The sequence below is a fragment of the Paenibacillus sp. FSL K6-1330 genome, from assembly GCF_037976825.1.
In the GTDB taxonomy this organism is placed as follows: Bacteria; Bacillota; Bacilli; order Paenibacillales; family Paenibacillaceae; genus Paenibacillus_AQ.
In genome coordinates, this window is the sequence record NZ_CP150269.1 from 6,322,860 (window position 1) to 6,377,500 (window position 54,641).

Genomic DNA, 54,641 nt, shown 5'->3' on the forward strand with positions numbered 1-54,641 from the left:
ACGTTCTGCAGCTGAGTCGCTGATTGTAATCATAGGTCACCCTCCTTTTCGTTCACTCTTTAAGTATACTCCTCTTCGCGAATTCGCTCAAGGTTGTTATGATGGCTTTTGATATGTAATGACAAACCTATTTTCAATTCCTCTATTTGTGTTGCTACCCCGAGGGGTCAGGTTTATAATAGGGAAGGAACATGGGCGGCAACTGTTGGATAATTGTCACATCCCTCAGCTAAAAAGCGGCAAAGGTTATGGCTGGTCCACAGTTGTATATTTTTTCACAAACTTATTTATTTATTCAGCCCATTATTGATGTTGTTGTTATACCACTATAAACGGACCGTTCCCTTAGGGGAGTGATTCACTTTATGATCGCTTTTCTGCAGAATCTTCTAAGCAGATCAAGTGTGAACAGGAGGATTGAACATGTCCACAATTGTGACACCATTTACCGATCAGAGAATGGCCGAGATCGTTGCGAAAGTCCAAAGCGGCGAACGCCTGAATCTTGAAGACGGTGTGTATTTGTACCAAACTGATGACCTGCTGACCCTCGGGCAGCTGGCTAATGAAGCAAATTTGCGCAAGAACGGGAAGAAAGTTTACTTCATAGAGAACATGAGTCTCTATTTCACGAATGTATGCGAATCCTACTGCGCTTTTTGTAATTTCCGGAAAGATCAAGGCGAGGAAGGCTCCTATACCCTCTCCGGCGCTGAGATGATTGAATATGTCGAGCAGCATATTCATCCCGGCATTCGTGAATTTCACATCGTTGGCGGACATAATAACCATGTGCCGTTCCAGTACTATGTAGATTCCCTGAAGGCATTGAACGAGCGTTTCCCGGAAGTAACGCTAAAAGCCTATACGGCGGCGGAGATTGAATTCTTCACTCGCATTAGCGGACTTAGCACAAAGGAAGTACTCCAGGAACTGCAGAAAGCAGGTCTTCAATCCTTAACAGGCGGCGGCGCCGAGATTCTGTCTGACCAATATCGTCAGAAGATGAAAGTGGACAAAGCGAACGTGGATCAATACCTCGACGTTCACCGTACCGCGCATAAGCTTGGCATGAAGACACACACCACCATGCTGTACGGATCGATCGAGAGCCACGAGGACCGGATCCGCCATATGCTGCAAATTCGGGATCTTCAAGATGAAACAAACGGATTCATGGTGTTCATTCCCCTATCCATGCAGCCGAAGAATAAGAATGCAGGCATCATGCGCCGCAATTCGGCCTACGAAGATTTGAAAACCATTGCCATCAGTCGTTTGATGCTCGATAATATCGATCACATCAAAGCGTACTTCATTAATATCGGGGCGCAATTAACTCAAGTTGCTCTCAGCTTCGGGGCTTCCGACGTCCATGGTACGATCCTCAAGGAACGTATTAGCCATGCTGCAGGAGCCTTAACACCGGAAGGGCTGACACGCAAAGAGCTGGTCTGGCTCATCCAAGGCGCTGGCCGGATTCCGGTTGAACGCGATACCTTCTACAACGAGATCAAGGTTTACGAATAAATCTTACCAGCAGGGATTTAAGCAAACGAGAGACGTTCCAAAAAAACGGAAAACAGGTTAAAGAGATAATATAGCGTGGGTAACCTAAGCCGCTTCCAGCGGCGTTTTTCTTGCGAATCGGCGCTCACCTTCTTATCTCTTGAGAAAGGAAGAAATTTATGAAAAAGCTCGTCATTCTCGGCGGAGGCTATGGTGGTCTTGCCCTAATTCAAGAATTATTCAGCGGCTATCTTCCTCCGGACGTGGAGGTCGTGCTCATCGACCGCATGCCATACCAAGGACTCAAAACCGAATATTACGCGCTGGCAGCAGGCACCGTGGCCGATACCGCCGTTCGTGTTAAATTCCCGGTGTATGACCGCCTCCAAATTGTATATGGTGAAGTCACATCCATTGATCTAGAGAAGAGGCTTGTTAACCTGACGAACAACGATCCCGTGGAATACGATCAACTCGCCATTGCTCTGGGATGTACGGACCGTTATCATGGAGTACCAGGTGCTGAAGAATTCACGTTCAGCCTGCAATCTTTCTCTGCATCCCGGGAAACCTATTTGCACCTGAACAACCTCAGACCTTATGGTCATGTTCATATCATTGGCGGAGGCTTAAGCGGCATCGAGCTCGCTGCCGATCTTCGTGAAAGCCGGCCTGACCTTAATATCGCCATCTTGGACCGAGGACAACGGGTACTTTCTTCTTTTCCTAACCGTTTGTCTGCTTATATTCATCGCTGGTTTGAGGAACACCATGTGGATATCCACAGCGGCGTTTCCGTATCCCGAGTTGAGAAGGACGCCGTGTACAATCTGGATGTGCCAATCGCAACCGACCTGGCTGTATGGACGGCGGGTATTCAGCCCGTAAAGGTCGTACAGGATCTGGATCTGCCAAAAGACCGCAGCGGACGCATTATGCTGAACGAGTGGTATCAGGTTCCTTCCCATCCGGAAGTGTACGTGATCGGCGACTGCGCCAGCCTCCCGTTCGTCCCAAGCGCCCAAGCCGCTGGGGCTCAAGCCGAGCAAGTGGGACATGTCATGAAAGCTTTATGGCGGGATGATACGCCAAAGGTATCTCCGCTGAAGCTCAAGGGAACCCTCGGTTCCCTCGGCAAACATGCAGGCTTTGGACTCATGGGCAGCACCTCGGTTCTGGGCCGGGTACCAAGGATACTGAAGAGCGGCGTTCTCTGGAAATCCAAGCGTCACTACTAGCACTGAGCAGGCTGCAGGCGCTTTGTAGATGAATATGCCAGGAATCAGGCTCAGCTTTCCTCTTCGCTGTCCTGAAAGCTTTCCAGTTTGGCTATGACAACGTCAAGCAGTTCTTCAGCCGTGGGAGCCTCGACCCATTCGCCATCCACATAAGCGAAGGGCATCAGGTAGCACTGGCCGCAGTTGGTCAGGCAGCCGTATTCGATGACCTGACAATCATACTTGGCTTCAAGCGTCTGTAGAACTTTATCCGTGCCAAAATAGGAATTGCTTGTGCAAAACTCAATGATTATGGACATTGTGATTAGACCTGCCTTAAGATTGGCATTTTATTTTGCCGGTTTATGTACTATAATATAGGGAGGAAAGGAGTTGAACAAGATGAGTGAAAACACGCAAACCACTGTATATGATGAAGTGGCTGAAGTGCTTGATAAACTTCGTCCGTTCCTGCAGCGCGACGGCGGTGACGTGGAACTGGTTGACGTTGAAGACGGCATCGTTAAGCTGAAATTGATGGGTGCATGCGGTAGCTGCCCTAGCTCCACCATTACTCTGAAGGCAGGGATTGAACGCGCCCTGGTTGAAGAAGTAGAAGGCATTCAAGAAGTAGTTCAAGTATTCTAAATCTTCTTTAACTATAAAGAGTCTTGGTTTCCCTCGTGGAACCAAGACTCTTTTTTTGAGATAAAAGAATGAATAAGTTTTCAGCGAAGCGTAAGCCATTCTTTAATCGCATGTATATGTTTTGGGGTCAGCAAAGTATTGGAAATAAGCATCGAAGCATAGACTCCACTTTGTTGTGGGGTTATTGTATGTTATTCCGGCTTAATCAACGGGCGGATCGGGTCCAGCCCACCGGATATATCCATGATATTGCCAGTAATGAAATCCGAATTATCCAGGCATAAATATTCGATCACCCTGGCGATGTCCTCCCCGCTTCCCGATCGTCCGCGCGGGGTCAGCCCATCTTGAATGCCCGAAACTTCATCGATGGTCTTCTCTTTATTTGCTCCGCGGATGTCCCCAGGACAGATCATATTCACGGTGATTCCATACGGTGCTTCTTCCACCGCAAGCGTCTTCGTAAAGGAGACCAGGCCCACTTTAGCAGCCGCGTAGGCTGAACGCTGAGGCCACGCGCGGGCTTCTCCGGCATGTCCGAATCCGAAGTGGATGATGCGTCCCCACTTCTTCTCCCGCATGGCAGGCAGAACGCGGTGGTCCAGCAGCATGACGCCGGTTAAATTGCCATTCACCATATGGACGATTTCGTCCCGGCTGTACTCTGAGAACAGACGACGCTCCCGAATGAAAGGGCCTGCGTTGTTCACCAGGATATCGACGCTTCCCAGTTGCTCCTCCGTCTGATCCACCAATGAATACAGCTCACGCTCGCTGGCGATATCGGCTTTAATCGCAATAGACTTCACGCCAAACCCCTCGATTTCACGGGAGAGCGCCTCCGCTTCATCCTTGCTGTTTACATAATTTATAGCCAAATGACATCCCTGCCGAGCTAACGACAGCGCCGTCATTTTCCCCAAACCTGTCGCACTGCCTGTAATCAGCGCCACTTTTCCCTTCAAGGCTTTCCCTCCTCAGATGGATATCCTTCCTTCAGTATAAAAGATTTGATAAAGCCTAACAACTTGCAACCCGGCCAGGAATGGCCGCCACACAAAAAAAAAGAAAGGACTTATCCATAAAGACCCATGGTCTTTTGGATAATGCCCTCTCTTCACGGATACGATGAACTAATCTACAGCATCATCGAGCCTTTGGTGCTCGAATTAGAATGCCGGAATGACAGCACCTTTGTACTCTTCTTCGATAAAGGTCTTCACGTCCTCGGAAGTCAGCGCTTTGGCCAATTTTTGAATGGCGTCGGAGTCCTTGTTGTCCGGGCGAGCTACCAGCAGGTTGGCATAAGGGTTCTCTTTGTCTTCGATAAAGAGTGCATCCTTTGTTGGGTCCAGTCCCGCTTCAAGCGCGTAGTTCGTGTTGATGACAGCCAGATCCAGCTCATCCAGCATACGCGGCAGCATGGCGGCTTCAACTTCCTTGAACTCCAGGTTCTTCGGATTTTCCACGATATCCTTAGCGGTAGCTTCCAGCTTGGTTTCATCTTGCAGCTTAATTACGCCATTCTTGGACAGCAGAGTCAACGCACGGCCTGCATTCGAAGGATCATTCGGGATCGCCACAACCGCTCCATCCTTCAGCTCATCCGCAGATTTAATGGTTTTGGAGTAAGCACCCAGCGGCTCCACATGCACCGCGATCACGGATTCAAGATTCAATTTACGCTCTTTGATTTCGTTATCCAGGTAAGGCTTGTGCTGGAAGAAATTCGCGTCGATTTCTTTGGAGTCCACTTGCGTATTTGGCAGAACATAATCCGTGAATTCCACGATTTCCAGGTTCACGCCCTCTTTTTCAAGCGCTGGTTTAACATGCTCCAAAATTTTGGCGTGAGGTGAAGGCGAAGCGCCTACTTTCAAGGTTACGGTCTCTTGAGCGCCGCCTCCTGTTGTTCCCCCTGGCTCAGCTGCTTTATCCGCAGGCTTGCCGCCGCACGCAGCCAGCACCGTAACCAATGTCAAGCTGATCAATGCCAATGTCCATTTTTTCATTCTAAAAACGCTCCCTCCGAAAATATATTATTTTTTATATTGTCTTCCTTGATGCCTCATCCATCCCGTTATTTTCTTGTAAAATGTCGGACCAGACGATCTCCTGCCATTTGCAGCAGCTGTACCAGCACTATCATTAATACGACGGCCAGAATCATGATCTCGGTCTCATAACGGTAATAGCCATACTTGATGGCCAAATCTCCTAAACCGCCGCCACCGACTTGACCGGACATCGCGGTATAAGATACCAGGGTTACAATCGTGATGGTCATCCCCGCCAGCAGGCCCGGACGTGCCTCCGGGAGGAGAACCCTCCATACGATTTGGCTTGTCGAGGAGCCCATGGCATGAGCCGCCTCAATCACGCCTTTATCCACTTCATTTAAAGCCGTTTCTACGAGCCTAGCGAAGAATGGCGCAGCGCCGATCACGAGCGGCGGAATGGTTCCCAGCACGCCGTACGAAACACCTACGAGCGACTTCGTAATCGGGATCATTGCAACGATCAGAATAATGAACGGAACCGAACGCAGGATGTTCACAATGAACGACAGGATCGTGTAACCGAAGCGCACCAAACCGGATGTAGATCTTGCAGCCATGTAGAGCAGCACGCCAACCGGCAGTCCGATGATGAAACTGAACAATGCCGAAGCCCCCAGCATCCGAAGGGTATCCAATGTTGCCGTCCATATCTCTTTCCAGTCGATCTGGGTAAAATCAAGCCCGAACATTAATGAATCACCTCCACGTCTAATCCTTGTTCCAGCAGCTTCCGGATCGTATCTTCTATGGCACGCTCTTCCCCTTCGAAACGGACGATGAGCTGGCCATACGGCGTTTCTTTGATCGTGGAGATCGTGCCCTGCAGAATTGCAAAATTCACGCCCGTCTCATGAACGGTATGGGACAGAATCGATTCGTACGTTTTCGATCCAAGGAACGTAATCTGCACCGCCCTCGAAGGTCCGTTCGCCTGGCCCTGAATGGCCAGCCGCAGCGCTTCGCCGCTGTCCATCTCCTGGCGGATAAATTCCTGGGTCACTTCATGCTTCGGCTTCAGGAACACTTCCGTTACCGGCCCTTGCTCCACAATGCCGCCCTGATGAATGACGGCGACCCGGTCGCATATGCTCTGAATCACATGCATCTCATGGGTAATCAGCACGATCGTCAGATGAAACTTTTTATTAATGTCCAGCAGCAGGCGCAGGATCGAATCGGTCGTCTGCGGGTCAAGCGCCGAAGTGGCCTCGTCGCACAGCAGCACTTCGGGATCGCTTGCGAGCGCTCTGGCTATGCCGACCCGCTGCTTCTGCCCGCCTGATAGCTGGGACGGGTATTTGTCCCGATGTGCCTCCAAGCCGACCAAAGCCAACAGTTCGGATACCTTGCGTTCCATTTCAGCCTTTGGTGTCTTGATCAGACGCAGCGGAAACGCAATGTTATCGTACACCGTCGCGGAAGATAACAAGTTAAAGTGCTGAAAAATCATGCCGATTTTGCGGCGTTCCGTCTGAAGCTGCTTCTTGCCAAGCGACGTTAAGTTCTTACCGTTCACCCACACCTCGCCCGAGGTGGGACGCTCCAACAAATTGATACAACGGATCAATGTACTTTTACCTGCACCGGAGTGTCCGATGACTCCGAAGATTTCTCCTTTTTCAATCGACAAATCCAATTCGGACAACGCAGTGGTTAAGGTTCCGGCTTTTCCGTACTGCTTCGTCAATTGCTTGAGCTCAATCAATCCGATAATCCTCCTTTTTCCGTAGCTTCATATCTATTTACCCAAAAGAAAAGAGCCTCTTTTTGTAGAATCAAAAAGGGCCCTCTTTACGTAAAAGTCAACGCCTTTTCTCATCTGTCAAAGCCAAGGGATATCCTGTAGCTTTGAAGGAATTAGCACCATGTCACTCCAAGCGTCACTGCGTTAAGCAATTACACGCTGGAGTCGGTTGCCGGGCTTCATCGGGCCTGTCCCTCCGCCTCTCTCGATAAGAAAACATCGATATGAAATTTTTCCGATTAATTTGATCTGATTTAATAACATTTAATGAATGCAATAGTTAGTATAGATTCTTTTCAGGTTTTTGTCAAAAGGAATTTCATGGCGATTTTGTGCCTAAGCCCTGACTCCATTTTTCCCCCAAAGCTCGTTCGTATATTTATAAGAGGCCGCCAGACTCCGGCATACCATATCGACACCTTGTTTGAGATCGTCCAGGTGCTGATCGATATCCTCCAGCTCGATCTTGTCCGACAGCCCTTGATGACGCTGCCATAAATCATCCTGCATCTCGGAATTCATGTAATGGATTTCGGCGTTGCGCCGTTTCCGAAGTGTGTTCAGCGGCGTTTTGTAACGCTCCTTGATCGCTTCCAGCTCTTTGGCCAGCTCTCCGTGGGCCTTCAGGAATTTAAACTGCCGCAGGACCGTAAAATATGAGAAATGCGCCTTCACCTTAGAGGTATGAAGATCGTACAAATCGTTCAGCACCGTCCCCAGCTTATCAAGGATCGAGAATACGCGTATGAAGCCGTTTTTGTAAAAATACACATATCGTTGATATTCCCCTTGCTCCTGAATCGACATGTCATCGATGTAACCCGATTTGACCGATTGACTGAAATGCCTTGCCGCATTCCAGCTCTGTTCCAGCTCATCCAGGGAAACGATCAACCCCCGGGTCCAAATCTCAAGCTTGCGAAAGTCATGCGTCGGATCCTGATTTTTCTCCATTTCCTTCTGCAGCAGCCGGGTTGTTTGGACCATCGATTCGATGGCTTCCTCAAGCAGTCCGTTATTGTGCCGGGGCTGTTCCCCAAGTAACATTCGAAGCATGGCGGTACCCCCTCGCGTCATCAAATTAATCTTGGTTCTTCTTGGACCGCTATTTGTCAAAATAGTGATTCCACCGCGTTTAACCGTCTTCACGATATCCTCACGCGGGAATAACTCATTCAGGTATCCCGATTTCATTCGTGCATTCATGACCAGAGGATTGTTCTTATAGGATGCCCCCGAAACGGCCAGACAACCCACAGAATGGGGCGACTTTCAGATATCCCCCAGGATATCGCCTTCGTCAATCTTAATAAATATAAACTAATCCGTTGCGGGATCAAACCTTTTCAATACTGCTTCCAGCGTCTCCTTGATATCGGACAGGTCGAGCGGAAGTTTTGGCTATCATCCACTTCCCTCCTCACTATACAACAAAGCCCTCGAACGCTGGTTCGGGGACTTTGCATAAACGATGTTGCCTTAAATTCGATCCTTTTCGTTTAATGATTTTCGCTTCTTTTTTATACAATCTTTTCACGAGACATGCTATGATCCGGCCGCATTTCGGCTTTAACCGGCTTGCTGAGCTGCCATACCCTGACACTTAAATAACAGAGTACGCCGAATAAGGCCGAGATCAGCAGTGTATGTCCCAGCGCGGAGAATACGTAAACTTCCTCGTTATGCATCGTTGCCATAATGAGGGCACCGCTAAACACTTGCAGCAAGCAGAGCACGGTTGCCGAGATGCCCAGCATCTGTATCTCCCGGTTGTCGCGGTTACGCCAATATGCAAAATGCCCCATCACCGCAACCACGACCAGCAGCAGAAGCGCTGCCACCCGGTGCATAAAGGCGATGCCGACCCCACCGCCCAGCTCCGGGATCACTTCCCCGTTACACAGCGGCCAGCCCGAGCAACCTTCTCTAGAATCGGTGTGGCTGACGAATGCACCAATATAAACGACGATATAGCTATACAGGGTTGTGCCCCAGACTAAATTACGGAAACCCTTGCTTACCCGAGGCAGACGTTCCAAGTCTACGGGCCCCTTCGCCTGTTCTACCCGCCGCATACCCAGAGCCAGCATGACGGAGCTAGCAAAAGCAATCAGCGAGAAGCCAAAATGCAGCGCCATAATCGCAGCCGATTGAGGTTTAACCACCGCAAGCGCACCCATGATCGCCTGCACTACAACGAATACCGAGGTCCCGATAACATAAGCCATCAAATCCCGGCGATCCCGCTTGTACTTCCAGAACGCAATCAGCGAAGCCAGCGCGGCCAACCCCGCCATTCCGCTGACAGCCCGGTGGGAATACTCAATCATGGAGGATACCGTGTAAGCGGGAACAAATTTACCGTTGCACAGCGGCCACTCCTGGCCGCAACCGAGTCCCGAGCCCGTCTTTGTCACAACCATGCCTCCGAACGTCGCGAAGAACATAATTAAGCATGTTATGTAACTCAGCCATTTTAATTGTTTATCATTCACTTATCTCACCTGCTGCTCATAATCATTCACTATTTAAACCTTTACGGGATCGCATCGTACACAGTCCACATTTCATTATACCTGATTCTACCGCTACGGTCACTTGAGCGATTGTGACAAAATGTTCAAAAATGAGAAAAACCTTCATGATACAGGTACTTGACTTCTTCACCCTACCTCTAACTGATATGTAAAACAACACCGCCGCCAGTTATAGATCAAGGCGGCGGTGCTATAGTCACTCTTACTTATGAATCGTACTGTATACGTCCACGGCACGCTGCAGGAAATCTTCAATCTCCTGGCGCGATTTGCGGAGTTTGTTAACGTAGCGAACCAACTCGCGTCCGTCGGAGTATGCAACAAAGCTAGGGATACCCATAATATTTTGCTGCTGACTCACGTCACCGACAGCATCGACGTCAACCTCAACCAGAGTCAATTGGTTTGAGAACTTTGTCTCAACCTCCGGCATGAATGGATCGATAAACTTGCAATCGCCGCACCAGTCTGCTTTAAATACGGCAACAGTCAGTCGCGGAGACTGGATTGCAACCTGAAATTCTGCTTCTGAAGTGATTTTTTCCATTGATTATCTCCCCTTTACGTCGAGTTCCTTCACCCTTAGTGAATCAAAATGTTGAGTGGAAGTCAAATTTTAGAGCATACTGACATTATGATGCTCACAGGCTGGGATTAACCATCAGAAAGTGCAGGTGACCCCCGAATGCACTCGAATGGAGTCAATGATAATAAAAACCGGGGCAAGTATGTATGGTCATGGACGGCAGCTATTCCGCAAGCCCTGACCGAATCATGGTCGGGGATGATCGCATCGTGGCGATTCTCCTTAAAGCTCCGGACAAGCAGAAACGAATTGCATTGGGACTACACAGCCGTTAGAACGATTCGCAGGCAGCTCAAGGATATCCTCTCCTCCCATCCCTATCTGCAGCAGAGCGTTTCCCCGTTTCCGCTCCCTTCCATGCAAGGGTATAGCGATATTCGGATTCATGAGACCGGTCCAGAGGTTCAGCTATCTCCAGAAGAGCAGGAGTTGAGTCATCATATTCAAGAGGCCACAGCTGCAGCCAACCGAAGTAACGTGACCCGTACGCAAGCCTATTGGGACTGCTATGTATCACAACCTGAGCTGCATTGGGCCTTTCTGGCCCACATGGTATCGCGTAATGCCGGGTGGAATATGAGTGATCTGAAGGGTGGATTGATGTCGGATCTTATGAATCCGACATTTAAGAACAACCTGTATCGCTTCCTGGAGCGCTGCAATGCACTGATCTTCCAGGACGCCTATCCCCAGCTGCTGCTCTATATACACAGTCGAAAAAAGGGTAAGCCCCTATTTCATTTGCTCCCCCACTTTCATGTTTCAGCGTTCATGACACCGTTCTGGGAGCAGTTCTGGCAGGATCAGAGCAGTTCGCTGCTTACGGTAGCCCTGATCATTAATGAGCAGAACTATATTGAGGGGCGTGTGGCGAGACACCCTTTTTACCTACAGCATATTCTACAGGATCCCTTCTTTCGGATGCATGAGCTGACCCGGTTGAATCAAATCGTGTTTCCACTGGGTCAAGTCCATCGAACAGAGTCGGGCGAAAGCCCTGCCCAGAAGCCCTTATCCCCAGCCAGGCCGCTGGCCGGACTTACCTTACCCAAGTTTGACGACCTGTCCATTCGGATCAAGGCAGGCCGTTCGCTGTATGCTTTATTGTTTGGGTATGAGGAGATATACCGCGCGGTGCTGGCATTCGCACGATCCACCAAGCATCAGGGATCGCGCGCCGAATATTGGCCGGCCTTATTTACACCGACACTTGAGCAAGCCATGAATCATGGCCACGCGGGATCTGACCTCATCACATCAGAATGGCTGCCCGATGGCCAGCGTCTGTACAGCCCTTATCTTGATGAGATCTGGGAGGATGAGACCCCCGAGCCGATTCCCCGGTACGACTGGTATCAGGGCCCGGCGATGTTTAGGCATATTCGTAAACCGTTACGGCCGCTGCTGCCGGATATCACCCATGCCCATCGGGCCGCTCTGGAGAAAACCTCCATCGTGCATGATGTGTCTGATCAGTTCCATCGGCATTAAAATGGAAAGAGACCGTCCCGATACTACAAGGATGGTCTCCATTCGGTTCTATTCACACGATAAGTGAAACTAAGTATATGTTTTTATCCCCGCTTCCGCATTCGTGCAGGCTGCAGTCTCATAAGCGGACGGAACACTTTCTGCAAAAGGCGCGGGTAACTGCTCAGCTCCGATTGCCGCAATACGCCAAACACCACCAGCAGGACAAGATATATAATGACCACGGCCACGCCTACAACCAGGCAAGTCAGCAGGAAGGCCAACCGTGCCGGCATGATATCAACCATTTGAATACCGGCCAGATTCAGGCCATATCCAATTCCCCCGGCGGCAATCACCGTCAACAAGAAGCCCGTCCAGCGTTTGCCCAGGATGGAGAAGGATACAATCGCTTTAATCGATCTTATATTCAGTATCGTAATAACAAGGAAACAGAGCGCCGTGCTCCCTATGATCCCGTAGATCCCAAAGAACGGGGCAAGCAGGAAGCTGGCTGCAAGCTTGATTGCAACCCCGATCATCACGTGAATCATCGAGAGTTTGGCCTTGCCGATTCCAAGAAGAATGGAATTTGTAGTCATCATCGTGATCTGGAAAATCGTACCGAACGTCAGAAATCCAATAATCCCGCTGCCGCCCAAGGAACTAAACAGCAATCCATTAATGGAATAGGATGCCACGCATAGCGCAATCACCATCGGCATCCCCGTCAATATGGCTATACGCATAGCCAGCGATACTTGCTGTTCCAAATGCTCCTGGTCCTTCTTCGCAAAAGCCGCAGAGATGATCGGAATAAGCGAGGTACTGAGGGCAATGGCTAGAATCGGCGGAATCCCCGCCACGCTTTGAGCCCGGTTCCCAAGCACCGCGAGGGCTGCTGTCGCCTGATCCAAACCAATCTGCCCGATCAACAGCGGCTTCACTATAGAGCTGTCAATGAAGTTAACAGCCGGAACTGCCAGGGAAGACAGCACAATCGGTATGGACAGCGTGAATATATCCCGGTATATCCCGCCAAGCGGAATGGAACGGTCCGCCGCCGGCATCTTGAGCTCACGATCGCTTCGGCGAAGTTTAACCGTGAAGTACAGCATGACTGCAAACGCGCCGATACTGCCGAGTACGCCACCAAAGGAAGCTCCGGCCGCAATCCAGGTATCGTCGTATCCCATCCGCAGCAGCACATAGGCCAAGCCGATGGCTGTCAGAACCCGTGCAATCTGCTCGATGATCTGAGATATGCCGCCAGCTGTCATGTTATTACGTCCCTGGAAGTATCCTCGCATCATCGCGATGGCTGGAAACAGCAGCAGCGCTGGGGCGAGTGCCTGAATGGCCGCGGCTGCCTCCGGCTGCTTAGAAATATGGGTAGCATAATAAGGAGCTCCAAAATATAGCAGCAGCGTCATGACAATACCCGCTACCCCGGCAAAAATAAGTGCAGCATGATAGACACGCCGAGCCTCCGCAGGCTTATTCAAAGCATGACGCTCGGATACCATTTTGCTGAGTGTGCTGGGAATGCCTGCCGTTGCTACCGTTAACAGCATTAAATATACGTTATTGGCGATCGTAAATGAAGCGTCCCCTATATCGTTCAGCATATGTTCCAGCGGCACCCGCTGGACAAGACCCAGCACGCGGGCTACCAGCGCAGCAGCGGCCAAGATGATCGTGCCTTTAATAAATGACTCTTTCTTTGACAAAACCGTACCCTTCTTTCTCCTCCAAAGCGCCTCTTACAGCGATTCCTAAGCGTCTATTAGAAAACCCAAATGAAGAAAATAATAATCATCGCGAGCTGTAAAATAATCTTCACCACAATGCTGCTGAACAAGCCAATGACCGATCCGAAACCAACCTTCATGGATTTGCTTGGTCCCGAGCCTGCCAGCATTTCACCCAGAAATGCCCCAAGGAATGGTCCAATTATCAATCCAAAAGCGGGAATAACGAACGGTCCGATAATCAGTCCGATCGTGCTGCCCCATATCGAGGCTTTGGAACCGCCGAGCTTCTTAACACCCCAGGCGTTAACCGCATAATCGGCAATGAAGAGCACCACCAGAATGATCGTCTGAATAATCCAGAACCATGCATTGTAATGCTCAAATGTAAAGAACCAGCCGTAAACAAACAGCGCCAGGTAAATGGCGATAACCCCCGGCAGAATAGGGTAAATCGCCCCGGCCATCCCAATGATAAACAGAGCGATGACAATAATCCAGCCCAATATGTCCATCAACATCTCACCCTTCGATCAAAATATGATCCCTGATGACCTCAACGATGCCGTCCTCATTGTTGCTGGAAACCACAAGGTCCGCTTCATCCTTAACCGTCTGCTGGGCATTGCCCATAGCCACGCCGAGTCCGGCCTGCTGAATCACAGCCAGGTCGTTCAGGCTGTCACCTACGGCTACGACTTCGGACATGCTAATTCCGAGCAGCTCGCACACCTGTCCGATTCCGGTCGCTTTGTTAACGCCCTGCGGATTGATTTCCAGGTTATCCGGCGAGGAGTTCGTGATCTCCAGTCCTCCCATATCCTGCAGGCGCATCAGAATGTTGTGGCGTACCTCATGATCATTCGTGTTGTAACCAAACTTCAGCCACTCCTGATTCGCGACATCGCCGATCCAATTCTCAGAGTTATATAATCTTTCTACTGAATACGCCCAGAACCATGACCCGGTTTCAATGGCTAGTGCGTGCATTTCCTCCACGAGCTTGCTGTCGAGCAGCGCCCGGCGGTGCAATTCATATGGCGCACGCCATACCTCGCCGCCGTTCACCGTTACCATCGGTGTCGTCAGTTCAAGCTGTTTGGCATACGGATAGGCATCCTGAAACGGACGACCTGTCGAGAGGCAGACGTGAATGCCGTGCCGTACAGCTTCCTTGATCCACTTCACCGTTTCCTCCGACACCTCATGATCGTCCCGCAGCAGCGTACCGTCCATATCCAGTGCCAACAACCGATATTTATATTTCATGGTATTAACCCCCTTACGAATCATCAGCAAACATAACGACATTTTACCACAAAAGGCAGGGTGTCAAAACATCCCCCCATGAATAGCAGCCACCTAACAGGCCAAAACTGAGATAAAGCCTAGCCACAATGAGAATTTCCCCACGCGCTCGAACCAATCACACGACCCTTGAAATAAATAAGCGATGTGAAAGAAAGAATATGACTTCCTTTGTGCTACGATATTTACTGAAAACAACCCTGAAAGGAGTCATAAAATCATATGTCCAAACCTAATGAGAACCCCGTCGTGACGGCAGAGATGCTCATTCGAAGACCGGTAGCCCAGGTATTCGAGGCTTTCATCGACCCTGAGATTACAACCAAGTTCTGGTTTACCAAAAGCAGCGGCAGGCTTGAGGAAGGCCGTCATATCCGCTGGGATTGGGAGATGTATGGGGTACATGATGACGTGTACGTTCAACATATCGAAGTGAATCGCCGCATCACGATCGAGTCTTCAGACCGGACCCAAACCGAATGGACATTCACGCCACGGGGCGATCATGAGACCTTCGTTGCCATTACCCACTCCGGATTTACAGGCAGTGCGGATGAAATGGTGCAGGGAGCTATCGATTCCATGGGAGGATACACCATGGTGCTCTGCGGCCTCAAAGCGCTGCTGGAGTTTAACGTCGTCCTGAATCTGGTAGCGGACAAAGCCCATGACGCCCATGTGTAACGGATAAAGAAACGGCAGCCAACCCATTGAGGGCTCTTGGCTGCCGTTTTGTCGCTTCCTATTATTGGTTCGGATTGCTTTCCTCATTCTCACCCCCGGTTTGTTTAGGGTGCGGCGTACCGTCGAGTCCGTAAATTTCGTCATAAGCATCGAAAATTTTGCGGGCAACCGGCGCGGCACTCTGGGAACCGAAGCCTGCTTCCGGTATGACGACGGCGACGGCCAGCTTCGGATTTTGCCGTGGTGCAAAAGCGATGAACACTCCGTTTTCCACCCTGATCCGAGAACCGTTTTTATAAATATCCTGCTCGGATGTTCCTGTTTTCCGTGCAAAATCATATTTAAAATCTTCAAAAGCTCGAAGTCCCTGCGTATTCATCCCTGCAATGACTTCGTTCCAGTACTGCTGTGGGAATTCCTCTTTATTTAATACTTCACGCTTGAATTCCTTGATCACATTGCCGTCCTGATCTACAATCTTGCTCGCAAGCTGCGGCCGAATGCGTTCTCCCCGATTGGCAAGCGTGCTGGCATACTGTGCCAATTGGAGCGTCGTATATTTACCGGACTGTCCGAATGAAGCGTATGCCATGGCAGCCAGATAACTTCCCGCCTGCTCGATATTGGTATACTCGATGATTCCTTTATGCTCCTTCGGCAGACCGGATTCGGTAGATACCCCGAGCCCGAATTTCTTCATGTATCTATCCCATACTTCAACGGATTTGGAGCCGTACTTGTTATACAGTCGTTCCCCGATCCAGTCAACCATAAAGGCGTTGGAGGAGTGCTCAATCGCTTGTCTCGCATTCAGAGATCCGTAGGCTCTACCGCCCGAGTTCCGGACTCTCGTATTATCCTTACCGAAGAATGCTGCACCGCCATCATAATAATAATCGTTCGGCCCGAACAATTTTTCATTAAGTCCAATCAATACTGTCAAAGGCTTCATGGTGGAACCGAGCAGCACGACCGATTCCAGATTGTTGCCGGATCGACCGGAACTATATGGAGAAATCGTTCCGTTGCCATAATACTTCATGACCGTTTCCCAATCATCGCTCCCATTCTCCCATACATTCGGATCATAATCCGGCATGCTGGCCATGGCGACAATATTCCCGGTATCCACCTCCATCGCTACGGCATAACCCGTTTGCGCATTCGGATGCGTTTTACCGGAAACCGTATTGGCGTGAAGCCATTTCAGCTGATCAATGATCGCCTGCTGGGTAACCTTCTGAATATCCTTATGAATCGTCGTATGAATATTGTAGCCCTTCTCCGGGGCAATCATGGTCGGCACCCCGTCCGCCATGTTCTGCGGATTAATCGGAATCCCGATATATCCGTTCTTGCCGCGCAGCTCATCCTGGAACATCATTTCGAGTCCGTCTACACCGACCTTCTCCTGCTCCGTGTAGATAAGTCCCGGATCTTTTTGCTTCTTGTTCTGCTCATCAATCTCTTTATATTTTTCCAGTGTCTTAATTCCGCGGAACTCTTTCAAATAACCAATCGTTTGAACGGCAATTTTATCCTGGTTATATTGACGCTGGCTTTCTTCAACAACCTCTATTCCAGGGTACTCGTTCTTATGCTCCATGAAGTAAGCCACTTCTTTAGTCGAAAGATCTGCCTTAATGCGTCTCGGCTCATAACCCGGCTGCTTGTTAAATTCCAGGTCCATCGCTTTGATCACATCATCCACTGTCAACTTTTCGGCTTTTGGATCACCATATTGTTCGAAGACCTTGACCATTTCCTCGGCCAGCTTTTCGATCTCCGGACGGTTCTTCTTCCCTCGTTCGGATGAACTGTAATCCTTTAACAGCGTTAAATACAGTGCTTGGGAGGGTGTTGAGTATGCAAGCGGCGTACCGGAAGCATCAACGATGCTGCCCCGGATCGGCTGAAGCGGGAAATTTTTAACCTGCCCACCGGTTTCGAGCTCTTTTAGCTCAGGCCCTTCAACGAACTGCAGTATAGCAAGACGTATAATAACGACACAGAATATGATAAAAGTGCTGAAAAAAAATAGATTAACCCGCAAGTTAAACTGACTGCCGGCATCTCGTTCTTCTTGTTTGCGCTTATCCGGCCTAAACCCTTTCACGTATGCTTCTCCCCTTTATCCACAATCACATAAACCCATATTAACATAAACGCCCCCCCACTTCATCTGGAAGGCCCCTCCTACGGGCAAGGGCGAACTTCCCTTGCTCAAAGTCCGCCCTTCTCCGTATCCCAACACATCTATCAAAACACTTGTTCTTTTATATGTGTCTCATTGAAGCGCGGCGGATTAAACCAGTTGCCGCTCTGTGCCCAGGTCGGGTCCAGCGGTATCCATCGCTTCTCTTCGCTCAAGTAAACCTCATTCCAGGCGTGGGGACCATAACCGCCTTGACCATTATATCCCCTGCCAGTTACGACCCGAACTTTCAGATCCTGAGACCGGGCCATCATGGCATACAGCCGAGCATAATCAATGCACACGCCTAACCTTGTTTCGTACGTATCCTGTGGTGTCTGCTCTTTCCATATCCGCTGCTCTTCATACAATGTCACTTTGTCGTGATCATACGCTATTCTGCTGCCAACCCAATCATAGAGCTTTCGGGCTTTCTCTTCATCGGTTGACGCACCTTTCACGATATGGGCTGCCGTCTGCTCAATGCCCTCGGGAATCTTGTGGTCGATGACCTCATACTTCCGCTGAATGATCCCATTCAATTCTTCTTGAACCGATTGGGTAAAGACCGGCAGCTTCTCGCGGACGAGAGAACCCGACAAAGGTTCTATCACAGCCCTTGCTCCCTGCTGATAAACCGGTGAAGCCTCAACGTACCGGCTGAAGCCGTGGTCGGGATTTAGACTGACGTAGATGAATAAGATCGCAATAACAATAATGCTCCGGGCAGCACCCATGATGACGCCAATTCCCGCGCCTGTTAGCCGGCTCAGCAGCGATGCTGACGTATCTTTTCTCGTTCCGAAGAGTCCCAGCCTGCCTCCCATGATCAGGGAAACGAGCAGACGCAGCATAAATACGATAAGGGCGTAGCTTAACATAAACAGCACCGCAAACCGCAGCAGCGGGAAATCCGCCAGCGATTTTACGGCTGTATAATAAATCTGTTCCCAGAAGCGCAGCTCTCGATTCGGTAAACTGGAGGCCGTCCCTAGCCAATCGCCTGCCTTGGGTGATAACCATAATGTAAAAGGTACGGAGATCGCAAGCCCAACCAAGCGCAGCACCGCATCCCCCAGAAAAAAAACAAGCTTCCCGGCTGACCGGGAGGCTCCGCGACTCCATCCCTGCAATAGTGAAAAAGCCACAATCAGCAGCAGCAAGATGGTGATTCCGTTCCCATCGAGCACACTATCCTTCCATGCCGACATCAACGGTATCCCCTCCTCTCCCCATGATGTCTTGTCAACCGATGTAAGCGAGCTGCAGCACTAAAAACGCTGCCGCCCTCGTACATTCGCTTCCGATTGCGTTTCATTTTTTTTATTTAGAGGCCGTATTGCTCTTGGCATCATCGATAAAGCTCTGAATCGTATCGTTGATATCCCACTTTCCAACCGAAACACCGCGGAAAGTGACTTCAACCTCTTCGGAACCGTCACTTCCTTTCAGCTCCAGATTAGGAGCTTTAATGGAGTAGGTACCGTCCCCATTCGAAGTATATTTTGCTTCCTTCGCTTCTTTCATCATCATGTTCAGCGCTTCTTTTTTTATCGTGTCCACCGTTTCTTCCTTCACCGTGGTTACAACCTCGCCGATTTTATCCAGGGAAATTCCGCTATACACCAACAATCCCACGATGATGAGTACGGCTAGCGCCCACTTAATGACGGTTCTCACCACATTCAGCACAATAAACAAGATAATTAAGGCGATAGCAATGACCAGCCAGTTTTGTTTAAGAAATTCAATCCAGACCTGAGTATCCAATTCAATTCACTCCCGTTCATCGTTTCAAAAGCGGCGGTTCATGCCGTCTTATTAATTATACATGATACCCCGCAAAGCTGTCAGCCAACCGGGTCTTTTCACAAAAAGGTATAAGCTTGCCCTTTCGAACGTACAAGTAGTAGTACCATATCAACTTTTGCCGGATAGGAGGGTGCCATATTGAAAACCGCATTATGGCTCTATATGTTTTTGTTTCTGGCGTTTTTTGATTTGCATGCTCAGTATCCAGTACTGACGCCCTTTGCCATCTCCCTTGGCGCAGCCCCTACGTTTATCGGCTGGATGATGGGCATTTATGCTTTAACTCATCTGCCTGGCAATCTGCTTGCAGGCAATCTGATCGATCGGCACGGCAGCAGACGCTACATTATTTTCAGCTTAACCGCTGCTGGTGTTATCCTGCTGCTCCAGGCTCATGTCCAACTGCCCTGGCAGCTGCTCGTGCTCCGCTCGATCAGCGGCTTCGTCTTGGCCTTTTTGTCACCGGCCTGTTTGGCGCTGCTTGCGTCTCTCTCCCGGGATCCTGTTACGCAAGGCAAATATATGTCCGGTCATGGCGTGATCCACACTCTTGCCTCTGTCTTGTCACCGGCCGCCGGCGCTTTCATTGTAGCCAAGGCAGGATTTTCCGGTACATTCCAGAGTCTGGGCTGGCTTTTGATTTTCACCGGCTTGATGGCGTTTCTCAGTCTCCCGAAGCCTCTGTCAGCCGCTGATAGAGATAAAGGGCAGGCTGTTCCGATCAACAGCGGGACACCGGCGCGGCTTCCTTTTAGCTTGCGCTTATATCTGATTCCATTTGCTATCGCATGCTCTCAAGGAATCCTGTTCTTTGAAATACCGCTGCGGGAAAGCGGGCTGGCAAGCATTATGTCCACCGGGCTTCTATTCTCCGTCATTAGCCTTGGAGCTTTGGTCACATTAAGCATGCTGTTTCTCAATCGTTATGCGCCCTATATCAGGGTGACCATCGGCGTATTGGGGCTCGCTATTTGCTTCTACGCCCTGGCTGCAGCAGACCATGTACCGATCACGGTCATCCTGTTTGCGCTCGGACTTGCTAAAGGATTGCTGTTTCCGGCATTATCCTCACTGTTCATAGAGCTAAGCGGCGGAGGCAGACTCGGGAAAGTCTTCTCATTGCAATCCATCGCCATGTCGCTGGGTTCCTTTGTAGGTCCTATTGCGGCAGGACAGCTCCGAACGGTGGTGTCCCCTTATTTTATCGCGTTTCTGATGCTGATGACCGTGCTGCTGCTGCTCCCCAAACGCAATCGTGAAGCACCTTTAACAGCTGTCTCACCAGAAACCCCAATCTCAACCGTCTAAGGAAGCTGCACCAGTCTTAAGCCAGCGCCCAAAAAGATAAGGATGGGCCAATACACAATCCATATGGGTAAAACCACATAAGATACAGTGTGGCAAATGACCACGTACATCTAACCAAGGGGTGAAGTAATCATGAGTCATGTTCATCATAAACATTGCCATGGGGGTTATGGAAATTCAGTCGGAATGGTTCTTGTATTGTACATTCTGCTCGTCATTATCTTGAGCTGTTTCTAGAAAACATGGGTTAACCTTGTTACGGCCATCCATTTGGATGGCCGTTTATTTTGCCCGCTTTGCATGATCGATAAAAAACAAGTTAAACTATACATACACCATTCGACACAACCATCATTCGACGGCGGATCATCATTTCCCGGGGAATGCTGCCAAGGATCTCCGTATCATGACAGAGGTGAAAAAAGATGCCGATATTCCTCATTGTAGAGGGCAAGAACGACCGGAGCCGACTACGCCGATTGCTGACATCGGATATAACCATCCTGTGCACATTTGGAACGCTAAACACCGCCAAGCTGGAAAGCCTTCATAAACAGGTGAAGGATCAAGAGGTGTATCTTTTTATGGATAACGACAGCTCCGGCAAGAAAATTCGCGGTGCCCTGCGCGACATCTTCCCTGATGCCGAACAGATCTATACGCGCCGGGGATACGCAGGAGTTGAAGGAACGCCTGACGAATACCTGATTGCCCAGTTAGAGAAGGCCGGACTGGAAGAGTTCATCATTTACCCGCCTCCTGCTATTAACAACGCAGATCAGAAATCACTATTTTAAATAAAAAAGGCGTCCTCCATCTTTAACGATAGAGCGCGCCTTTTGGTTTTACCTATAGGTTATTCCTTAATTAAGGTCTTAATGTCCTTCACAATATCCTCGGTCTTCACTTGGGCCGGATCCGCTGCATTATAGGTCTTCCGAATATTGTTATTCCGGTCAACCAATGCAATGGAATTGCCATGCGTGAAATTCGTCGAGTTATTGCCGAGCAGCGGGATTTTGAAAGAGTCCTGCATCAGCTTCCGTGTTTCCTCCTGATCTCCACGAAGGAAGTACCAGCCGTTATAATCCGCATAGAAACGGTCCCCGAACTCCTTAATCTTCTCTTTTGTATCGGTTTCCGGGTCAAAGGAGATGGACACGAAGTTAACTTCTTTACCGAAGATGCCCTCTTTCTTCAAGTCTTCCTGTATTTGCGAAAGAACCAGTGTTGTAATCGGGCATACATCCGGGCAGCTGGTGAAATAGAAGTACATGAGCTTAACCTTGCCCTTGGTATCGTCCGATGTGATCGTCTTTCCATCCACATTCTCCATGGAGTAAGCGGCTACCTCACGAACGATTGGAAACTTTTCTTTTCCGAATCCTAACGAGTTGTATACCAGGTAAATAGCTGCTATTACGCAGACAGCGAGTAGTACCCAAGTCCATTTGTAACGTTTGAATGCATTCATGACCTTCCCCGTTCTCCCTTCGTCTCAGGCAATCCCTGTTCTTGCCAGGTTTAGTTCAGCGTTAAAGCCCTTCCACCTATTAAAAAGTGGTATTGAGTATGAGAACGATCAGGCTCAAGGTCAAGTAGTTGATGGAGATAATAAATACTTTTTTGGACCAAGCTTCATCGTCCTTAGCACGGAAACCTTGGAGCGCGGCGTAAAGCCACCAAATAGCCAGAAGGAGTCCGATAACCAGAAAGAATATACCGGCGTATCCATACGTGTACATCAGGATGGGGATCGGTATAAGCAGTACCAGGTAAGGGATCATCTGATACTTCGTGCGTTTAATTCCTTTAACTACCGGCAATAACGGAAAGCCCGCTGCACGATATTCTTCAACCCGGCGAATGCCCAGTGCCCAGAAATGAGGCGGCTGCCAGAGAAACAGAAGAGCGAACAGCAAAACCGCAGCCATATCTACGGTTCCTGTCACGGCCACATAGCCGATCACCGGCGGCATCGCTCCTGAAATAGCGCCTACCGACGTGCTCCATGTTGATGACCGCTTTAACCATAATGTGTATACCACAACGTATACGAACATTCCGATTGCTCCGAATATCCCTGCCAATACCCCTGAGAACAGGAATAACATGGCTAGTCCAACGACCCCAAGAATGATGGCATACCAAAGAACAACCTTTGGTGTCAGCCGTCCGGTTGGAAGTGAGCGATTCCGTGTACGCTCCATCTTCATGTCAAGCTCTCTGTCGAAATAGTTATTGAAAACACAGGACGAAGCCATAACAAGCACGGTTCCGAGAAGTGTCATAATCATCAATCCAAATTGGATATCCCAACGCGATGCTAGCCAAAATCCGGCAAAAGCCGCTATCAAATTTGACCGGATGATTCCGGGCTTCGTTACCGTGATAAAATCTTTCCAAGTCCCCGCCTTATCGGGAGGTGCAGGCGCTGCCGAGGCAAGTGCTGCGGATTCTGAAGGAGCTTGGTATCTCAAGTGGTTATCCACGTGTAAACGTTCCTCCTTGTATCTGTCGTTATGGAGGAAGTACTGCCTCCGCTATAAAGTTTATCATATCATTAGTAAAAAGTGTTTAGCAATCCTTCGGAATTCGTTCCATCTATATGACAATTCAGTGACATTTGGAAGCGATATATTCTTGACGTTATGCCGTTGTTTAAGGCACAATTTGTCTATGTAGCAACGATGGGTGTCGATCCCTTAATATGAATACAAAGCCCGGAGCGCAATGATAGCGCTCCGGGCTTCCATACTCACGTTATGAGAAAGAGATTACAGCGTGCGGCCAGACCCCGAAAGAGCCTGTTCTGCTTGCTGTACCAAACGTTTTGTAATGTATCCACCCAGGGATCCTGTTTCACGGGAAGTATAGTTACCATAGTAACCGTCCTGAGGAATCGTTACGCCTAGTTCTTGAGCAGCCTCGAGTTTCAAACGTTGTAATGCTGCAGTTGCTTGAGGTACAACCAAATTGTTGCTGCGGCGTGCCATATTAAATATCTCCCTTCACTGAATGTCTGTTATTCCAGTGCAAGCTTGCAAACTTATTATGGCTCCTTCTTGCAACGTTATACGTATTTTTTTAATTTTTATCTTTGGAGGTTTTTTTCATATGAGTAAAGGCTTATCCCTATGGTTTGCGGTCTCTTCGATCATCCTGCTGACCGCCTCGGCCATATCCATCAGCTACAACGGATTTCTGGCCGTCGGTCTGGCTCTGATCTCCATTCTCAACATAGGCTGGGGATTCATTATCAAATCCAAACGCAAGCCTTCTTAAGAAGAACCCTGCTTATTTACGAGCCAGAAAGCCCATCTTGTCTTTGACGCCATCCAGTATTTGAGCTGCAGTCTTCTGTGCCTGCTCTGCTCCCTTGGCCAGAATGTCATGGATTTCACCGGTTTGGCGAATTTCGTAGTATCTGTTTTGGAGTGGCTCCAGAGCGGCTACTACAACTTCGCCAAGCTCCTTCTTGAATGCCCCGTACATCTTCCCTTCAAATCGCGCCTGTACTTCCTGCAAGGACACCCCAGCACATTCCGAATAGATACTCATCAGATTGCTAACCTCTGGTTTAGCGGATGGGTCATAGACCACTTCGGCCCCGGAATCGGTTGTAGCTCTACTGATTTTCTTGCGGATTTGGTCCGGCTTATCCAGCATCGCAATATAACTGCCCTCAACCGGATTACTTTTGCTCATCTTTTTAGAAGCATCATCCAGCGACATAATTCGTGCGCCTACTTCTGGAATGAACGGTTCCGGCATATTGAAATAGGAACCGAATCGATGATTGAACCTTGAAGCTAAATCGCGCGTGATTTCCAAATGCTGCTTTTGGTCATCTCCGACCGGTACCAGATTGGCATTATAAAGCAATATATCTGCAGCCATAAGCGCTGGATAGACAAACAAACCGGCTCCTACGGAATCTTTACCTTCCGATTTGTCCTTAAATTGTGTCATCCGTTCCAATTCGCCCATATTCACCATCGTTGTCATGATCCATCCCAGCTCGGCATGCTGAGGAACATGGGATTGCAGGAAAATATTGGCGCGACTTGGGTCGATCCCGGCTGCAACGTACAGTGCCGCAACCGACTCTGAGCGATCTCGGAGCGAGCTTGGCTCCTGCGGTACCGTAATGGCGTGCAGATCGACAACCATAAAGTAACAATCATGCTCGTCTTGAAGCTTAACAAAATTTTTAATGGCTCCAATGTAGTTGCCCAGTGTCAAATTGCCACTTGGCTGAATTCCCGATAATACTGTTTTCATGACTAGCCCTCCATTTAAACTTTCTTAATCCAAAATCTGCCCCGCTCGAGGGAACATATATGAACGCAAAAAGGCCTCACATCCGCAAGGGACGTGAGACCGTGGTGCCACCCTTATTCGCTGCACAAACTCTAATACTTAAGCTGCAGCCTTCTATTCTTGTAACGGAGAATACCCGGCCGGCATATTAAGGAATAACAGTATAATCCCTGTTCAGCCTGGCACTCAAAGGTCCATTCAGCAAAGCGGATCCACCGGTTCACATCAACCACCGGCTTTCTGAAGGATGGGCCGCACCTGCTTACTTGTCCTTGTCATCGTGTTTCAATCATTTTGGATCACTATTACATGCAATGATAAAACTCTTGCTCTGCCTTGTCAATTCTATTTTGGAATCAAGTCGTCCGATGTTTTGAAGCATTTCTTTTACCCTTTCCGCAAAAATCTGTTATGATGTGGTTAATCGTCAAGACCATGATTTCTGTTAGTAAAGGAGCATCGATATGAATCAAGTGACCAAAGGCCAGTGGAATGGTTACGACACCTATATTTTAAACAGCGGCCGTCTTGAAGTGACTCTCCTTCCTCGTCTAGGTAACAATGTCATTGGAATCAAAGACCTTGAAAACTCACGCGAAATCCTTCGAAAACCAGATGAAAGTGAGCTTGCATTCTATCTTCAGAAGCCCTACCACTTCGGCATCCCGATGCTCATTCCGCCAGGCCGGATTTCCAAAGGCCAGTTTGAGTATGGCGGAACAACGTATCAATTTGATCAAAATACCGCGAACGACAATCATATCCACGGTCTCCACCGATCACAGGCTTGGTGTGTCAGCGACATAGAGGAAGAGGATGATGGGTGCGCCGTTTCGACAGAGTTCATATCATCGGATGATCCGAAATGGATTGCCCAATTCCCAGTACCGCTGAAGCTGGAAATGACCTTTCGTCTTCAGGGTGCCCGCTTATCACAGAGTCTTCGTGCAACGAATCTGGGTTCTAGCCCTGTGCCGTTCGGTATGGGTTACCATACGTGGTTCCTGCTCGATGGTGAGCCCCATCGCTGGACGCTGGATCTGCCTGTAGAGGGCATTTATACCTTGAATAATGAACTGATTCCAAACGGCGATCTTTCACCGCTTGGCCATCTGGAACAACTGAATTCCGGACTCAACCTGAAGGAAGCCGACCTTGATACGATATTGAAAATCCCGGAAGGCAAACCAGCCGAAGCCATGCTTCAACGGGATGATGGTTACCAAATTCATTATTCGGCAGACCGCGCCTTTTTCAAGCACTGGGTGCTCTATACGAAAGGCGTCGCAGAGGAATTCCTCTGCATCGAGCCGTATACCTGGCTTCCGAACGCGCCCAATTTGAATCTGCCAAGCGAAGAAACCGGCCTGATTCATCTGGAACCGGGACAGACCGTGAACCTGAATACCCAGATCAGCGTCCAAAAAACGTCGCCGGAGGCAGAGCAGGGTAGTTAAGCCATTTCAGGTGAGCCATAAGATCTTCATATACTTAATGTTTTAAACAAGAGCAGCCCTTTGATTTCAAAGGGCTGCTCTTGTTTGTCTAAGATAACGACTATTCCAGCGATTCGGATAATTTTACCACCAAATGATCTGCCTCAAGCACGAATGAGATTCCTAGGATTCAGTCATAATATCCATATACAACATCAAAGGAGGTGACATGACATGGCTCAAGGTCGTTCTTCTAACAATCTTGTCGTACCTCAAGCAACTGCAGCTCTTCAACAATTGAAGATGGAAGCTGCTCAAGAACTGGGCGTAACGATTCCACAAGACGGTTACTATGGAAACTATACTTCCCGTGAAACCGGTTCTTTGGGAGGTTACATCACCAAACGTCTGGTACAATTGGCTGAGCAGCAATTATCGGGTCGTTCGAACCAGTAATTCGCATCTCTTCCCTCCAGCCGTAATTAGAAAGAGGCGATCTTCTCCCCAAAGATCGCCTCTTTCGTTATATATTCTATATGATAAATGATTTCAGGATTCCGAAGCAGCTTCGGCATATGTATTACGAGGGTACCGAATCATCAAGTTGGCCATGTTATAGTTGGATTCAAGTATAGCATCTACAACGACAATGCCTTGTCGTACCATAAATTCATAACTGATTTCGCCGTGTGTCCAGTGGCGTTTATGTTTCAGACTTTCAAGCGCCATCGTACGAAAAGAGAGTTGTTGAGCTTCACTTAGCCCCTCCTCAAGTGGAGCTATGACCCCGTTACGCCCAGCCAATGGATTATGCCGTATGCCAAATTTACCAATTACATTGTTTCGTATTTGTACAAATACTGTCCCTGAACTTAGACCTCCCAACTCTTCTTCCAGCTCTTTAAAAACGATGTCCAATTGTCTAGCCAGTGATAATTGATCTAGTTTTACCATCTCTTCTCCCCTCCTTTATTAGTAAATTCTCCCTATTACTAGGGCTTATGACTCATTATAGGGTAAAGGAATCAATGTATCAACAATATTCAACACATTTGGGTATTTATTACTAAAATTGCACAAATAATTTAGTTTTCAGCTCCTTTATTGCGTCAACTTTCATTCTTTTACGACAAAAAAAGAAGCCCCAGCGGGCTTCTTCATAGGTTGGAATTTGCATATACTGGGGAGGCAAAATCCTCTAGCAAATTCTTTTATCTGTTATTCCGATGAAAATCAACAAATCACGCCATATGTTCCGTCATTTGCAAGAATTGTCTAATATCAGATACGCAAGAGTCGGCTGCACTTTGCCAGAATTCGCGCTGGGTCAGATCCACGTTCAGATGTTTCCTTGCCAGATTCTCCACGGACATCACGCCGGTGTCACGAAGTAGGGCATCATATTTATCTGCAAAGGTCGGACCTTCTTCCAATGCCCGAACATAAAGGCCGGTACTGAACATATAACCGAAGGTATATGGGAAATTGTAGAACGGCGTCCCTGTGATATAGAAATGAAGCTTGGATGCCCAGAAATGCGGATGGTATGATGTCAGAGCATCACAGTAGGCTTCCTTCTGCGCCTCCACCATCAATTCCGAAATTTCCTCGCTGCTGAGCAGGCCGCTCTTCCGTTTGTCATAGAAGCGCGTTTCGAACAAGAAACGGGCATGAATATTCATAAAGAAAGCTACGCTGTTCTGAATTTTCTCTTCCAACAGTGCCAGCTTTTCTTCTTCGCTGCCGGCACCCTTCACCATGGCATCAAAAACAATCATTTCAGCAAAAGTAGATGCCGTCTCAGCAACATTCATCGCATACTTTTGGTTAAGCACCGGAATTCCGCCCATCAGATGCTGATGGTAGGCATGGCCCAGTTCATGCGCCAGGGTCGAAACGTTCGAGGCTGTTCCGCCAAACGTCATGAAGATTCGGGTCTGGCCGCTAGCCGGGAAGGAAGTGCAGAAACCACCCGGTCGCTTGCCGGCGCGATCTTCGACCTCAATCCAGCTCTTATCAAACGCCATTTGTGAGAAATCCGCCAATCTCGGGCTAAACTTACGGAACTGCTCCACAATGTTAACAGCGGCATCGTCATATGAGATTTTGGTTGCGGAAGTACGCAGCGGGGCATCTACATCAGTCCAAGACAAGCCTTCCAGACCAAGCAGCTTCGCTTTACGGTTTAGGTACTCCACAAGCACCGACTTGGTGTCCTGGATAACAGCCCACATGGTATCAAGCGTCTCACGGCTCATACGGCCAATCGCTAGCGGCTCCTTCAAGATATCATCCCAGCCGCGATTCTCGTACAGCTTCAGGCGGTAGCCGGATAAATGGTTAAGGGTATCCGCACAGTAATCAGCGGAGTCTCCCCATGCCTGCTCCCACTTTTCGAACATGGATTGGCGTACTTCCCGGCGAGGATCATGCATTTTATTGAATGCCTGTCCTGCGGACAACATGACCGTCTTACCGTCTTCCTCATACGGAATCTGGATTTTCTTAACGATGGTATCGTAGAACTCTCCCCATCCATGATAACCGTCTACGCCAAGCGATAGAGCTAAGCTCTCTAACTCAGGGCTCATCTTATCCTTTGCGAGATTACGGCTTTCGTTCAATACGAAATCAAGCTCGGACACCTTATCTGTACCGGTCCAAGCGGTCCAGAGTTCGTCATCCATTCCACGAAGAATGTTATCGAATTGGTTCTTAACCGATTGCAGGGTCGCGGACAACGACGTTACCCGTCCGGATAATTGAACGGCCTTCTTGTCATTCACATTTTGCGCGGTCAGGCAACCCACGAATGCAGAGACTTCACGGATACGGGCATAGGCGCTCTGGAACTGCTCAAGGAAGCGTTCAAGGCTGGAGGCGCCCTCCATGGTTTCCGGAACGGTCAATGCTTTAACGGCTTGCTGAAGATTATGTACATCCTGCTCAAGAGACTCAAGAAAGCTGACGAGCTGCGGTGAGGAAGAGCCTCCGGGAAATATCGATTCCAAATCCCAAGTTTGTTGAAGTGCCATCGAACATTCATCACCTTTCAAAATAAAATATGAATTCAAGCGGAATACCATTTGTGTGGACTTAGGGAAAAGTGTATAACTATATATAACTCAATTTATGTTATCCCTGCTACAACCAATTTACTGCTGAAGGAGCCAAAAGCCATGAGACCTTTGCAAATATCACCGGAGACGGCCGTTACATTATCCAAGCAGCTGGGCGTTCCGCTGGAACAGCTGATGCATATGCCTCAGCATATATTAATGCAGAAAATTGCCGAGCTTGCCAAGAATGAGGAAGCGAAAGCAGCGAAACAAGATGATGAGTCCCCATCATCGGAGAACTCATGATTCCTTTTTCCAATACTTGGCCTTATGATGTCGTTGGAAACGACGTGTATGTACACAGCTGCCCATTCTGCGGAACCGACAATGTATTGCTGCCGATGAAACCCAAGGAACTGATAAGCGTAAGGGAAGGGAAAAAGAAGCTGCTGATCTTCCCCTGCTGCCACAACAAAGTAACCGTGCTGGACAGCGACATCGACTACTTGCTCACGGATCAGCGATTACGCTGACTTCACCGTAGAGCATGAGTTCAGCCTATTCGTGTTTATCCAAATAGCCTGCTGACCCACCCTTCAGCGGGCTATTTGCATTAGGACATTAGGACTCTGCCTGAAGTGCCGTGTTCTTCTGCTCCCGAATCTGCTCGGATATCAGCTTCCACTGCTCTCTGGATGCGCGTATCATCGCGGCATCCATAATCTTGTCATCCTGGACCACTCTGGAGAACCATTGAACCGCCTCCTGAAACTGTCCCAGCCTTCTGTGGATCTCCCCGATCAGATACAGCAGCCTAGCATCATTCGCCCCTACCCCTTCCAGCTCAAACACTCGGACATAGGATTCCAGGCTATAACTCAAGAACCGCTTCTCTTGATCCTCGTTGCCCTGATAACGATACAGCCAAGCGATATGATGCAGCAGGCTGGCCACAATACGATCCCGCTCCCCGATCACTTGCGCACAGAGGAGAGCCAGCTTGTACGACTCCAGAGCATCCTCCAGATTGCGCGAGCCGCTCATATCCCTCTTCTCCCAGCGGCATCCGACTTGCTCATAAAAGAGCGCCTTCTGCCGTTCGTTCAATTTCAGGGTCGAGTTTTCCGTGGAGGCAAAACCGCATTCAGGACAGATCCGCACCACGTAAAAATCGGGATTCTCCGATTTATAGTAAGCGCAAAAATCCGTATCTGTACGGTATGCCTTTTTAAAGCTGGGTCTCACCCTGGACGTTACATATTCATGCTCACAGTGCGCACAAATCACCTTGATGGAATACAAGGGTTCCAATTTCACGCCATTCGCCATCCCTTCATTCGTGTCTAATTCCTGTTTAGATGTAGGTATATGGCACTAAGGAGTATTCACGAAATGGTGGGCGGGACCGGACAGACGCTGCAGCACAAAATCACGTAATTCATCCTCCACGCCAATTTCGATTAGGGCTCCTGCCATGCAGCCAAGCCATTCTTCGGCATGGCGATCCGTAATCGGGAATTTCATGTGCCTGGCCCGCATCATCGGATGTCCGAATGCTTCCGAGAACAAGGCTGGCCCTCCAAAAAACTGGCTCAAGAACATATATTGTTTCTCCATCACCGGCATAATGTCTTCCGGAAACAATGGCGAAAGCAGCTCATTTTGCTGCACTCTCGGATAAAAAGCTTCGACGAGCGAACGTACACCCTCGGCACCCCCGAGGTTATCATAGATGCTTAAGTTCGGATCCATATCCGCTAATTCTCCCATCTGTTATATGATTCGCTTTCGATTGGATGTACCTATCCATTATACCAAAAAACAACAAAAAAAGGCGCTAAGCCATGGTTAGCACCTTTTAGAACTTATTAATAACTGCGCCAGTCCTCTTCACTCTGGACGAGAGAAGCACGTATAACATAAACGAAGGCGCATACTAGGATACCTGCGACTATGCTCATGATCATCACTCCATCCAAACATAATACGAAAGATGTGCTTTGATGTTTTTTATTATAGCACAATATCCCCGAAAATAAAGCATAAATGTAACCGCTTTCTCATGTTTTTTTATACTGTTTGTCCTATATCCTGCATAGATTTTTAACAACGGACCTATATTTCTATCATTCACATCGATGCCAGGGGGCGTATTCCTTATTATGACCATGAAAAAAATGGGCTGGCTCTTGCTTGTGACGGCACTGCTCAGCGTAATTGTCCTAATGGCTTTATTTCCCGAAGCTGCGCTTCAATCCGCACTCCGCGGCCTGTCGATATGGTGGGACGTGCTATTCCCTTCCCTATTCCCGTTCTTTGTTATTTCAGAGGTGCTGCTGGGGTTTGGCGTAGTGCACCTGATAGGCACGCTCCTGGACCCTATGATGAGGCCGTTGTTTCGTATTCCGGGCGCAGGAGGATTCGTGGCAGCGATGGGATATGTTTCAGGATACCCGGTCGGTGCCAAATTAACCGCCAAGCTATGGGAACAAAAAATGGTAAACCGGGAGGAAGGTGAGCGGCTTGTTGCTTTCACTACCTCTTCTGACCCTATATTTCTAATTGGAGCGGTCTCTATCGGGTTCTTTCACGACCCCAAGATTGGTTTGATCCTTGCCTTGTCCCATTATGGTGGAGGTTTCCTCGTAGGCTTGATTATGAGATTTCATGGCAGGCATGAATCCAATAGAGCAACCGATTCACTCCACCTATCCCAGGCTAAGACAAGCAGACTAAAGGCCGCCCTGCATGCCATGCACGCGGCACGTGAGCAGGATGGCCGAGACCTCGGCACCTTGTTAAGACAAGCGATACATTCATCGCTTCAGCTCATTATCGTTGTCGGCGGGCTCGTCGTTTTCTTCTCCGTATTTCTTGAGCTCTGGACCCAGGCCGGCGCGATGCCAGCGCTAACTGAAGTCATCAGTTTGCTGTTATCTCTAGTTGAGATGCCTGAATCCTTATCCACAGCCATCGTAGGAGGATTGTTTGAGGTCACACTCGGTGCTCGATATGCCGGCGAAGCGGGGGCGGCAATTCCATTGCCATACAAAGTGGCCGCGGCTGCCTTTATATTGTCATGGGGCGGCTTGTCCGTTCATGCCCAGATCATCAGCATCCTGAACTCTACCAACCTTAGATACTTCCCTTTTGTCATTGCCAGATTGATACATGGTGTGATTGCCGCGACCGCTGTATTACTGCTGTGGAGAAGTGTTATGGGATCTTCGATACCGACCATGGCGCTGCCGGCTGTTTCGGATTCCGCCCTAAACGGGTATACCCATATTATGGCGGCTTTCTGCATCCTGCTTGGTTTCCTGATTGCGGTTGCGTTGTTTATTCAGATCATTCGAGGACTGCAGCAGAAAATCCGCAAATTCCCAAGGTGAACATTGTGTTCTTCTCCAAGATTGATTATCATCTTTATATAACCTTACAAAGGAGCTTATCAACTTGAGATATTATGTTCTGGACCGCGGTGACCCATTGTCTGTCGAGCTGACCCAGCAATTTCACAAGCTGGCGGAACAGCGGGGGTTTGTGCTGGATGCAGAATCTCCGGAAATTGTGGTCTCAATCGGCGGAGATGGTACAATGCTGCATGCTTTCCATACTTTTATTGACCGTATTCCTGACCTCGCTTTTGTCGGTGTCCACACGGGCCACTTGGGATTCTATGCTGATTGGAAGGCCGATGAACTGACAGAGCTGATTGATCATATGAGCGGAGAAGGCGAAAACGGCAACGTGAAGCCGCGCCTCGTCAAGTACCCCCTGGTTCAACTGGAAATTCATAAAAAATCAGGAACGTCCTCTTACATTGCCTTAAACGAATTTACGCTTAAAGGCGTTGATGGTACCGTTGTCGCGCAGATTGACATCAACGATGTAACCTTTGAAATGTTCCGAGGAGACGGGATCTGCGTGTCTACGCCGTCCGGAAGCACGGCCTATAACAAAAGTGTCGGCGGAGCGATGGTTCATCCTTCCATCGATGCTCTGCAGATCGCGGAAATCGCCTCGATTAACAATCGGATTTTCCGTACGCTGGGCTCACCGCTGCTTCTGCCTAAGCATCATCATTGTGATATATTCTCGCGTAAAGAACAGCGTTTGCTTCTTACTATCGATCATGTGAATATCTCGATTGACGACCTCGTATCCGTACGCTGTCAAGTGGCGGAACAGCAGGTCAGTTTTGCACGCTATCGGCCGTTCCCGTTCTGGAATCGTGTCCGTGATGCATTTCTTGGCTAAAAAAGAAGAACGGCCACCTGGCTTACTGGTGACCGTTCTTTTTTATTGTGGCTGTTCAGCCGGAGGATTAGGCTCCTTGGAAGGCTTTGCTTCCTTCTCTTTGGACTCCTTAGCATCCTTAAGATCACGTGGCTCGCGTCTGGATTCCTTTGCTTCGCGCCGCTCGCGTTGGTCCTTGTGCTCCTTGTCTGGTTTAGGACCCTCCTGCAGGGTTTCCTTACTTCCCTTCGCTTCCCCCTCACCCTTGGTTTCCTTGGGGGGTAATTCACGAATCTCCATAGGCTCTTTGGAATTGGATTGCTCTTTGCCATCCTTCTGCTCCTTGGTTTTCTGAAGCACGAAGTGAGCACAGCCAAAATTGCAGTATTCGTTAATGTAATCAGACATGCTGGAGAAGGTAGAATCCTTGGCAGCCTTAGGATGATTATCCCGATAGAAACCTTTAAGCCGAAGCTGATTGTAACCCCAATCTCCCACGATGTAGTCATAACGGTCCAGCACCTCGCTGTACCGCTCCCGGAAAGCTTCCAGATTCCAGCCGTTTCGATGGTCCTTTAACACTTCATAACTCTTGTTTCCGATAACGATCATTGAAAGCTTCCCCTGCCTTTCCAAAGGTTAAGACTGCACGGTCTCTTCCTTGTTGCGTTCTGCAGATTTCACTTGCTCGTGTGCATGATAGGAGCTGCGCACCAGAGGGCCGGACTCCACGTGGCTGAATCCGCGCTTCATTCCCTCTTCCTTCAAGATCGCAAACTCTTCCGGCGTATAGTATTTTTCCACATTCAGATGCTTCGGCGAAGGCTGCAAATATTGGCCGATTGTCATGATATCGCAACCCACCGAACGCAGGTCGTCCATCGCTTCCAGAATTTCATGCCATTGTTCGCCGACACCCAGCATAATGCTGGACTTGGTCGGAATATCAGGCTGCATGGCCTTGGCATTCTGCAGCAATTGCAATGAACGGGTGTACTTCGCTTTGGCGCGAACCCGATCGGACATTCGCTCCACCGTCTCAATGTTATGGTTTAGGATGTCCGGTTTCACATCCATCACGATCTTAAGTGCTTCTTCGCTTCCCATAAAATCTGGAATCAGCACTTCCACCGAGCATAGCGGCAGACGTCTGCGAATGGCTTTAACCGTTTCAGCGAATATGTAGGCTCCGCCATCTTTCAGATCATCCCGTGCCACACTTGTTACTACGCAGTGACGCAGGTTCATCTGTTCCGCCGCTTCCGCTACGCGTTCCGGCTCCTGAAGATCCAGTTCCGTTGGAAGTCCCGTATTGACAGCGCAGAATCGGCAGGCGCGAGTACAAATATCACCCAGAATCATAAAGGTTGCCGTACGATTAGCCCAACATTCATAAATATTCGGACAGCGAGCCTCTTCACACACCGTGTGCAGTGTCTTGGATCGCATCATGCTTTTGATTTCTTTATAATTATCGCCAGTAGTCAGCTTGATTCGAATCCAGTCAGGTTTTGGCTGTTTGGTTTTAGACAAAGAAAAAACCTTCTTTCGAATTTATTGATGTAACTCAAGACATACCCCATCGTTTGCTGTCCCATATTATATCATGAAAACCATCACATTACTTGTTTCGCATCGATATGAGATTAATCTAGTTGCGGCATGGATAAAAATCCTTGTTTCGTTTCACCCTACAGTATAGGCATGACTGTCCGTCCTTAATTATGACAATCCAAAAGGAGGAGAAGGACACATTGAGGATTTTTAAACCATTGAGCGCAAGCGGCATCATGATTCGCTGCACTGCTGCAGCTGTGGCTGCCTTGACAGCTGCCTGCTGCATGTGCGGGCCTGTGTCCGCATCCACCTCTATTGCGGTCAGCATCGCTGACGATACGGTAAAAACAACGAATGCTAGCGCCATTTTCGCAGACCGGAAGTCGTTATACGATGAGATTTCCACCGTTACCCAAATTCCTTGGTATCGCCTGGCTGCCATTGACCAGTATGAGCGGACACTAACTAGAGTCCACCCCAAGGATCGCAAGCATTCGGACCGGACGCTCGGCATCTTCATCCCCTCCACAAGATGGGCCGGGGCGTTAAATCCCAATCAGGAAGATGTAAATCCGACGTCGATCAGCGTATTTTCCGGCATCGGGCTGGATGGAGATGGGGATGGCAAGGCAGACCGGAATAATGATATCGACCTGCTATATACCGTTGCGGCAAGACTCTCACCCTACGGGCATGCTGCTGATGATTTCAGCATCGGCCTCTGGTCATACTACCAGAACACGCGGGCCGTACAGCGCGTCATGCAATACGCCAAATTGTATGAAACCTTTGGAAAGCTGGACTTGTTTGACCATGCATTTCCTCTCCCGGTCAAAAGCAACTACTCATACCGAAGCACATTTGGAATGGGCCGCAACTGGGGAGGAAGAAGAGTTCATGAAGGCACGGACTTGTTTGCCAACTATGGAGTCCCTGTCCGGAGTACGTGTTACGGCGTTGTCGAAATTAAAGGCTGGAATAAATATGGCGGGTGGCGCATCGGCATCCGTGATTTGAACAATCATTATCACTATTACGCCCATCTTCAAGGCTTTGACAAAGGGATCTCGCTCGGGGATGTCGTTACGCCGGGTCAAACCCTCGGCTGGGTTGGCAGCTCCGGCTATGGCAAGCCGGGAACCCAGGGCAAATTCCCTCCACACCTCCATTACGGCATCTACCGGGATACCGGATTGACCGAATGGGCATTCGATCCTTACCCGCTGCTGAAACACTGGGAAATGGAAGAAAAACGCTCGAAAAAAACGCGCTCCTGAGTTCAACCCAGGGGCGCGTTTTCTACGTAAGGACATACATAACTGGCCAACTGAATCATGGTGCAGGCTTCCATACGCTGGCGCCAAAATGGAATTAGACAGCGCTCTTAGCCTCCGGTGTTGTTTCCCCCCGTTTGTCCGGATAAATCCGCTGCGCCAGGTGAAGGTTCCAGAGGCGGCGTTGTTCCATCTGGAAGATGATCCGGCGTTGTTGCAGGCGGGATTTCCTGCTCCGTATTATGGCTGTTCTCATTCGTAACGGGCGGCGGTATCGCTATGCTAGGCGCACTTGCCTTGTTCTCACCGACGGCCTTTCCTTGCCCGTCATAATAATACATCGGCACATCGCCGACCACGAGCAGATAAGAGATGGGAATATCGGTTTCCACAATCTGCGGCTCCATGTCAAAAGGAACAACAACCGCTACTTCCGTTACAATGTGGACGAATACCTCCACCAGAATCATGTTGATGCCTGCACCCTGCTGCCTGGTGTCCAGTTGAACCTTCACCGCTCCCTGCGGCTCGATCTTTAATGGAATTTGCGGACCGAATGACGCGATGATCGGGCTTTTTAACACCTGACCAAGCGGAATATGCTCCTTGCGCTTATGGATATCGTCCAATGTGCTCTGAACAACCTCCGTTGTATGGGACGTGATTTTTAAATGCTCGGCATAATTCAGCATGAATCCCGTCACTTTGCCGGAGCTATCCGTTTTCCAATTGACCAGATTATCAAAATCCTTGCCCTGCGTCACCTGAGAGGTGATCGCTTTATTAATCGCTTCAGTGGCAATCTGTTTGACCCTTATTTGGGCTAAATGCATGATCGGCGGCCGCAGATTCTGTTCAATATACATAAAAAACTCAACGATCCCAAACACAAGGAGCAGAGCACCGATCAGCCACCATTTTTTCATGCTGCGTCGTTTGGCAACCTGAGGACGTCCTCGGCTCTGCGGTACGGGCCGGAAACCTCTGCGCGGTGGTTTATAAGCTCTCCTTGGTTTGGGCCATGATAGGGACGGAAAAGATAAACGTCTGCTTCCCCATCTCTTTCGTCTCATGCTTGGTCCCTCCTATTTACTCCCAGAGGAGCATGTTTACCATGGCAAGCTATCCTGTATAGAGGGTATGCGGACAAACGGCAAAAAAGAAGAGCAAGGTTGGCTTATCCTCACTCTTCTTCCTTACAGATACTCATTTTCAAGAAAGACTGAATCAAGAATCTACTGGTCGTTCATTGGATGGTCTTCTTGATCTTCCACATAATATTTCAGCATCGACAGTTTATTCTCCCAGAAGCGGTCGAAATAAGCCAGCCAATCTTTCAATTCCTGAAGCGGTTCAACATCCAGCCGATAGCGGGTTTCACGTCCAACCTTGCGGTCCTGCACAAGTCCCGCTTCCTCCAGAATTCGGAGATGCTTGGAGACAGCGGTCCGCGTCATGGAGAAGTGCCCTGTAATTTCTTTAACCGGCATCTCCTTATCACTTAACAAGCCAAGCAGCTTACGGCGTGTCGGATCTGCGATCGCTTGATAAACATCATGCTTCGGAGCAGCTTGCGACATAGATTAGGCCTCGACGTATCCCGCAAGCTTCTGAACAATGCCTGCCCAGCCTTTGTCCATACGGCCCCGTACGATATCGTGAGTTTCCTCGAACTCGGTCACTTGATCCGCTGTCCAACCGCCGTGTATGAGCGTGAATTCCGTATGATCTCCCTGCTGTACCAGTTCGAACGTAACGCTCCAATCCTTGCCCCAGTTAAAAGACAAACGGTTAGGCTTGTCAATAAGCGTGACCTTGCAAGGAGAATTTCCCCATGGGCCTGCATTCAATTGAAACTCAAATCCTTCCACCGGTTCAAAATTGTTGGGCATGAACCAAGCCGAAATCCCTTCAGCCGTTGCCACGGCTTTCCACACCTTCTCGATGGGTGCTTTCAGCACAAGCGTATGACGAATATCCGGCAGCTTGCCGTTTGATGTGTTATCCATATCACATTAACCTCGCTTATGTTTAAAATTATGAAACCATTTGGTTTCCGTTATTGCATTATAGGACACCAAATGGTTTTACGTCAAATACCAATATTCACCTTAATCCCATTCAGCACACCTAGGTCCAGTTCCCCTTAAAGCCAGGCAAACCAGGCATCTTGCCAACATCTCCTGACTTTGAACTCGCTAGGTCTGAGCCGGGTAGGTCTTGTTCAAGAAGGCGATCGATTCCCGAATCAACTGCTTTAGGACCTCCATATCAATGTCCGCCACTTTATTAATATACACGCAGCCTTTTCCCGCCATATGTTTACCGAAACTCGTCAACAGCTCCCCCCGCCGCTCATCGCCCGGCGCAAAATACAGGCTGATTTTTGCTTTGCGCGGCGAAAAACCTACAAACGGCGCATCTCCTTCATGCCCGGTAGCGTAGCGGTAATGGTAGGAGCCAAAGCCGATGATGCTGGGTCCCCACATCTTAGCCGGAAAACCGCTCGTCTCCTCAAAGACCTCCAGCAAACGATAAGCATCCTCTCGTTTTTTTGGCGAATCCACTTGCTCTATAAACTCCACCACGCTGTGATCCGTTTCTTTTGTTTTTTGCTCGTACATGGGTTTTACTCCTTTCGAACACTCTGTTATTATTACCATCCTTATCAAAAATAAGAAAAACGTCATCGACGTACTTGCATAGAAGACAGACCGCATTTAGCGGAAGTTTTTCTTACGAGATAAGAAGGGTAAGCCTCTGAAGCTTACGCTTTCTTATCTCTTAAATAAAAAAAGCCGGATATGATTAGCAGTTGCTTTCTAATCACTTCCAGCCTTGTCGAGCCGCTCCGGTCATTATTGACCGGCGTACTCTCTTTGCCGTAAAGCCTCATACATCAATACCGAAGCAGCCATAGCCGCATTCAACGATTCGGCTTTCCCCGGCATGGGAATCCGGATCGCATCGTCCACAAGTTCGGCAACCTCAGGTGAGACACCGCGCCCTTCGCTTCCGATCACGATCCAGCTTGTCCCTTGAAAATCATACTCGAAGCAGGAGCGATTCCCTTCCAGCATGGTTGTGACCAATCGAGCTCCCCGTTCCCTGGCTTCCGGCAAAATGCTCAGCAGATCACCCTCCAGCACAGATAGATGAAACAAGGATCCCATGGTAGAGCGCAAGGTCTTGGGGTTATACAAATCCGCACAGCCGCGTCCCAGAACCACGCCTGCAGCCCCTACGGCATCTGCGCTTCGTATGATGGTTCCCACGTTCCCCGGGTCCTGAAGACCGTCCAGAACGACAACCAAACCGTTCTCGCGCAGGATCAGATCCTGCCATTGACGTGCTTCTTTGCGAACCACGGCAAACACCTGCTGCGGTGACGGCGTATCACTGACCTTCGAGATGACGGCATGGGATACGCCAATCCATTCGGCGCCTTGTCCAGTATCCGATATATGACGGAGTTCTTGGGGAATCCCCTTCTCCACATCATAAGCAACGCACTCGACGTCCGCTCCGGATGACAGTGCTTCCTGTACGAGATGAATGCCTTCCACCACATACTTGTTCTGCTTGTCTCGATGTTTTTTCTCCTGCAGCTGTGCCCAACCCTTCACTCTGGCATTCTGCGGCGATAGTATCTCCATGGTAATCCATCCGTTCTTTACTTATATACAAAACCGAGTCCAGCTCAACCCAGCATACCGCAAATGGACAGTATTACTTCGGATAAGCAAGCTCCAGCTTCGTTAAGTCATTCTTATGCCCTACAATAACGAGAATATCGCCTTCCTCAATCCGGTCATCCGGACTTGGCGAAATGTTCATGTCCGCATCACTTCGAATCGCCATGACATTGCAGCCGAACCGTGCCCGAATATCCAGCTCTATCAGATTGTGACCGACCAGATCTCCTGTAGCAAGCATCTCCATAATGCTGTAGTCGTCTGACAAATCGATGTAATCCAAAATATTCGGTGACACCAGATGATGGGCAACCCGAAGCCCCATATCCCGCTCAGGGAAAATCACCTTATCTGCACCGATTTTGTTCAGCACTTTTCCGTGCAGCTCATTCTTCGCTTTCACGATAATGGCCGGAACGCCAAGATCCTTCAAGATCAGCGTAGTCAAAATGCTGGATTGAATATCCTCCCCGATCGCCACGACAACCACATCAAAATTCCGTATGCCCAGCGCCCGAAGCGCTTCTTCATCGGTCGAATCCGCCGATACGGCATGCGTGACCATACTCGCGATTTCCTGAATGCGCTGTTCGCTCGCGTCTACGGCTAATACATCAAATCCCATGCTGCTCAATTCCTTGGCAACACTCGTGCCAAAACGCCCCATACCGATTACTGCGTACTGCTTCTTAGCCATTTATATATCCCCCCACGAGCCTAGGTCATCCATAATCATAATGATAATAGTATATCATACTGTCCCGAATACTTGAATGTAACTGCCCTGGAACGGGTACATTACACAATGACCCTTTCATAACAAGGAGGAACATATCATGTCCATATTGTTAGATCTAAGGCAGGCTGTCATTCATAAAGTCCACAATCAGGACGAAGAAGAGCTGCGCTCCATGATCGAGGGTTCCGTTGACGGGCCTGAAGCTGCCCTGCCGGGACTCGGTGTAATGTTTGAAATGATGTGGAAAGACATGAATGCTTCCCAGCAGAACAGCCTTGTCTCTTCCCTGCATGATCATTTGAAAACCGTTACGCCTGGCAAACTTCAAGGATAATCCCATAGTCAACAAAAAGAACAATCCCCTAAGCTGTGAAAGCTGGGGGATTGTTCTTTACATTGCATATTTATAACATCTCTTACGGAGCAGTCTCAAGAAACTGAGCGGTTGGATTCTTGTCGATGGCCGTTCTCATCGCGTACTCATTTTCGAACAAGACAACATAGTTATCCTTCTTGTCCTTGACCAGTGTTGAGTTAATCCGGAACTTGGACGGATCAAGATTGTCATCCACGATCCAGCGAGCGAACTGATACGGCATCCGTTGAAGCATGACATCGACGCCGTATTCTCCCTTCATCCGGTACTCGAAGACTTCGAACTGGAGCTGTCCGACAACCCCGAGAATGGTCTCATCGAAACTCACGGTACGGAATACCTGAATGGTACCCTCTTCCGTCAGCTGATCAATCCCCTTCTGATACTGCTTATGCTTCAGCGCATTCTTCACCGTTACTTTGGCAAAGATTTCTGGTGAGAACGTTGGAAGCTCATCGAATACAACTTCACGTCCTTGACTGAGCGAGTCCCCAATCCGGAAAATGCCCGGGTCAAACAGACCGATAATATCGCCAGGGTATGCCTCCTGCACAATATCTCGATCCTGGGCCAAAAACTGCTGCGGCTGCGCCAGCTTGATTTCCTTGCCTACCCGAACATGCTTCACGCTCATACCGCGTTCGAACTTGCCCGATACGATTCGCAGGAAAGCGATACGATCCCGGTGAGCCGGATTCATATTGGCTTGAATCTTAAATACGTATCCGGAGAACTTCTCTTCAGTGGGTTCCACCAAACCGTCCTTACTATGGCGCGGCTCCGGTTTCGGCGCAAGCTGAAGAAAGTTCTCCAGGAAGGTCTGGACGCCGAAATTATTGATCGCACTTCCGAAGAATACAGGTGTTAACTGACCCTGCATAACTTTCTCCAGATCAAATTGGTCTCCGGCAACATCCAGCAGCTCGAGGTCTTGACATAACTGATCATGCAGGTAATCGCCTGCCATCTCGCGAATGATCGGATCCTCATAGCCCTCAACCTTCTGTACTTTAATCGTGGAATGGTCGTCGCCCTGGAACAATTCAACTTGATTCTTAACCCGGTCGTACACGCCGCACAGGTCACGCCCGGAGCCGATCGGCCAATTCATCGGTACGGAGCGGATGCCGAGAACCTGTTCAAGCTCTTCCATCAGATCAAACGGGCTGCGCCCTTCGCGGTCGAGTTTGTTGATAAAGGTAAAGATCGGAATGCCCCGCTTCGCACACACCTGGAATAATTTAATCGTTTGAGCCTCGACCCCTTTGGCTACGTCAATCAACATGACGGCGCTGTCAGCAGCTGTCAGCGTACGATAGGTATCCTCACTGAAATCTTGGTGACCCGGCGTATCCAATATATTAATTCGATGCCCTAAATAATCAAATTGCATAACAGACGAGGTAACCGAGATTCCCCGCTGCTTCTCGATCTCCATCCAGTCACTCGTTGCATGCTTGCTCGCTTTACGAGCTTTAACCGATCCAGCCAGACGAATGGCGCCCCCGAACAAGAGCAGCTTCTCGGTCAGTGTTGTTTTACCGGCGTCAGGGTGGGAAATAATCGCGAACGTACGGCGCTTATCCACTTCCTGCTGCAGTTCATCTATTAGCTTTGCCATTTCACTTATCCCTTCGTAACTAAAGTCATGTATATCATTGTACCACAATTCATACGCAAATCATCCCCATGCGCCGTGCGCATGAGGATGATTTTTAATACGTAAATTTTAGAAAATGATCTTAGTTTTTCAACCACACCACATTATCCTCGAGCTGACCGTTAACCGGCCACCAGTGGAATCCGTCTTCCTTCAACAGCTCATCTGCCTTGTCAGGTCCCCACGAGCCCGCAGGATACGATTCCAGCTCGCCTTGGTTCTCTCTCCATGCGCTGGCGATACGATCCACGAAGGACCATGCGGAGGCCACTTCGTCCCAGCGTGTAAAGTATGTGGAATCTCCACGAGCAGCGTCATGCAGTAGACGCTCATACGCTTCAGGAGAGTTAATGCCCACGATGCAGCTTTGGCAGAAGTCCATCGCTACAGGAGCGATCTCGGACTCAGATCCCGGCTTTTTGGCATTTATCTTCACGTAAATGCCTTCCATCGGATTCACGCGGATGACAAGCAGGTTAGGCTCCAGGGAATGCTTTTGGCCCAAATATACGTTGGTTGGCATCCGTTTGAACTCAACAACCACCTCGGTTGTCTTAACCGGCAGACGTTTGCCCGTGCGGATATAGAACGGTACACCCGCCCAGCGGAAGTTGTCCACGAATACTCTGGCCGCAAAATAGGTTTCCGTATTGGATTCCGGATTAACCTTGTCCTCTTCACGGTAAGCCGGCAGATCTTTACCGCCCGCTGAACCGCTTGTATACTGACCACGAACTACGTTGTTCTTCACTTCTTCATGTGTGGCATACGGACGCAAGGAACGAAGCACTTTTACCTTCTCGTCGCGGATATCCTCTGCGAGCAGACGGCTAGGCGGTTCCATCGCAATCATGGTTAGCAGCTGCAGCATATGGTTTTGGCCCATGTCCCTTAGTGCACCGGCATGATCATAGTATCCGCCGCGCTCCTCGACACCAACCGTCTCACCAAGCGTGATTTGGATATTGGCGATATGCTTGTTGTTCCACAGCGGCTCAAAGAAAGCATTCGCAAAACGCATAACTTCGATGTTCTGTACCATTTCTTTACCAAGATAATGGTCAATCCGGTAGACCTCTTCTTCCTTGAATACTTTACGGATTTCTTCGTTCAGCTTGGCAGCCGATTCCAGATCGTAGCCGAATGGCTTCTCGATCACAAGACGGTTCCAGCCTTCTCCGTCGAGCATACCGCCCTTCATCAGGTTAAACGATACGCTGCCGAACAATTCCGGTGCAAGTGCAAGATAAAATAAGCGGTTGCCCGGTATATTAAATTTCGTTTCCAGTTGCTCCGTTTGTTCACGAAGCTCACGGAAACCGTCAATATTGTTAATATCTAAAGATTTATATTCAAAATGCTGTGCAAATGCATTCCATTCACTATCCTGTTCCGAACTGTATCGGCAGAATTCCTGAATCGAACGATACACGTCCTCCCGAAACTCTTCCTGGGTGCGCGGACGCCGCGCCACGCCGATTACCGCAAAATCCTCATCCAGTTTTCCTTCACGATAAAGACTGTAGATCGCCGGAAACAACTTACGTCTTGCCAAATCACCAGTCGCTCCAAAGATGAAAAATACAGCTCCCGGTGTCTTCATTGTATCTAGATTTTGATTTTCAGCCATGGCTCCTCATTCTTTCTATGAATTATAGTGTATTTTTATGCATCGGCACTTAACTCGATGTGATGACATTTTAGCATATTCATTTCAAGTATGCTATCTCATTCCGTATTTTTTCATCGGAGTTTCAGAAATCATTTTCAATATTCTATTGTAATGACGGGAAATCCGATCGTTATTCTACTACTTTTCTTCATCGAATCTTCATGCACTGCGATCTGCATATGAATCGGCGTGTCGCCACTCATCACAAAAGCACCAAGTGAAGGAACCTCATAAGAACGGCTTTGTGTTTTGTCATCTGCATAATCTTCAACGGAGCGAAGTAAGATTTTTTGGGCTACGGCCTCTTCTACTTGAGCCATTGTCCCATCAACGCTTGCGGTCTCCGTTGCATACCCTTGAATGGACGCATTCCATGTGTTCGGTATGCCGGCTTGCTTCATCATTTCTTGAATCTGCTGCTGTAGGGCCATCATTTCCCGTGTCTGCCCAGCCGCTTCTCCAACAAGCATGGCTCTGATATAACTATGGCCCTCCTTTGTGAGGGCCCAATCCAGATGCACCGATACACCTGAGAGCAAGCCTTCTGCTTGAAACACTTCATTTCCTTGAAGCCGGGACGTCGTAATTCCGGAGAGCCCCATTGTACGAGCCAGGTGCTCAGCTGCTTTCTTAGCTTGATCCTTAGGAACAGAATTTATCATTTCTCCTTGAATTTTTACCGTGAGCATTGCCGAAGGCTCCATATGTTCTTGCCCGAGCGCTGTCAGAAGCGTTAGATCGCTTTCTGCAGCTACCCCGGCTCCAGTTGTTCCATCGATATCATTTTCTCCCGTTCCACCTGAAGCTGAAGTTGACGCTTCTCTCGTATGCGGAGCTGATTCATTTCGATTGCTTTCCGTTGTTCCTGCAAAACCCGCCATCATACCTGCTGCCCCGCACAGCAACAACATCATCACAATGATCTGTAAACGCATTTTCCGCATGGTCAGTCACGCCTCCCCGTTCGAATCTATCAATCTAGTAAAAAGGATGGCCTCATCTCCGCGGATTTATACCTCGCTTTTTTTAAAACATCCTTCAAACGGGCTGTATGTAAATCTTCCGGCTTCCCTGTTCATAAATAAAAGACTCCCGATCCGGGAGTCTTTAAGCCTGATCTCTCAGTGTTTACATGGATATGTCATACCACAAGCAGCATCATGGACTGTTTTGTACCACGCCTAGCATGTTGGATCTGATTATGTCACGCTCGTCGCATAAAAAAAGAGCTGGCCTTCCTTACTCAGCCAGCCCATTTTTATAAGCGTAGATGGCAGCTTGGGTCCGATCCTCTACCCCCAGCTTGCCTAAAATATTCGTTACATGAAATTTCACGGTTTTGATGCCTATAATCAAATCATCAGCAATATCCTGATTCGACTTGCCCTGCGCCACCAGTCGCAGCACTTCCATTTCCCGGTCCGTAAGGTCGTTATGCGCCGGAGCTTCATTTTGCGGATGCCGGAATCGATTCATCATCTTGGAGGCAACCTGCGACTCCAGCACCGACTGCCCGCGTGCGGCTGCACGTATAGCATCAGCTACTTCAGAAGCACGGGATGTCTTCAATAAATAACTGAACGCACCTGCTTCAATAACCGGATACATCTTCTCATCGTCCAGATAGCTGGTCAGTACAATGACCTTAAGATTCGGAAACTGATTCATCAATTGGCGCGTCGTCTCGATTCCATCCATTCCGTCCATCACCAAGTCCATCAGCACCACATCAGGATGATATTCCTGCGCTAAGCGTATCCCTTCCTCGCCGCTGCCCGCTTCACCAACCACCTCGATGCCGTCCTCTGTACCAAGCACAGCCGCTAAACCGATCCGGACCATCTCATGATCATCCACCAGCAGCACCTTAATCGGCGTTTCCATCTACATCCCCCCGTTTACGTTCATCATTTATGAGTGGCACAACGATCTCAATTCGAGTCCCTTTACCCGGTGCTGTTATGAATTGTACCGAGCCCCCGATCTCCGTCACCCGTTCCTGCATCGTCGATAGACCGTAGGAAGTCTGTTTCTTGTCATCCAATTCAAATCCGATCCCATCGTCCCGCAGCATTACCCGAACAGTATTCTGCCTGCGGTGAATTCGGATGTCCATTTTCTCCGCTTTCGAGTGTCTGAGGGTGTTCGACATGGCCTCCTGGATAATACGGAACAGATGATTTTCGATCCCTTTAAGCAAATGTATGTCATCGTCCATCTCAAACGTAATTTCCATAGGTACTTTAATCCGCAATTCCTTGATCAGATCCTTCAGCCCTTGCTCCAGTGCTTTCCCTTCGAGATAAACAGGCCGCAGATGAAGAAGAAGCGCCCTCATCTCGGACTGGGCCACAGCCGACATTTCCTCAATCAGAGCCACCTGGCGCTGCGCTTTGTCAAAATCCTTATCCAATGTCCTACCCACAGCGGTTGCCGTCATCGAGATGGCAAACAGCTGCTGAGAAACCGCATCATGAAGCTCGCGCGCCAGACGCTGCCTCTCTTCCACAATTGCTGTTACCCTGGCCTGCTCGGCAAGCTGGGCATTGTTCGTTGATAACCGCTGCAGAGAAGATACTTGATCCTCCCAGCGTTTGCTGATCTTCACCAGCTGTTCTCCAAGCCGTCCCACTTCGTCTTCGCCGATGTCCGGCATCACGTCCGTAAGGCTGCCTTTTTCCCAGTTCACCAGTGTTTCCCTTACAAGATCAACTCGTCGTTTTACCCGGTATCCCTGGAAGAAGCCATAGATCGCACCCAGCCCGATCGGCAGCAATACCAGAGTGATGCCGGCTTCGATCCGGTTCTTCCACGTCTCAAATGGTTGAAGATAACCATATGTATATAATAAATATAGGACAACGAGCATGACAACCAATCCCAGAAGGGTCCCCTCACGCATACTTCGGGTAATTATATTTGCTTTCTTTTCCGTTTCCACGGGGCAACCCTCCTGAATGGTTTACACAAGACATACGTTTATTATGTCATTTTTATATTCAAATCTCCGCCTAAATAAGAAACAATAAATTTCACTTTATATTCACTGGCCTCGTAATTGGGTGATATATACCGCACGCGGTTTAATATGCCGGTTTCCTTCCGGTCGTCCATATGAATCGAGCCAAACAGGATCGAGGCTTCGATCTCCACCCCATAATAGTCCGGGATCATCAGATCAATATCCCCCAGCATTCCATGGAACATAAGGACCGTTTGGCGTTCCTCTGGAAGCGCCAGGGACAGATCCACATCCGCTTCTCCAAGTACATGCCACACACTCAGACTGCGCATCACCCATGGAGTCAGATCCCAATCAAAGTTAGACATAAAGTTCTGCTTCTGAACGTACTTTGTCGTGGTATGGGCTCGCTTGGACTTGCCATAAAAAATACCTAGCGATATCAAGCTGATGCCGATAATCAACATGAGATGCTCCAGCAGCAGCAGTACGGCACCTACTCCGAGCAGAATGTATCCCTTCTTCAAATAGCCCTGTCTGATCTGAAGGACACCTGCGAACATGAGTAACAGGGCGACAATGGTGAAGAAACCAAACCATCGGCCGAAAAGCATAATAAAACCCAAGCTGATTAAACCAACTGCTATCCAGCGGTTTCTGTCCATGTCGCACCTCCTTGATGACCAAGATATAAGCTCGGAAAAGCCATAGCAGTGAGACGTTCTCCACTGTATGGCTTTGCCTGTACTATACGACAATCTCATTCGTATAGCATATCATATGAACATGGTGTTCGAATACGGTTTAATCTTATTTTGCTGACTTGTTAAGGAATTACTCGGACTTCGAAGAATTCCCCATTTTGTTTTTCAAAGCTTGCAGCTGCTCATCGACTTTCAATTGCTTCTCAGCATCCACTGGGCTTGTGTATACTGCATTGTTAGGACGGTATGGGGCGCGAAGCACATCAGCTTCTGCTTCCAGTTGCATGATTTTTTCCTCCATGCGGTGGAAGCCCATCGAAGCACTGCCGCTTTCGATCGTATGCAGGCTGCTCACTTGAGACATTTGCTTCTTCGCTTTAGCCATTTGAGCGCGAGCTACAAGCTCATTGCGCTTGTTGCGCATTTTGTAGAACTCGTCTTTCATTTCATGCAGCTGAGCTACAAGTTCTTTCGCTTGAGCCTCGGATTGCAGGTGCAATTCCACGTACTCGGTTTCTTTTTGATCGAAATAGATCTTCTCTTCAAGCAGCTTGCGAGCCACTTCTTCTTGACCATTTTTAAGAGCCAATTCAGCTTGAGCTTCACGTTGTGCCGCCATCTTCACAGCCTCATCGACGCGCTGCTTCATACGACGCTCGTTAGCCATTTGCTTCGCTACTGTTACCTCTGCTTCATGAATTTCTGCCTCCATGTCGCGCAGGTACTGGTTCAACATTACGATTGGATCCTCTACTTTATCCAGCAGTTCATTCACCGATGCTTTCGTCATATCCTTAATTCTTTTAAATACTCCCATGTTATTTATCTCCCTTCTCATAGTTCGAAAGTTTTTTCTTCAATTCTTCGATTTCTTTTTGCATTGCTTTTCTCTCAATATCCTTCATCATCGCATCCAGATCGGAATCCGCAGACGCATTGTTTCTTGTGCCATTGGGACGGTCATATTTGGGGCCAAAACTTCCATGCTCATTAGGATAGCCTTGACGTCCATAAGCATCGTTATAGCTGTTGTAGCCTAGTCCCGGGCCCGGATGATCGTTGTAACGGTATCCGCCACCATGTCTTCCCTGTGGACCATACGGATCGTGATAGTACGGCTCCTTAGGTACTACAAGGGATGCAATCAGATAGATCAACAGCGTTGTACCGCCTGTGAAAAAGATACTGACTACAAATATGATTCTAAGTAGGGTAGATTCGACTCCGAAATGATCGGATATACCGCCGATCAACCCTGTGAACATCTTGTCTCGGGTGGAACGGTACAATCTAGTCATGGTTACTCCTTTCCGCTGTTATTCAGCTTTTGCTTCAGGCGGGCAAGTTCTTTTTCCAATACAGTGGAGACTGTTTCACCAGCCTGATCCATGTATTCCTGCCCCATGCGGCGTAAATCGCGAAGACTTCTGGCTTCCAGTTCCCAGTCGCTGATACGGTCTTCGAGACGATTGAACATCTTCGGTACATCAGGACCGCCGCCATAGGAGCCTGTACGTTCATTCATTTTTTGCTGAAGACGAAGGGTTTCCACTCGGGCAACATAATACTGACGTTTGCTGTATACCGTCTGATATTCCATCCGCAGCTCGCCGAGCTGCTCCTCGATTTCTTTTAACGACTCCAGGCTTGAGGACAACAGGCCTTGATACTGTTCAATCTTTTCCTCATAGATCAGCTTCTCCTGCAATGCCAGCTTGGCAAGATGTTCTTCACCGGCCTTCAGTGCAAGCAGTGCCTGCTCTTCGCGTTTATATCGCATGGTTTCTGCTTGATCCACCTGCTGCTTCAGCTGTCTGGAATGTACTTGACATTGCTGCTGCAGCTTCTCAGCCTCAGCAATGTCCTGTCTGGTTGAATGTAGGAACTGGTCGATCAATCGAACCGGATCCTGGCTCTGCTCGAGCTTTTCATTCAATGTTGCTACGGTTATGTCTCTTATCCGCCGGAAAACACTCATATTCGCTTAGCCCTCCTCATCTATCATGATCTGTTGTTTTTGCATGTTATTTAATGTAGTGGTTTTTATCAATAACGGGGTCTACCATTCTTCAATCGGGACACCCCGTAGATGATCAAGATGATTCCAAGGATCGGACCGATCAGCCAAGACAGTTTACCCATCAACCAGATCACACCGATACCGAGAATAACCCATCCCATCAAGGTGTTACCTCTCCGGATCCCGTAGTATCCCAAAGCGACCATCAGGATTGGAATTACAAGACTGAACAACCATCCAAGCAGAGGACCGAATACTCCCAGGAGAACCAAGATCCCTACACCAATCAACAGGATACTCATTCCATTTCCTTTTGAATTTCTCATTTATACACCGCCTTTCTGTTGTTTGATCGTTGTTTCATTTGTTCAACCTTATGACTCTATTCTAGGTAATTTCGAGTTTCACTAAAACGGCCTGGGGACGGTTTTTGCACCTAGACCTAAGGCGGGGCCTCCTATAGACCTGCGTCCAACCCTGCACTGGATCAATGATTCGATAAGCTGACCTGTGTAGATGAATCCTCCGGTATCCTTGCTTTTGTTTTACCTAATAAAGAGACGTGCTTTCTAATGTTAGTTTAGTTTGATGAGTATAGCTTCAGCTCTAAGGTGATAGTAGTAAAGCCCGTGGAACGGTAGGTTAAGGTAGCGGTAGGATGAAGCATGGGGCCGAATATGAAAATCATGAAGAAGGATACCATAGTAAAGGAAGTGGGATTGATCTAAGGAGGTTGCATCTCAGAAGTTTGCATAGGATTAAGGTGTATTGCTTGCGAGTTATAAAATGAAGTGACATAACACTTAAGCTCATCAAGATTAGCCTTTTATCATGAAGAGTAACGGATCTTCAGCTTAGCTGCTACCGAGAAACGAATATCGATGTAAATGCAACGAAAAAAGGAATGCAGACGTTTATAGTCTACATTCCTTTTGGATGATGCCGGTGAAGGGACTCGAACCCCCACGGTTTCCCTCACGATTTTGAGTCGCGCGCGTCTGCCAATTCCGCCACACCGGCTTACTTTATGGCGTGCCCTAAGAGATTCGAACTCCTGACCTTTTGATTCGTAGTCAAACGCTCTATCCAGCTGAGCTAAGGGCACATAGTTTTGTTATGGAGGCGCCACCCAGATTCGAACTGGGGATAAAGCTTTTGCAGAGCTGTGCCTTACCACTTGGCTATGGCGCCAGAAATAAAAATGGAGCGGACGACGGGAATCGAACCCGCGACCCTCGCCTTGGCAAGGCGATGCTCTACCGCTGAGCCACGTCCGCAAACATAAAAATCAATGGCTGGGGATATAGGATTCGAACCTATGCATGACGGAGTCAAAGTCCGTTGCCTTACCGCTTGGCTAATCCCCAACATTTTTAAAAAAACTATGGGGCGACCGATGGGTCTCGAACCCACGAATGCCGGAACCACAATCCGGTGCGTTAACCCCTTCGCCACGATCGCCATAATGTAATAGTTTTTTTAGAGAATAATCATAATGAAATAATGGGCGACCGATGGGTCTCGAACCCACGAATGCCGGAACCACAATCCGGTGCGTTAACCCCTTCGCCACGATCGCCAAGTTCATTATAAATATTCAATGGCAGGGGCAGCAGGAATTGAACCCACACCAACGGTTTTGGAGACCGTTGTTCTACCTTTAAACTATGCCCCTAAAAACTGGTGGAGGATGATGGATTCGAACCACCGAACTCGAAGAGAGCAGATTTACAGTCTGCCGTGTTTAGCCACTTCACTAATCCTCCAGAATGGTGCCGGCGAGAGGACTTGAACCCCCAACCTACTGATTACAAGTCAGTTGCTCTACCAATTGAGCTACACCGGCATATAAAGTTATAAAACGTACATGGTGGCTCGGGACGGAATCGAACCGCCGACACGAGGATTTTCAGTCCTCTGCTCTACCGACTGAGCTACCGAGCCTTAAAGCTCTTCGCGAACTTTGACGGAACCCAATATCGGATACTCATCTCATCCCAAAGTTATAAATAATGGCGGAACTGACGGGATTCGAACCCGCGATCTCCTGCGTGACAGGCAGGCATGTTAGGCCTCTACACCACAGTTCCATGAGGCATTATCGCTATCGCGATATAAATTGGTTGCGGGGGCAGGATTTGAACCTACGACCTTCGGGTTATGAGCCCGACGAGCTACCGAACTGCTCCACCCCGCGTCATTAAAAGGGTTGCTTGTATGGGGTCCCCGAATAGTAATCGGAATTACTTGCGAAGCATGAGCTTCACTTTTTGGGGATAAATCATGGTGGAGGCTGAGGGGATCGAACCCCCGACCCTCTGCTTGTAAGGCAGATGCTCTCCCAGCTGAGCTAAGCCTCCGTAACAAAGCGACTTTAATCATACCAAAATCTGATATAAGAAGCAAGTGTTTTTCAAAAGAAAGTGGTGACCCGTAGGGGATACTCTCACTTCGTTCTAGACTGCGAAGCCTATACTACCGAAGTTAAGCTCCGACGAACCGACGGGATTCTCATCCCCTGATGCAATAAAGAAAGTGGTGACCCGTAGGGGATTCGAACCCCTGTTACCTCCGTGAAAGGGAGGTGTCTTAACCCCTTGACCAACGGGCCTTGCTTGAAATAATAGTGGCGGAGAGAGAGGGATTCGAACCCTCGAGACGCTTTTGGCGCCTACACGATTTCCAATCGTGCTCCTTCGGCCAACTCGGACACCTCTCCATAAATGGCTCCCCGAACAGGACTCGAACCTGTGACAACTCGATTAACAGTCGAGTGCTCTACCAACTGAGCTATCAGGGAACAATATTTAATTCAAGTGATTGATCACCTGAAAACTAGATACGAAACGAATTTGCAGCACATTGAAATAGTTTTTGGATAAGCCCTCGACCGATTAGTATTGGTCAGCTCCATGCATTGCTGCACTTCCACCTCCAACCTATCTACCTCGTGGTCTTCAAGGGGTCTTACGAATTGGGAAATCTCATCTTGAGGGGGGCTTCACGCTTAGATGCTTTCAGCGCTTATCCCTTCCGTACGTAGCTACCCAGCCATGCTCCTGGCGGAACAACTGGTGCACCAGCGGTACGTCCATCCCGGTCCTCTCGTACTAAGGACAGCTCCTCTCAAATTTCCTACGCCCACGACAGATAGGGACCGAACTGTCTCACGACGTTCTGAACCCAGCTCGCGTACCGCTTTAATGGGCGAACAGCCCAACCCTTGGGACCTACTTCAGCCCCAGGATGCGATGAGCCGACATCGAGGTGCCAAACCTCCCCGTCGATGTGGACTCTTGGGGGAGATAAGCCTGTTATCCCCAGGGTAGCTTTTATCCGTTGAGCGATGGCCCTTCCATGCGGTACCACCGGATCACTAAGCCCGACTTTCGTCCCTGCTCGACTTGTAGGTCTCGCAGTCAAGCTCCCTTATGCCTTTGCACTCTTCGAATGATTTCCAACCATTCTGAGGGAACCTTGGGGCGCCTCCGTTACTCTTTAGGAGGCGACCGCCCCAGTCAAACTGCCCGCCTGACACTGTCCCCGTACCGGATTACGGTACCAGGTTAGAACCTAGATACGATCAGGGTGGTATCCCAACGTCGCCTCCACACAAGCTGGCGCTCATGCTTCAAAGGCTCCCACCTATCCTGTACAGATCGTACCCAAATCCAATATCAAGCTGCAGTAAAGCTCCATGGGGTCTTTCCGTCTTGTCGCGGGTAACCTGCATCTTCACAGGTATTAAAATTTCACCGGATCTCTCGTTGAGACAGCGCCCAAGTCGTTACGCCATTCGTGCGGGTCAGAATTTACCTGACAAGGAATTTCGCTACCTTAGGACCGTTATAGTTACGGCCGCCGTTTACTGGGGCTTCGGTTCACAGCTTCGGGATTACTCCCTAACCGCTCCCCTTAACCTTCCAGCACCGGGCAGGCGTCAGCCCGTATACTTCGCCTTACGGCTTCGCACAGACCTGTGTTTTTGCTAAACAGTCGCTTGGGCCTTTTCACTGCGGCCCCCTCGGGCTATTCACCCTACCGAGGCACCCCTTCTCCCGAAGTTACGGGGTCATTTTGCCGAGTTCCTTAACGAG

At 49.0% G+C, this 54,641-nt stretch carries 57 protein-coding genes, 17 tRNA genes, 1 rRNA gene, 1 riboswitch and 1 other annotated feature (2 of these 77 cut by a window edge); of the genes, 16 read left to right on the forward strand and 59 right to left on the reverse strand.

Annotated features, from left to right (window positions below):
* Positions 1 to 33 carry the 5' portion of an iron-sulfur cluster assembly accessory protein gene (locus NYE54_RS28890; RefSeq protein WP_076324840.1) on the reverse strand. Its footprint begins 327 nt before the window's first position, so only the first 33 of its 360 coding nucleotides appear in the window; the start codon lies at positions 31 to 33; its stop codon lies off the left edge, out of view.
* Between the two features lie 390 nt (positions 34 to 423).
* Here NYE54_RS28890 and mqnE point away from each other — a divergent pair, with 390 nt between their 5' ends.
* Positions 424 to 1,530: an aminofutalosine synthase MqnE gene (gene mqnE / locus NYE54_RS28895; RefSeq protein ID WP_098748869.1), complete on the forward strand. Its 1,107-nt coding sequence runs from the start codon at positions 424 to 426 to the stop codon at positions 1,528 to 1,530.
* Positions 1,531 to 1,688: 158 nt separating this feature from the next.
* Positions 1,689 to 2,747, forward strand: a complete 1,059-nt coding sequence (locus NYE54_RS28900) for an FAD-dependent oxidoreductase (protein WP_076324842.1) — start codon at positions 1,689 to 1,691, stop codon at positions 2,745 to 2,747.
* A 50-nt stretch (positions 2,748 to 2,797) separates the two neighbouring features.
* Here NYE54_RS28900 and NYE54_RS28905 read toward each other — a convergent pair whose 3' ends face one another.
* Complete coding sequence (locus tag NYE54_RS28905) at positions 2,798 to 3,046, reverse strand: YuzB family protein (RefSeq protein ID WP_339267980.1); 249 nt, start codon at positions 3,044 to 3,046, stop codon at positions 2,798 to 2,800.
* An 82-nt stretch (positions 3,047 to 3,128) separates the two neighbouring features.
* On the opposite strand from NYE54_RS28905, the gene NYE54_RS28910 reads away from it, so the two are divergent.
* Positions 3,129 to 3,374, forward strand: a complete 246-nt coding sequence (locus NYE54_RS28910; RefSeq protein WP_006212609.1) for a NifU family protein — start codon at positions 3,129 to 3,131, stop codon at positions 3,372 to 3,374.
* A gap of 191 nt (positions 3,375 to 3,565) precedes the next feature.
* Here the strand turns inward: NYE54_RS28910 and NYE54_RS28915 are convergent, their stop codons facing one another.
* The 7 genes from NYE54_RS28915 to NYE54_RS28945 all read right to left on the reverse strand — a co-directional run bounded on the left by NYE54_RS28915 (position 3,566) and on the right by NYE54_RS28945 (position 10,262).
* The gene (locus tag NYE54_RS28915; RefSeq protein WP_076324844.1) at positions 3,566 to 4,339 is read right to left on the reverse strand and encodes an SDR family oxidoreductase; all 774 of its coding nucleotides are present in this window, start codon (positions 4,337 to 4,339) and stop codon (positions 3,566 to 3,568) included.
* 204 nt (positions 4,340 to 4,543) lie between these two features.
* Positions 4,544 to 5,386: a MetQ/NlpA family ABC transporter substrate-binding protein gene (locus tag NYE54_RS28920; protein WP_339267983.1), complete on the reverse strand. Its 843-nt coding sequence runs from the start codon at positions 5,384 to 5,386 to the stop codon at positions 4,544 to 4,546.
* A 68-nt stretch (positions 5,387 to 5,454) separates the two neighbouring features.
* On the reverse strand, positions 5,455 to 6,123 hold the full coding sequence (locus tag NYE54_RS28925; RefSeq protein WP_076324846.1) for a methionine ABC transporter permease: 669 nt from the start codon (positions 6,121 to 6,123) through the stop codon (positions 5,455 to 5,457).
* On the reverse strand, positions 6,123 to 7,139 hold the full coding sequence (locus NYE54_RS28930; RefSeq protein ID WP_076324847.1) for a methionine ABC transporter ATP-binding protein: 1,017 nt from the start codon (positions 7,137 to 7,139) through the stop codon (positions 6,123 to 6,125). The genes NYE54_RS28925 and NYE54_RS28930 overlap by 1 nt, the downstream gene beginning before the upstream one ends.
* A gap of 107 nt (positions 7,140 to 7,246) precedes the next feature.
* Positions 7,247 to 7,393, reverse strand: a riboswitch (SAM riboswitch).
* A 121-nt stretch (positions 7,394 to 7,514) separates the two neighbouring features.
* On the reverse strand, positions 7,515 to 8,234 hold the full coding sequence (locus tag NYE54_RS28935) for a Cthe_2314 family HEPN domain-containing protein (protein ID WP_339267986.1): 720 nt from the start codon (positions 8,232 to 8,234) through the stop codon (positions 7,515 to 7,517).
* A gap of 464 nt (positions 8,235 to 8,698) precedes the next feature.
* Positions 8,699 to 9,673, reverse strand: a complete 975-nt coding sequence (locus NYE54_RS28940; protein WP_339267988.1) for a COX15/CtaA family protein — start codon at positions 9,671 to 9,673, stop codon at positions 8,699 to 8,701.
* A gap of 244 nt (positions 9,674 to 9,917) precedes the next feature.
* The gene (locus tag NYE54_RS28945) at positions 9,918 to 10,262 is read right to left on the reverse strand and encodes a thioredoxin family protein (protein WP_076324850.1); all 345 of its coding nucleotides are present in this window, start codon (positions 10,260 to 10,262) and stop codon (positions 9,918 to 9,920) included.
* A gap of 138 nt (positions 10,263 to 10,400) precedes the next feature.
* Between NYE54_RS28945 and NYE54_RS28950 the strand changes: the two genes are divergently transcribed.
* On the forward strand, positions 10,401 to 11,792 hold the full coding sequence (locus NYE54_RS28950) for a DUF2515 family protein (RefSeq protein WP_339267991.1): 1,392 nt from the start codon (positions 10,401 to 10,403) through the stop codon (positions 11,790 to 11,792).
* Between the two features lie 83 nt (positions 11,793 to 11,875).
* On the opposite strand, the gene NYE54_RS28955 is transcribed toward NYE54_RS28950, so the two are convergent.
* Genes NYE54_RS28955 through NYE54_RS28965 form a run of 3 tightly spaced genes read right to left on the reverse strand, consistent with a single transcriptional unit; the run spans position 11,876 to position 14,791 of the window.
* On the reverse strand, positions 11,876 to 13,501 hold the full coding sequence (locus NYE54_RS28955) for a polysaccharide biosynthesis protein (protein ID WP_339267993.1): 1,626 nt from the start codon (positions 13,499 to 13,501) through the stop codon (positions 11,876 to 11,878).
* 56 nt (positions 13,502 to 13,557) lie between these two features.
* Positions 13,558 to 14,037 (reverse strand): DUF456 domain-containing protein, encoded by a 480-nt coding sequence (locus tag NYE54_RS28960; RefSeq protein WP_076324907.1) that lies wholly within the window; start codon positions 14,035 to 14,037, stop codon positions 13,558 to 13,560.
* Positions 14,038 to 14,044: 7 nt separating this feature from the next.
* A complete protein-coding gene (locus NYE54_RS28965; protein WP_076324853.1) occupies positions 14,045 to 14,791 on the reverse strand; it encodes a Cof-type HAD-IIB family hydrolase in 747 nt (248 codons plus the stop codon).
* Between the two features lie 261 nt (positions 14,792 to 15,052).
* Between NYE54_RS28965 and NYE54_RS28970 the strand changes: the two genes are divergently transcribed.
* Complete coding sequence (locus NYE54_RS28970) at positions 15,053 to 15,514, forward strand: SRPBCC family protein (RefSeq protein ID WP_339267997.1); 462 nt, start codon at positions 15,053 to 15,055, stop codon at positions 15,512 to 15,514.
* Between the two features lie 61 nt (positions 15,515 to 15,575).
* Here NYE54_RS28970 and NYE54_RS28975 read toward each other — a convergent pair whose 3' ends face one another.
* The 3 genes from NYE54_RS28975 to NYE54_RS28985 form a co-directional block, all read right to left on the reverse strand.
* Entirely contained in the window at positions 15,576 to 17,630 is a 2,055-nt protein-coding gene (locus tag NYE54_RS28975) for a penicillin-binding protein 2 (protein WP_339267999.1), read from the reverse strand.
* A 143-nt stretch (positions 17,631 to 17,773) separates the two neighbouring features.
* Positions 17,774 to 18,922: a transglutaminase domain-containing protein gene (locus NYE54_RS28980; protein ID WP_339268001.1), complete on the reverse strand. Its 1,149-nt coding sequence runs from the start codon at positions 18,920 to 18,922 to the stop codon at positions 17,774 to 17,776.
* Between the two features lie 109 nt (positions 18,923 to 19,031).
* Positions 19,032 to 19,478: a hypothetical protein gene (locus NYE54_RS28985; protein WP_076324857.1), complete on the reverse strand. Its 447-nt coding sequence runs from the start codon at positions 19,476 to 19,478 to the stop codon at positions 19,032 to 19,034.
* 180 nt (positions 19,479 to 19,658) lie between these two features.
* On the opposite strand from NYE54_RS28985, the gene NYE54_RS28990 reads away from it, so the two are divergent.
* Together NYE54_RS28990 and NYE54_RS28995 are read left to right on the forward strand one after the other, a co-directional pair.
* On the forward strand, positions 19,659 to 20,828 hold the full coding sequence (locus NYE54_RS28990; RefSeq protein ID WP_339268003.1) for an MFS transporter: 1,170 nt from the start codon (positions 19,659 to 19,661) through the stop codon (positions 20,826 to 20,828).
* Between the two features lie 425 nt (positions 20,829 to 21,253).
* The gene (locus NYE54_RS28995; RefSeq protein WP_339268005.1) at positions 21,254 to 21,625 is read left to right on the forward strand and encodes a toprim domain-containing protein; all 372 of its coding nucleotides are present in this window, start codon (positions 21,254 to 21,256) and stop codon (positions 21,623 to 21,625) included.
* A 59-nt stretch (positions 21,626 to 21,684) separates the two neighbouring features.
* Here NYE54_RS28995 and NYE54_RS29000 read toward each other — a convergent pair whose 3' ends face one another.
* The 3 genes from NYE54_RS29000 to NYE54_RS29010 all read right to left on the reverse strand — a co-directional run bounded on the left by NYE54_RS29000 (position 21,685) and on the right by NYE54_RS29010 (position 23,824).
* Complete coding sequence (locus tag NYE54_RS29000; protein WP_076324860.1) at positions 21,685 to 22,302, reverse strand: SCO family protein; 618 nt, start codon at positions 22,300 to 22,302, stop codon at positions 21,685 to 21,687.
* 79 nt (positions 22,303 to 22,381) lie between these two features.
* Complete coding sequence (gene cyoE / locus NYE54_RS29005; protein WP_076324861.1) at positions 22,382 to 23,320, reverse strand: heme o synthase; 939 nt, start codon at positions 23,318 to 23,320, stop codon at positions 22,382 to 22,384.
* Positions 23,321 to 23,605: 285 nt separating this feature from the next.
* Entirely contained in the window at positions 23,606 to 23,824 is a 219-nt protein-coding gene (locus NYE54_RS29010; RefSeq protein WP_015737431.1) for an alpha/beta-type small acid-soluble spore protein, read from the reverse strand.
* 121 nt (positions 23,825 to 23,945) lie between these two features.
* Here NYE54_RS29010 and NYE54_RS29015 point away from each other — a divergent pair, with 121 nt between their 5' ends.
* The gene (locus tag NYE54_RS29015) at positions 23,946 to 24,113 is read left to right on the forward strand and encodes a hypothetical protein (RefSeq protein ID WP_339268009.1); all 168 of its coding nucleotides are present in this window, start codon (positions 23,946 to 23,948) and stop codon (positions 24,111 to 24,113) included.
* 12 nt (positions 24,114 to 24,125) lie between these two features.
* On the opposite strand, the gene trpS is transcribed toward NYE54_RS29015, so the two are convergent.
* The gene (gene trpS, locus NYE54_RS29020; protein WP_076324862.1) at positions 24,126 to 25,112 is read right to left on the reverse strand and encodes a tryptophan--tRNA ligase; all 987 of its coding nucleotides are present in this window, start codon (positions 25,110 to 25,112) and stop codon (positions 24,126 to 24,128) included.
* 84 nt (positions 25,113 to 25,196) lie between these two features.
* Positions 25,197 to 25,439 (reverse strand) — a binding site (T-box leader).
* Between the two features lie 176 nt (positions 25,440 to 25,615).
* On the opposite strand from trpS, the gene NYE54_RS29025 reads away from it, so the two are divergent.
* Both NYE54_RS29025 and NYE54_RS29030 read left to right on the forward strand, forming a co-directional pair.
* Entirely contained in the window at positions 25,616 to 26,608 is a 993-nt protein-coding gene (locus tag NYE54_RS29025) for an aldose 1-epimerase (protein ID WP_339268011.1), read from the forward strand.
* A gap of 213 nt (positions 26,609 to 26,821) precedes the next feature.
* Entirely contained in the window at positions 26,822 to 27,043 is a 222-nt protein-coding gene (locus tag NYE54_RS29030) for an alpha/beta-type small acid-soluble spore protein (RefSeq protein ID WP_339268012.1), read from the forward strand.
* 93 nt (positions 27,044 to 27,136) lie between these two features.
* Here the strand turns inward: NYE54_RS29030 and NYE54_RS29035 are convergent, their stop codons facing one another.
* Together NYE54_RS29035 and NYE54_RS29040 are read right to left on the reverse strand one after the other, a co-directional pair.
* Positions 27,137 to 27,541, reverse strand: coding sequence for an O-methyltransferase (locus NYE54_RS29035; RefSeq protein ID WP_076324865.1), 405 nt, complete (start codon positions 27,539 to 27,541; stop codon positions 27,137 to 27,139).
* 287 nt (positions 27,542 to 27,828) lie between these two features.
* Positions 27,829 to 29,622: a M3 family oligoendopeptidase gene (locus NYE54_RS29040; protein WP_339268015.1), complete on the reverse strand. Its 1,794-nt coding sequence runs from the start codon at positions 29,620 to 29,622 to the stop codon at positions 27,829 to 27,831.
* A gap of 144 nt (positions 29,623 to 29,766) precedes the next feature.
* Between NYE54_RS29040 and NYE54_RS29045 the strand changes: the two genes are divergently transcribed.
* A complete protein-coding gene (locus tag NYE54_RS29045; RefSeq protein ID WP_076324867.1) occupies positions 29,767 to 29,952 on the forward strand; it encodes a YycC family protein in 186 nt (61 codons plus the stop codon).
* Positions 29,949 to 30,179, forward strand: coding sequence for a hypothetical protein (locus NYE54_RS29050; protein ID WP_071222370.1), 231 nt, complete (start codon positions 29,949 to 29,951; stop codon positions 30,177 to 30,179). Before NYE54_RS29045 ends, NYE54_RS29050 begins: the two co-directional genes overlap by 4 nt.
* An 88-nt stretch (positions 30,180 to 30,267) precedes the next feature.
* Here the strand turns inward: NYE54_RS29050 and NYE54_RS29055 are convergent, their stop codons facing one another.
* Positions 30,268 to 30,963: a DUF2225 domain-containing protein gene (locus tag NYE54_RS29055; protein WP_339268017.1), complete on the reverse strand. Its 696-nt coding sequence runs from the start codon at positions 30,961 to 30,963 to the stop codon at positions 30,268 to 30,270.
* 57 nt (positions 30,964 to 31,020) lie between these two features.
* Positions 31,021 to 31,398: a globin gene (locus NYE54_RS29060; protein WP_076324869.1), complete on the reverse strand. Its 378-nt coding sequence runs from the start codon at positions 31,396 to 31,398 to the stop codon at positions 31,021 to 31,023.
* A gap of 410 nt (positions 31,399 to 31,808) precedes the next feature.
* On the opposite strand from NYE54_RS29060, the gene ylbJ reads away from it, so the two are divergent.
* Complete coding sequence (gene ylbJ, locus NYE54_RS29065) at positions 31,809 to 33,038, forward strand: sporulation integral membrane protein YlbJ (protein WP_339268019.1); 1,230 nt, start codon at positions 31,809 to 31,811, stop codon at positions 33,036 to 33,038.
* A 64-nt stretch (positions 33,039 to 33,102) separates the two neighbouring features.
* Positions 33,103 to 33,906, forward strand: a complete 804-nt coding sequence (locus NYE54_RS29070; protein WP_339268020.1) for an NAD kinase — start codon at positions 33,103 to 33,105, stop codon at positions 33,904 to 33,906.
* A gap of 42 nt (positions 33,907 to 33,948) precedes the next feature.
* On the opposite strand, the gene NYE54_RS29075 is transcribed toward NYE54_RS29070, so the two are convergent.
* Together NYE54_RS29075 and lipA are read right to left on the reverse strand one after the other, a co-directional pair.
* Positions 33,949 to 34,497, reverse strand: coding sequence for a YutD family protein (locus NYE54_RS29075; protein WP_339268021.1), 549 nt, complete (start codon positions 34,495 to 34,497; stop codon positions 33,949 to 33,951).
* 27 nt (positions 34,498 to 34,524) lie between these two features.
* A complete protein-coding gene (lipA, locus tag NYE54_RS29080; RefSeq protein WP_076324872.1) occupies positions 34,525 to 35,418 on the reverse strand; it encodes a lipoyl synthase in 894 nt (297 codons plus the stop codon).
* Positions 35,419 to 35,639: 221 nt separating this feature from the next.
* Between lipA and NYE54_RS29085 the strand changes: the two genes are divergently transcribed.
* Positions 35,640 to 36,719, forward strand: coding sequence for a M23 family metallopeptidase (locus tag NYE54_RS29085; RefSeq protein WP_339268023.1), 1,080 nt, complete (start codon positions 35,640 to 35,642; stop codon positions 36,717 to 36,719).
* A gap of 107 nt (positions 36,720 to 36,826) precedes the next feature.
* Here NYE54_RS29085 and yunB read toward each other — a convergent pair whose 3' ends face one another.
* From yunB to NYE54_RS29115, 6 genes are all read right to left on the reverse strand, one after another.
* Positions 36,827 to 37,642, reverse strand: coding sequence for a sporulation protein YunB (gene yunB / locus NYE54_RS29090; protein WP_339273694.1), 816 nt, complete (start codon positions 37,640 to 37,642; stop codon positions 36,827 to 36,829).
* A 309-nt stretch (positions 37,643 to 37,951) separates the two neighbouring features.
* A complete protein-coding gene (locus NYE54_RS29095) occupies positions 37,952 to 38,296 on the reverse strand; it encodes a metalloregulator ArsR/SmtB family transcription factor (RefSeq protein ID WP_339268024.1) in 345 nt (114 codons plus the stop codon).
* 3 nt (positions 38,297 to 38,299) lie between these two features.
* Positions 38,300 to 38,725: an SRPBCC domain-containing protein gene (locus NYE54_RS29100; RefSeq protein WP_339268026.1), complete on the reverse strand. Its 426-nt coding sequence runs from the start codon at positions 38,723 to 38,725 to the stop codon at positions 38,300 to 38,302.
* A gap of 189 nt (positions 38,726 to 38,914) precedes the next feature.
* Positions 38,915 to 39,340 carry a DUF1801 domain-containing protein gene (locus NYE54_RS29105; protein WP_339268027.1) on the reverse strand — a complete coding sequence of 142 codons (426 nt, stop codon included), beginning with the start codon at positions 39,338 to 39,340 and terminating at the stop codon, positions 38,915 to 38,917.
* A gap of 234 nt (positions 39,341 to 39,574) precedes the next feature.
* Positions 39,575 to 40,372, reverse strand: a complete 798-nt coding sequence (locus tag NYE54_RS29110; RefSeq protein WP_339268029.1) for an RNA methyltransferase — start codon at positions 40,370 to 40,372, stop codon at positions 39,575 to 39,577.
* A 73-nt stretch (positions 40,373 to 40,445) separates the two neighbouring features.
* On the reverse strand, positions 40,446 to 41,108 hold the full coding sequence (locus NYE54_RS29115; protein WP_076324879.1) for a TrkA family potassium uptake protein: 663 nt from the start codon (positions 41,106 to 41,108) through the stop codon (positions 40,446 to 40,448).
* A gap of 139 nt (positions 41,109 to 41,247) precedes the next feature.
* Between NYE54_RS29115 and sspI the strand changes: the two genes are divergently transcribed.
* Entirely contained in the window at positions 41,248 to 41,484 is a 237-nt protein-coding gene (gene sspI / locus NYE54_RS29120) for a small acid-soluble spore protein SspI (protein WP_076324880.1), read from the forward strand.
* Between the two features lie 82 nt (positions 41,485 to 41,566).
* Here sspI and NYE54_RS29125 read toward each other — a convergent pair whose 3' ends face one another.
* The 28 genes from NYE54_RS29125 to NYE54_RS29260 form a co-directional block, all read right to left on the reverse strand.
* Complete coding sequence (locus NYE54_RS29125; RefSeq protein WP_076324881.1) at positions 41,567 to 43,147, reverse strand: peptide chain release factor 3; 1,581 nt, start codon at positions 43,145 to 43,147, stop codon at positions 41,567 to 41,569.
* A 121-nt stretch (positions 43,148 to 43,268) separates the two neighbouring features.
* Complete coding sequence (gene zwf, locus NYE54_RS29130) at positions 43,269 to 44,816, reverse strand: glucose-6-phosphate dehydrogenase (RefSeq protein WP_076324882.1); 1,548 nt, start codon at positions 44,814 to 44,816, stop codon at positions 43,269 to 43,271.
* A gap of 137 nt (positions 44,817 to 44,953) precedes the next feature.
* Positions 44,954 to 45,802 (reverse strand): YwmB family TATA-box binding protein, encoded by an 849-nt coding sequence (locus tag NYE54_RS29135; protein ID WP_339268032.1) that lies wholly within the window; start codon positions 45,800 to 45,802, stop codon positions 44,954 to 44,956.
* Between the two features lie 295 nt (positions 45,803 to 46,097).
* On the reverse strand, positions 46,098 to 46,742 hold the full coding sequence (locus tag NYE54_RS29140) for a response regulator transcription factor (protein ID WP_006212655.1): 645 nt from the start codon (positions 46,740 to 46,742) through the stop codon (positions 46,098 to 46,100).
* Positions 46,726 to 47,799, reverse strand: a complete 1,074-nt coding sequence (locus NYE54_RS29145; RefSeq protein WP_339268034.1) for a sensor histidine kinase — start codon at positions 47,797 to 47,799, stop codon at positions 46,726 to 46,728. Before NYE54_RS29145 ends, NYE54_RS29140 begins: the two co-directional genes overlap by 17 nt.
* Before the next feature lie 41 nt (positions 47,800 to 47,840).
* Positions 47,841 to 48,485 carry a cell wall-active antibiotics response protein LiaF gene (gene liaF / locus NYE54_RS29150; RefSeq protein ID WP_339268035.1) on the reverse strand — a complete coding sequence of 215 codons (645 nt, stop codon included), beginning with the start codon at positions 48,483 to 48,485 and terminating at the stop codon, positions 47,841 to 47,843.
* Between the two features lie 169 nt (positions 48,486 to 48,654).
* Entirely contained in the window at positions 48,655 to 49,341 is a 687-nt protein-coding gene (locus NYE54_RS29155) for a PspA/IM30 family protein (protein ID WP_076324886.1), read from the reverse strand.
* A 1-nt stretch (position 49,342) separates the two neighbouring features.
* Positions 49,343 to 49,822 (reverse strand): PspC domain-containing protein, encoded by a 480-nt coding sequence (locus NYE54_RS29160; RefSeq protein ID WP_339268037.1) that lies wholly within the window; start codon positions 49,820 to 49,822, stop codon positions 49,343 to 49,345.
* Between the two features lie 2 nt (positions 49,823 to 49,824).
* Positions 49,825 to 50,502: a PspA/IM30 family protein gene (locus NYE54_RS29165; protein ID WP_076324888.1), complete on the reverse strand. Its 678-nt coding sequence runs from the start codon at positions 50,500 to 50,502 to the stop codon at positions 49,825 to 49,827.
* Between the two features lie 68 nt (positions 50,503 to 50,570).
* Complete coding sequence (locus tag NYE54_RS29170) at positions 50,571 to 50,870, reverse strand: hypothetical protein (RefSeq protein WP_076324889.1); 300 nt, start codon at positions 50,868 to 50,870, stop codon at positions 50,571 to 50,573.
* Between the two features lie 614 nt (positions 50,871 to 51,484).
* Positions 51,485 to 51,564, reverse strand: a tRNA-Leu gene (locus NYE54_RS29175).
* Positions 51,565 to 51,572: 8 nt separating this feature from the next.
* Positions 51,573 to 51,649: transfer RNA gene (locus NYE54_RS29180), tRNA-Arg, on the reverse strand.
* A 12-nt stretch (positions 51,650 to 51,661) separates the two neighbouring features.
* A tRNA-Cys gene (locus tag NYE54_RS29185) sits at positions 51,662 to 51,735 on the reverse strand.
* A gap of 11 nt (positions 51,736 to 51,746) precedes the next feature.
* Positions 51,747 to 51,821 (reverse strand) — tRNA-Gly (locus NYE54_RS29190).
* 15 nt (positions 51,822 to 51,836) lie between these two features.
* Positions 51,837 to 51,911: transfer RNA gene (locus tag NYE54_RS29195), tRNA-Gln, on the reverse strand.
* 18 nt (positions 51,912 to 51,929) lie between these two features.
* Positions 51,930 to 52,005 (reverse strand) — tRNA-His (locus tag NYE54_RS29200).
* A gap of 45 nt (positions 52,006 to 52,050) precedes the next feature.
* Positions 52,051 to 52,123, reverse strand: a tRNA-His gene (locus tag NYE54_RS29205).
* Positions 52,124 to 52,145: 22 nt separating this feature from the next.
* Positions 52,146 to 52,219 (reverse strand) — tRNA-Trp (locus NYE54_RS29210).
* A 6-nt stretch (positions 52,220 to 52,225) separates the two neighbouring features.
* Positions 52,226 to 52,310, reverse strand: a tRNA-Tyr gene (locus tag NYE54_RS29215).
* Positions 52,311 to 52,314: 4 nt separating this feature from the next.
* A tRNA-Thr gene (locus NYE54_RS29220) sits at positions 52,315 to 52,390 on the reverse strand.
* A 22-nt stretch (positions 52,391 to 52,412) separates the two neighbouring features.
* A tRNA-Phe gene (locus NYE54_RS29225) sits at positions 52,413 to 52,488 on the reverse strand.
* Between the two features lie 69 nt (positions 52,489 to 52,557).
* A tRNA-Asp gene (locus NYE54_RS29230) sits at positions 52,558 to 52,634 on the reverse strand.
* Positions 52,635 to 52,664: 30 nt separating this feature from the next.
* A tRNA-Met gene (locus tag NYE54_RS29235) sits at positions 52,665 to 52,741 on the reverse strand.
* Positions 52,742 to 52,828: 87 nt separating this feature from the next.
* Positions 52,829 to 52,904, reverse strand: a tRNA-Val gene (locus NYE54_RS29240).
* Between the two features lie 176 nt (positions 52,905 to 53,080).
* Positions 53,081 to 53,155: transfer RNA gene (locus tag NYE54_RS29245), tRNA-Glu, on the reverse strand.
* Between the two features lie 16 nt (positions 53,156 to 53,171).
* Positions 53,172 to 53,263, reverse strand: a tRNA-Ser gene (locus NYE54_RS29250).
* A 5-nt stretch (positions 53,264 to 53,268) separates the two neighbouring features.
* Positions 53,269 to 53,344 (reverse strand) — tRNA-Asn (locus NYE54_RS29255).
* 74 nt (positions 53,345 to 53,418) lie between these two features.
* Positions 53,419 to 54,641 (reverse strand): 23S ribosomal RNA (locus NYE54_RS29260) (it continues 1,824 nt past the right edge of the window).

Bases quoted from the DNA above. Each gene is read 5' to 3' on its own strand.
- mqnE (WP_098748869.1), top strand. From the start codon at position 424: ATGTCCACAATTGTGACACCATTTACCGATCAGAGAATGGCCGAGATC.
- NYE54_RS28900 (WP_076324842.1), top strand. From the start codon at position 1,689: ATGAAAAAGCTCGTCATTCTCGGCGGAGGCTATGGTGGTCTTGCCCTA.
- NYE54_RS28905 (WP_339267980.1), bottom strand. From the start codon at position 3,046: ATGTCCATAATCATTGAGTTTTGCACAAGCAATTCCTATTTTGGCACG.
- NYE54_RS28910 (WP_006212609.1), top strand. From the start codon at position 3,129: ATGAGTGAAAACACGCAAACCACTGTATATGATGAAGTGGCTGAAGTG.
- NYE54_RS28920 (WP_339267983.1), bottom strand. From the start codon at position 5,386: ATGAAAAAATGGACATTGGCATTGATCAGCTTGACATTGGTTACGGTG.
- NYE54_RS28925 (WP_076324846.1), bottom strand. From the start codon at position 6,123: ATGTTCGGGCTTGATTTTACCCAGATCGACTGGAAAGAGATATGGACG.
- NYE54_RS28935 (WP_339267986.1), bottom strand. From the start codon at position 8,234: ATGCTTCGAATGTTACTTGGGGAACAGCCCCGGCACAATAACGGACTG.
- NYE54_RS28945 (WP_076324850.1), bottom strand. From the start codon at position 10,262: ATGGAAAAAATCACTTCAGAAGCAGAATTTCAGGTTGCAATCCAGTCT.
- NYE54_RS28950 (WP_339267991.1), top strand. From the start codon at position 10,401: ATGCACTCGAATGGAGTCAATGATAATAAAAACCGGGGCAAGTATGTA.
- NYE54_RS28960 (WP_076324907.1), bottom strand. From the start codon at position 14,037: ATGGACATATTGGGCTGGATTATTGTCATCGCTCTGTTTATCATTGGG.
- NYE54_RS28965 (WP_076324853.1), bottom strand. From the start codon at position 14,791: ATGAAATATAAATATCGGTTGTTGGCACTGGATATGGACGGTACGCTG.
- NYE54_RS28970 (WP_339267997.1), top strand. From the start codon at position 15,053: ATGTCCAAACCTAATGAGAACCCCGTCGTGACGGCAGAGATGCTCATT.
- NYE54_RS28995 (WP_339268005.1), top strand. From the start codon at position 21,254: ATGCCGATATTCCTCATTGTAGAGGGCAAGAACGACCGGAGCCGACTA.
- NYE54_RS29000 (WP_076324860.1), bottom strand. From the start codon at position 22,302: ATGAATGCATTCAAACGTTACAAATGGACTTGGGTACTACTCGCTGTC.
- NYE54_RS29010 (WP_015737431.1), bottom strand. From the start codon at position 23,824: ATGGCACGCCGCAGCAACAATTTGGTTGTACCTCAAGCAACTGCAGCA.
- NYE54_RS29015 (WP_339268009.1), top strand. From the start codon at position 23,946: ATGAGTAAAGGCTTATCCCTATGGTTTGCGGTCTCTTCGATCATCCTG.
- trpS (WP_076324862.1), bottom strand. From the start codon at position 25,112: ATGAAAACAGTATTATCGGGAATTCAGCCAAGTGGCAATTTGACACTG.
- NYE54_RS29025 (WP_339268011.1), top strand. From the start codon at position 25,616: ATGAATCAAGTGACCAAAGGCCAGTGGAATGGTTACGACACCTATATT.
- NYE54_RS29030 (WP_339268012.1), top strand. From the start codon at position 26,822: ATGGCTCAAGGTCGTTCTTCTAACAATCTTGTCGTACCTCAAGCAACT.
- NYE54_RS29035 (WP_076324865.1), bottom strand. From the start codon at position 27,541: ATGGTAAAACTAGATCAATTATCACTGGCTAGACAATTGGACATCGTT.
- NYE54_RS29040 (WP_339268015.1), bottom strand. From the start codon at position 29,622: ATGGCACTTCAACAAACTTGGGATTTGGAATCGATATTTCCCGGAGGC.
- NYE54_RS29045 (WP_076324867.1), top strand. From the start codon at position 29,767: ATGAGACCTTTGCAAATATCACCGGAGACGGCCGTTACATTATCCAAG.
- NYE54_RS29050 (WP_071222370.1), top strand. From the start codon at position 29,949: ATGATTCCTTTTTCCAATACTTGGCCTTATGATGTCGTTGGAAACGAC.
- NYE54_RS29060 (WP_076324869.1), bottom strand. From the start codon at position 31,398: ATGGATCCGAACTTAAGCATCTATGATAACCTCGGGGGTGCCGAGGGT.
- ylbJ (WP_339268019.1), top strand. From the start codon at position 31,809: ATGACCATGAAAAAAATGGGCTGGCTCTTGCTTGTGACGGCACTGCTC.
- NYE54_RS29075 (WP_339268021.1), bottom strand. From the start codon at position 34,497: ATGATCGTTATCGGAAACAAGAGTTATGAAGTGTTAAAGGACCATCGA.
- yunB (WP_339273694.1), bottom strand. From the start codon at position 37,642: ATGAAAAAATGGTGGCTGATCGGTGCTCTGCTCCTTGTGTTTGGGATC.
- NYE54_RS29095 (WP_339268024.1), bottom strand. From the start codon at position 38,296: ATGTCGCAAGCTGCTCCGAAGCATGATGTTTATCAAGCGATCGCAGAT.
- NYE54_RS29100 (WP_339268026.1), bottom strand. From the start codon at position 38,725: ATGGATAACACATCAAACGGCAAGCTGCCGGATATTCGTCATACGCTT.
- NYE54_RS29105 (WP_339268027.1), bottom strand. From the start codon at position 39,340: ATGTACGAGCAAAAAACAAAAGAAACGGATCACAGCGTGGTGGAGTTT.
- NYE54_RS29110 (WP_339268029.1), bottom strand. From the start codon at position 40,372: ATGGAGATACTATCGCCGCAGAATGCCAGAGTGAAGGGTTGGGCACAG.
- NYE54_RS29115 (WP_076324879.1), bottom strand. From the start codon at position 41,108: ATGGCTAAGAAGCAGTACGCAGTAATCGGTATGGGGCGTTTTGGCACG.
- sspI (WP_076324880.1), top strand. From the start codon at position 41,248: ATGTCCATATTGTTAGATCTAAGGCAGGCTGTCATTCATAAAGTCCAC.
- NYE54_RS29125 (WP_076324881.1), bottom strand. From the start codon at position 43,147: ATGGCAAAGCTAATAGATGAACTGCAGCAGGAAGTGGATAAGCGCCGT.
- zwf (WP_076324882.1), bottom strand. From the start codon at position 44,816: ATGGCTGAAAATCAAAATCTAGATACAATGAAGACACCGGGAGCTGTA.
- NYE54_RS29135 (WP_339268032.1), bottom strand. From the start codon at position 45,802: ATGCGGAAAATGCGTTTACAGATCATTGTGATGATGTTGTTGCTGTGC.
- NYE54_RS29140 (WP_006212655.1), bottom strand. From the start codon at position 46,742: ATGGAAACGCCGATTAAGGTGCTGCTGGTGGATGATCATGAGATGGTC.
- liaF (WP_339268035.1), bottom strand. From the start codon at position 48,485: ATGGACAGAAACCGCTGGATAGCAGTTGGTTTAATCAGCTTGGGTTTT.
- NYE54_RS29155 (WP_076324886.1), bottom strand. From the start codon at position 49,341: ATGGGAGTATTTAAAAGAATTAAGGATATGACGAAAGCATCGGTGAAT.
- NYE54_RS29160 (WP_339268037.1), bottom strand. From the start codon at position 49,822: ATGACTAGATTGTACCGTTCCACCCGAGACAAGATGTTCACAGGGTTG.
- NYE54_RS29165 (WP_076324888.1), bottom strand. From the start codon at position 50,502: ATGAGTGTTTTCCGGCGGATAAGAGACATAACCGTAGCAACATTGAAT.
- NYE54_RS29170 (WP_076324889.1), bottom strand. From the start codon at position 50,870: ATGAGAAATTCAAAAGGAAATGGAATGAGTATCCTGTTGATTGGTGTA.